This window comes from Amycolatopsis sp. cmx-4-61 (genome assembly GCF_046548775.1).
GTDB lineage: Bacteria > Actinomycetota > Actinomycetes > Mycobacteriales > Pseudonocardiaceae > Amycolatopsis.
In genome coordinates this window covers 110940-165497 of sequence record NZ_JAEBEI010000012.1, presented here as the reverse complement: position 1 = coordinate 165497, position 54558 = coordinate 110940, and the positions used below count along the sequence as shown (strand labels likewise).

Below are 54558 nucleotides of genomic sequence, written 5' to 3'. Positions count from 1 at the left end.
GCGGGAAGTAGGAGTACTGGTTCACCGCGGTCAGCGCGGTCCCGCTGAAGGTGAAGGTCTGGATCGGCCCACTGACGGCGTGCGCAGGCGCGACCCCGGCCCCGGTCAGTGCGAGGACCCCGACGACGATGGTGGCGTACCGAGACATCCGATGCGGCATGCCTACCGTTCTAACACCGCGGCCCGGACCTGTCTGCCACCATTCGTACGCCTCGACCGGCCGGGCCGGCCGGCGGTCAGCGGTCGAGCCAGGGGGCGAGCAGCTTCTCCAGATCGGCGTCCGACAACGCGCGCGGACCACCGTGGAACTCGTGCCAGCGCGCCGCGTCGCGGGCCGCGTTGTACTCGACCTCGTACGCCCGCATCAGGACGTACATGAACGTCACCGAACTGAACCGCTCGCCCAGCAACGACCGCGCGCCGCGGGCGACGTCCGTGGCGCCGCGGAAGTCCGCCAGCTTCAAGGATTCCGCAGCGGGGTCCAGCAGGCTGGGGGCATACATCACGACAAACACTCCATCACAGAAACGAAAACTCAGCCTTCGGCGGCCAGCTGGCCGCACGCCGCGGCGATCTCCTGGCCGCGCGTGTCACGCACCGTGCACGCTACTCCGCCCGCGTTCACCAGCCGCACGAACTCCCGCTCCACCGGCTTCGGCGACGCGTCCCACTTCGAACCCGGCGTCGGGTTCAGCGGGATCACGTTCACGTGCACCAGCTGGCCCAGGTGCTTGCGCAGCCGCTTGGCCAGCAGCTCCGCCCGCCACGGCTGGTCGTTGATGTCCCGGATCAGCGCGTACTCGATCGACACCCGCCGACCGGACGTGTCCGCGTAGTACCGGGCGGCGGAAAGAACCTCATCGACCGACCAGCGCTCGTTCACCGGCACCAAAGTGTCCCGCAGCTCGTCGTCCGGCGTGTGCAGCGAAACCGCCAGCCGCACCTGCATCTTCTCGTCCGCCAGCTTCCGGATCGCCGGCGCCAGGCCCACCGTCGACACCGTCACCGACCGCTGACCGATCCCCAGGCCGCCAGGCGCGGGGTCGGTGATCCGCCGCACCGCCGCCACCACCCGCTTGTAGTTCGCCAGCGGCTCGCCCATCCCCATGAAGACGATGTTCGACAACCGGCCGGGCCCACCGGGCATCGCGCCGTCGCGCATGACCGCCGCCGCCGAACGGACCTGGTCCACGATCTCCGCCGTCGACAGGTTGCGGTCCAGGCCGCCCTGGCCGGTCGCGCAGAACGGGCACGCCATGCCGCAGCCCGCCTGGCTCGAAATGCACAGCGTCGCGCGGTCCGGGTACCGCATCAGGACGCTCTCCAGCAGCGTGCCGTCGTGCGCCCGCCAGAGCGTCTTGCGCGTCGCGCCGTCGTCCGCGGCCAGTGCGCGCACCTCGGTCAGCAGCGTCGGCATCAGATCGGAGACCAGCCGCGCACGGGACGCCGCCGGGATGTCCGTCATCTCCTCCGGGTCCACCGTCAGGCGGGAGAAGTAGTGGTTCGACAGCTGCTTCGCGCGGAACGGCTTCTCCCCCAGCTCGGCGACCGCGGCCGCGCGCTCGGACACCGAAAGGTCGGCGAGGTGGCGCGGCGGGAGGCCGCGCTTGGGCGCGTCGAAGACGAGGGGAAGGGCAGTCATAACGGCTCTAGTCTCCCACGCGCTCACCGCGACCACCCGAGCCGCCCCCACGGCGTGTACTCCACGTCACGGGCGGCCCCGGTCGGCGGCCCCGGTTCACCCACCAGGATGATCGAAGAAGGAAAGCGTCCGACGAAAGAAGGTGAACGCGTGTCCCTCCGGCACCTTGTCCTGGTCGTCGTCCTGGTCGTCGCGGTCACCTCGGGTGTCGCCGCCTGCAGCACGCCGGCCGAGACCGCGCCGCCCGCGCCGAGCGGGCCGCACGCCACCGTCGGCTCCCTGCACCTGCCCCTGCCGGCGGGCGCGACCTACACCGAGCACAGCCCGGACGGCCTGCTGGACGGCTGCCTCGCCGAAGCCGCCGTCGTGTGCGAAGCGCGGATCCTGGACCTGCGCACGGCGGACCCCCAGGCACCGATCAACCCGCCGAGCACCAAGCGGCCCTTCGGCTGGTACCCCGGCACGGACCTGCCGACCTGCATCACCCCCGCTTCACCGCCCGGGAAGGCCACGACGGCCACCGGCAGCACCCTCGTGGACTCCGGGTTCGCGCGGATCGGGCCCAAGAACGCCGAGTACGGCCGCTGGAAGGTCACCTGCGAGAACTCGGCGCAGAACAACCAGGTCCGGATGTGGTGGCTGCCGACGAGCCGGATCCTCGTCGTCCAGTACGGGTCCTTCCCGGGCTGGGACACGAAGATGGACAACCTGCTCGCCGGCGCCACCTTCAGCTGACGGCGTCGAGCGCGGCCCGGATGATCGCGTCCGTGTCGATGCCGTGGTGGCGGTAGACGTCCTCCAGCGAGCCCGACTGGCCGAACCCGGTGACGCCGAGCGCGACCGACGGGACCCGGTTGATCCCGGCGAGGAACGCCAGCGTGTGCGGGTGCCCGTCGAGCACCGTGACCAGCGGCTTCGCGCGGGAAGCGGGGAACACCTGGTCCAGGATCCACGTCTCGCCGTGCCCGCGGCCGGACCGGGCCTGGACCGCTTCGAACAGCAGCCCCGGGCTGGTCACGCACACGACGTCGGCCTCGACGCCGACCTGGGCCAGCCGCTCGGCCGCCGCCAGGGTGTCGGGCACCAGCGCGCCCATCGCCGCCAGCGTCACGGCCGGTGCGGCGGCCCGCCGCAGCAGGTACGCGCCCGCCACGACCTGACGGCGGCGGCGTTCGCGGGCCGCCGGGTCGGCGGGCACGGCGGCGAGGGTCTGGTCGACCGGACGCGTCGAGAGCCGGAAGTACGACGACGTCCCGCCGGGTTTGCCGAGCCGGCCGAGCGCGGCCAGCAGCGTCCACTCGGTGTCGATCGCGAACGCCGGTTCGTAGCTGACGCAGCCGGGCTGCTCGATACCGATCGACGGCGTGGTGATCGACTGGTGCGCGCCGCCTTCCGGGGCGAGCGTGACACCGGACGGCGTGCCGATCAGGATCGACTGCCCGCCCGCGTAGATGCCGAACGACCACGGCTCCAGCGCGCGCTCGACGAACGGGTCGTACATGACGCCGATGGGCAGCAGCGGCTCACCCCAGCGGCTCCAGGTCGCCCCCAGTTCGCCCAGCAGGCCGACCAGGTTCGTCTCGGCGATACCCAGTTCGACGTGCTGGCCGGTCGGCTTCTCCCGCCAGTGCATGATCGTTTCGGGGTCATCTTCGAACCAGTCGCGGCGTTCGGTCGCCGACCAGACGCCGACCTTGTTGACCCAGCCGCCGAGGTTGGTCGTCGAACTGACGTCCGGGCTGACCGTGACGACCCGCTTCGCCGCTTCGGGCGCTTCGCGTGTCAGGTCGAGCAACACGCGACCCAGCGCCGCCTGCGTTGTAGCGGTCCCGGACGGCGTACGCCCGATGTCGACGGGCAGCTTCAGCGAAGGCGCGGAAGGAACGTCCGGACGGCGAAGGCGCGAAGCGACTTCCGTGCACAACGCGGCTTCGGGCGACCCGTCGGCGAAGCGCTCCCAGGGCGAAGCGAGGTCCGTGCCCAGCGACGAGGCCAGTTCCGCCATCTGCGCCACGGTCAGCAGCGACGAGTGGTTCTGCGGGTGCCCCTGGGTGGGCAGGCCGCGGCCTTTGACGGTGTAGCAGAAGATCACCGTCGGCCGGTCGTCCGCGATGGACGCGAAGACCTCGTCGAGCGAGCCGAGGTCGTGGCCGCCGAGGTTCCGGATCGCGGCCAGCAGCGTCTCGTCGTCCAGCGATTCGACCAGCGACGCCAGGGCCGCGTCGCCCGCGGGCAGCCGGTCGCGCACCTGGGCGGCGTCGCAGCGCAGCAGCCGCTGGTACTCGGGGTTCGGCATCGCGTCGATGCGGGCGCGCAGCTCGGCGCCGCCGGGCCGGGTGAACAGCTCTTCCAGCAGGCGCCCGTACTTCAGCGTCAGCACCTGCCAGCCGGCGGCGTCGAACATGCCCTGCAGCCGCCCGGCCGCGATGTTCGGGACGACCCGGTCGAGGGACTGGCGGTTGAGGTCGACGATCCAGACGATCTCGCCCAGCTCGGCGACGGCCGGGTCGAGGATGGCCTCCCAGATCGCGCCTTCGTCCAGTTCGGCGTCGCCGACCAGCGAGTACTGCCGTCCGGTGCCCGCCGCCGAGCCCCGGGTGGTCAGGTAGCGACGCGCCAGCGCGCCCCAGATCGGGGCGGTCGCCCCGATCCCGACCGAACCGGTCGAGTAGTCGACGGGGTCGGGGTCCTTGGCGCGGCTCGGGTAGCTCTGCAGGCCGCCGAACTCGCGCAGCGTCGGCAGGTAGGCCTCGTCGAGCTCGCCGAGCAGGTAGTTGATCGCGTGGAGCACCGGCGACGCGTGCGGCTTCACCGACACGCGGTCCTCGGGACGCAGGTGCCGGAACCACAACGACGTCATGATCGAGACGAGCGACGCGCACGACGCCTGGTGGCCCCCGACCTTGAGCCCCGACGGGTTGGGGCGGACCCGGTTGGCCTGGTGCACGATCGCGGTGGCGAGCCACAGGACCCGCTGCTCGATCGCGGTGAGCGCCGGGGCGGTCACGGGGGCATGGGTCATCCTGGACATCTTTCGCACCTTTCGTGCAGGAAGCGCCCACCAGGACAGCATTGGTGGACGCCTCGCACAACCGATGGCGTCGGAAGTGCGCAGAATGCCCAGCGGCTACGGAGAGCTCAGGCCTCCGGCTGCGCAGAATGCACGCGCTCCAGCAGGGGCGCCAGGCGGTACGGGACGAGCTCGCGCATGACGAGGGAAATGTTCGTCCGCTCGACGCCGGGGGAAGCCAGGATGCGCCCGGCGATCCGGTACAGGTCGTCGGCGTCGACCGCGACCACCTGCACCATCAGGTCGCTCGCCCCGGTCAGCCCGCACACCTCGGTCACCTCGGGGATCGCGGCGAGCGCCGTGCCGATCTCGGCCAGCCGCCGCTGGTCGACCTGCGCGTTGACGAACGCGCGCAGCGGGTGCCCGAGGCGCGCGGGGTCGATGCGGCGTTCGAACGACCTGAGGACGCCCCGCTGTTCGAGCCGCACGAGCCGGGCCTGCACCGTGTTGCGGGACAGGCCCAGCCGCTCGGCCAGGGCGACCGCGGTGGACCGGGGGTCCTCCCCCAGCGCCAGGAGCAGGCGCGCGTCGATCTCGTCGATGGTTTCCGGCACCCGCCGATCCTCCCAGGTGACCGGTGTCACCGAAGACGGGTTGTCATCCGACCGTTTCCGATATATCGTGAACGTGTCGCAACAGTTCGAGAAAGGAACACCTGACATGCGTAGGCAACGACACCCCTTCGCCCACGAGCGTGGGCGCGCACCTTTCGGTCCCTTCGGTGGTTTCGGCGAGTTCCCCCCCGGCTTCGGCCCCGGTGGACGCGGTCGCGGCCACGGCCCGCACCGGCGGGGTCACGGCGGACGGCGCAGCCGCCGCGGTGACGTCCGCGCCGCGATCCTGGCGCTGCTCGCCGAGCAGCCCCGGCACGGCTACGAGATCATCCGCGAGATCGGCGAGCGCTCCGGCGGCTTCTGGCGGCCGAGCCCCGGCTCGGTCTACCCGACGCTGCAGCTGCTGGCCGACGAAGGCCTGGTCATCAGCAAGGACGAGCACGGCAAGAAGCTGTTCGAGCTGACCGACGCCGGCCGCGCCGCCGCGGAGCAGCAGGACAGCACGCCGCCGTGGGAGCAGATCGCCCAGGACGTCGACCCGGTCGAGGTCGGGCTCGCGAAGGCGGGCAAGAACCTGGCCGCCGCCGTCGTGCAGATCATGCGCGCGGGCACCGAGAGCCAGCAGGCCCGCGCGGCCGAGGTCCTCAACGACGCCCGGCGCTCGCTCTACGGCATCCTCGGCGAGGACGAGGAAGAGTCTCCCGAGGCCGCGGAGTGACCTGGCAGGACGAGGCCGGTGGGCTTGCGCCGCGCGTGGACGCGGTAGCCCACCGGCAGCGTCAGGTCCTGGCGGCGATTCCCGTTACGCTGCAAGGACTCCGCGATCGCCTGTTCGGCCACCGGTTTGCTGAACTCGATCTTCAGCACGGCTTCGAGGTCCGCCGCGGTCGCGAACCGCCATTCGGTCGCGACGCGGCGGCAGCCGAACCCGGCCTTGGCGAAGAACCGTTCCACCGCGACCGGGTCGTAGTGCGGTAGGTCGGCGCGCATCCAGCGGCCGTAGGGCTCGCTCGTCACGTCGAGGTCGACGATCAGGAGCGCGCCGCCCGGCCGCAGCACCCGCTCGGCCTCCGCCAGCCCCGGCTCGCACCCGGGCCCGAAGAAGTACGCCGTACGCGCGTGGACGACGTCGACGCTCGCGCTGCGGACCGGCAGCCGCTGGGCCCGGCCCATCCGGACGTCCACGTTCGACAGTCCCTCGACACGCTTCAGCGCGCTTCGCACCAACGGCTCGTGTGGCTCGACCCCGAGCACCGATCGCGCGTCACGCGCGAAGCGCGGCAAGTGAAACCCGTCACCGCAGCCGACGTCCAGCACGTCCCGGCCGGTCCAGTCGCACTCCTCCCGCAGCACCCGCCAGATTTCGCCGCCGCTGTCCTGCGCGTGGTTCTCCAGTTCGTAATCGGCCTGGTAGTACCAGATGTTGGGGCTCGGCACGACCTCCGCGTGCCGCGACGACCACCGCACCCCCGCTGCTCCTTCCGGGTCCTCGTCGCCGGGCCGTGCCCGCACGGTGGCGAATTCTTGGCGGAAAACTCACGGATCACGCCTAGAATCCGGTGGGTATCCGGGAGGAGCACCCATGACAATCGGCCCGTCCAGTACCCCGTCCCCGGTCCCGGCCGGAATTCCGTGCTGGATCGAGCTGGCCTGCCGCGAGCAGGCCGTGGCGGAACAATTCTACGGTGCGCTCTTCGGCTGGGAGTACACCACTCAGCGGGATCCGGCGACGTCCGACGGCCGTTACGCCATCGCGGCGCTGAACGGCGTCCCCGTCGGCGGGCTCTACCGTGCGGCGCAAGGCGCGCCACTGGGCTGGATGCCGCACATCTCCGTGCCCCACACCGCGAGCGCGGCCGAGTGGGTGGAGCACCTCGGCGGGCGGATCACCCTCGGGCCGGTGGCGATCCCGGACCGCGGCACGATCATGCACGCCATCGACGCGTGCGGTGCGCCGGTGGTGTTCTGGGAGGTGCCGCCGAACTGGGAGTTCATCACCGGGATCCCGAACACCTTCAGCGGCGCGGACCTCAACACCCACGACGGCGTCGCGGCGGATCACTTCTACACCAAGCTGTTCACCTACGGCAGCCATCAGATCGGCGACGGCGAGATGCTCGACTACGTCGAATGGCTCATCGAGCACGAGCCGGTGCTGTACCGGTACGTGATGGGCTCGGAGTACAGCCTCGACACCCCGCCGCACTGGCTCGTGTACTTCGACATCGACCCCGCCCGCGGCGTCGACGCGGTCGCGGGCGAAGCGATCATGCACGGCGGCACGGTGGTGATCCAGCCCTACGACACCCCGTTCGGCCGGATGTCGATCCTGGCCGACCCCGAGGGCGCGGTTTTCGCGGTGATCGACCACTCGCGCATCGCCGAAGGCTCGGGCCGCGCGGAGGTCGACGACCCCTACGACGACTAGACCGGCACGAACGCCGAAAGCAGCAGCCAGGACACGACCGCCGAGGGCAGCAGCGAGTCGAGGCGGTCCATGATCCCGCCGTGCCCGGGCAGCAGCGTGCCCATGTCCTTGACGCCGAGGTCGCGCTTGATCAGCGACTCGACGAGGTCGCCGAGGGTCGCGGTCAGCACGATGGCGACACCGAAGATCACGCCCTGCCAGACGTGGCCGTCGAGGAGCAGGCTGAGCGTCAGTGCCCCGGCCACGACCCCGCCGATCACCGAACCCGCAAAGCCTTCCCAGGTCTTCTTCGGGCTGATGGCGGGCGCCATCGGGTGCTTGCCGCCGAGCACGCCGGCGATGTAGCCGCCGGTGTCCGAGGCGACGACGCCGATCAGGAACGTGAGAACGCGGCCGACGCCGTCGTGCGGCGGCACGAGCATGGCCGCGAAGGCACCGAAGAGCGGCAGGTAGGCGGCGGCGAAGGTGGACGCGCTGATGTCGCGCAGGTAGCCTTTCGCGCCGCCGGGCAGCCGCCACAGCAGGCAGGCGAGGACGGTGAGGACGAACGCGGTGAGCGCGCCCTCCCGGCCGAACGGCCAGGCGAGCCAGATCATCGCCTGCCCGCCGACGAGCACCGGGATCATCGCGACCCGGATGTCGGCGACCCGGCGCAGCACCCCCGCGAATTCGAAGGTGCCGACCGCGATCGCGATCGCGATGATCCCGATGAACAGGTACCGCACGGTGAGCAGGGAAACGATGATCGCGGCACCGAGCAGCAGCGCGACCCCGATGGCCGCGGGCAGGTTCCGCCCGGCCTTGGAGGCCTTCTTGACGTCCTCCGGCGGTGCCGGTGTATCCGGCGCGCCCGGTTCGGCGGCCGCAGTGGTCTCCGCCGCCCGTTCGGCCGCGGCGCCAGGGGCTTCCGCAGCCGCACCAGTTCCCGAAGTCGCCGAGGTATCCGCAGCCGCACCGGCCGCCCGCTCGGCCGCGGCGCCAGAGGCATCCGCAGCCGCACCCGAAACCACCGAGGTTTCCGCCGCCTCGCCGGTCCGCGAGGCGATCGGTGTGTCCGCCGCGGCGGTGCCGGCGGCCGACAACCGGGCCGCTTCGCCGGCCCCCTCCGGCGCGACCGGTGTCTCCGCCGCCGGGCCGGCTTCCGAGGTCGCCGAAGCCCGGCCGGGGACCGCCCCGGCGGTGCCCGGGAACTCCGGCGTGGCCGGGGTGCCGGCTCCCGGCGCACCGGCCGGTTGGTCTCCGGTGACGTCCACCCGGTCCTCGCGTTCCTCGCTCACCTGTGCCATCAGACCTCGAGCAGCTCGGCTTCCTTGTGCTTGACCAGCTCGTCGACCTTGTGCACGTAGGTGTCGGTGAGGTTCTGCAGTTCCTTCTCCGCGCGCGCGACGTCGTCCTCGCCGGCCTCGCCGTCCTTCGCGATGCGGTCCAGCTCGTCCTTGGCCTTGCGGCGGATGCTGCGGATCGACACCCGGGCGTCCTCGCCCTTGCCCTTGGCGACCTTCACCATCTCCTTGCGCCGCTCCTCGGTGAGCTGCGGGATGACGATGCGGATGACCTGGCCGTCGTTGCTCGGGTTCACGCCGAGGTCCGACTCCCGGATCGCCTTCTCGATCGCGCCGAGCTGCGACTGGTCGTACGGCTTGATGAGCGCCATGCGGGCTTCCGGCACGTTCACGCTGGCCAGCTGGTTCAGCGGGGTCGGCGAGCCGTAGTACTCGACGACGATCCGCGAGAACATCGCCGACGAAGCCCGGCCGGTGCGAACCGACTGCAGCTCGTCCTTGGCGACGGACACCGCTTTTTCCATCTTCTCCTCGGCATCGAGGAGGGTCTCGTCGATCACGGTCACTCCCGTAGTTGTGATGGGTGGCGCTTGCTGATCCCAGCAGGTCTAGGCCGGCACCCCGGCAGTGGGGGTGCTGACCAACGTGCCGATTCTTTCACCACTCACCGCGCGGGCGATGTTCCCCTCGGTGAGCAGGTTGAACACGATGATCGGCATGTTGTTGTCCATGCAGAGGCTGAACGCCGTCGCGTCGGCGACCTTGAGGTCCCGCTCCAGCACCTCGCGGTGGGTGATCTCGCGGAACATCTCGGCGGTGGGGTCGGCCTTAGGGTCCGCGGTGTAGACGCCGTCGACGGCCTTCGCCATCAGCACGGCTTCGCAGCCCAGTTCGAGCGCCCGCTGCGCGGCCGCGGTGTCGGTGGAGAAGTACGGCATGCCGACCCCGGCGCCGAAGATCACGACGCGGCCCTTCTCCAGGTGCCGCTCGGCGCGGCGCGGGATGTAGGGCTCGGCGACCTGGCCCATCGTGATGGCGGTCTGCACTCGGGTGGGCAGGCCCTCCTTCTCCAGGAAGTCCTGCAGGGCCAAGCAATTCATGACGGTGCCCAGCATCGCCATGTAGTCGGCGCGGTCGCGGTCCATGCCGCGCTGCGACAGCTCGGCGCCCCGGAAGTAGTTGCCGCCGCCGATCACGACCGCGACCTGGACACCGGTGCGGGCGACGTCGGCGATCTGCTGCGCGACCGAGTGGACGACGTCGGGATCGACGCCGATCGAACCACCGCCGAACATCTCGCCGCCCAGTTTCAGCAGCACCCGCCGGTAGCCACCTTCGACCCGGTCACCCATCTATGTCGCCTCCTGTGTTGTTGGCCGCCTCCGCGGGAGGGAGTACGTCGGCGGGTGCCCTCGACCGTGTTTTCTCTCCGGACCCGGCAGTGCCCCGTCCCCGATGGACGGAGACGGGGCACTGTGGGGGTGAAACCTACGCCCTGGCCTGACGTCAGGCCTGGCCGACCTCGAACCGCGCGAAGCGGGTCAGCGTCACGCCGGCCTCGTCGAGCAGGGCCTTGACGGTCTTCTTGTTGTCCTTGACCGACGGCTGCTCGAGCAGGACGTTGTCCTTGTAGTAGGCGTTGACCTTGCCCTCGATGATCTTCGGCATGGCCTGCTCCGGCTTGCCTTCCTCGCGGGCGGTCTGCTCGGCGATGCGGCGCTCGTTCTCGACGATCTCGGCCGGGACCTCGTCGCGGGTGAGGTACTTGGCGCGCAGCGCGGCGACCTGCATGGCCGCCCCGCGGGCGGCCTCGGCGTCGTCACCGGTGAACTCGACGAGCACGCCGACGGCCGGCGGCAGGTCGGAACCGCGGCGGTGCAGGTAGGTCGCGGTCTGGCCCTCGAAGGCCACGACGCGGCGCAGCTCGAGCTTCTCGCCGATGCGGGCCGAGAGCTCCTGGACGACCTCGTTGACCGTCTTGCCGTCGAGCTCGGCACCCTTGAGCGCCTCGACGTCGGAGGTCTTGACGGACTTCGCGACCTCGACGATCTTCGCGGCGAGCGCCTGGAAGTCGGCGTTCTTCGCGACGAAGTCGGTCTCGGAGTCCAGCTCGATGAGGACGCCGCCGTCGCCGGTGACCAGGCCTTCGGCGGTGGCGCGCTCGGCGCGCTTGCCGACGTCCTTGGCGCCCTTGATGCGGAGGAACTCGACGGCCTTGTCGAAGTCGCCGCCGTTCTCCTCGAGGGCCTTCTTGCAGTCCATCATGCCGGCGCCGGTCATCTCACGCAGGCGCTTCACGTCGGCGGCGGTGTAGTTCGCCATTCTGGTAAATCCGTCCTTCGCAGGAAATCTGGGGGTTGCCACGCCCGTGCGGCCGGGCCAGGAGGCCTCGGCCGCACGGACGGTGGAGCGTCAGGAGGAGGCGGTCGCCTGCTCGGTGGCGGCCTCGGCCGGGGCCGCCGCCTCGACGGCAGCGGCGGCTTCGGTCGCGTCGGCGGCGGCGGTCTCGGAGCCGGCGAGCAGCTCCTTCTCCCACTCGGCCAGCGGCTCGTCGGCGGCGACGCCCGCCTCCGGCTTGGAGTCGGCCGAAGCACCGTTGCGGCTGGAGCGGGCCATCAGGCCGGCGGCCGCGGCCTCGGCGACGACCTTGGTCAGCAGCGCGGCGGAGCGGATCGCGTCGTCGTTGCCCGGGATCGGGTAGTCGACCTCGTCCGGGTCGCAGTTGGTGTCCAGGATCGCGACGACCGGGATGTTCAGCTTCCGAGCCTCGCCGACGGCGATGTGCTCCTTCTTCGTGTCGACGATCCACACCGCGCTCGGCACCTTGGCCATGTCGCGGATACCGCCGAGGGTCTTCTCGAGCTTGTCCTTCTCGCGGGTCAGCGTCAGGATCTCGCGCTTGGTGAGACCCTCGAAGCCGCCGGTCTGCTCGCGCGACTCGAGCTCCTTCAGGCGGAGGAGACGCTTGTGCACGGTCTGGAAGTTGGTCAGCATGCCGCCGAGCCAGCGCTGGTTGACGTAGGGCATGCCCACGCGCGCGGCCTCGTTGGCGATGGCTTCCTGAGCCTGCTTCTTGGTGCCGACGAACATGATGGTGCCGCCGTGCGCGACGGTCTCCTTGATGAACTCGTACGCACGGTCGATGTAGGTCAGCGTCTGCTGCAGGTCGATGATGTAGATGCCGTTGCGCTCGGTGAAGATGTAGCGCTTCATCTTCGGGTTCCACCGGCGGGTCTGGTGCCCGAAGTGCACGCCGCTGTCGAGCAGCTGCTTCATGGTGACGACGGCCATTGCCGGAATCACACCTCTTCTGTGTAGTGCGCACCGTGCGTTCAGCCGGCGCGCTGCTCGGTTTGTCGCTCCCGGCCGGGTGGCCGATCGCCCTGGTGCCCGTGCCGGCGTCCGGACCCCGGGGAGTGAGGACCCCCGAGGACCGCCGGACCCGTGCGCCCACCCGGCTGCTTCCAGACCGGGGAACGCGCACGTGCACGCGAAGTCAGTCCGCTGAAACGGACCGCGGAGAAGATTCTACCCCCTCCCACCACCCCCTCCCCCACCGGCGGCCAGTGCGCGAAGGAGTTGTCCACATCGCCTCGAGTTGTCCACAGATTCACCATCGGTCCCCCACGGGCCGGCGGGCTGCCGCAGGCTGGAGTCATGGAGTCGATCAAGCAGGCCGGACGGCGGGCGCAGGGGTGGTTGTTGGGCGCGATTACGCTGGTCACGGCGGTTTTTGGTGGAGCGTGGACGGATGGAGAGGCAGGCGTCGGCGCGTGGTGGGCGGGGGTTGCCGGAGGGGAGGCGCCGGCGTCGGCGGCCCTGGGGATAGGTGCAGCCGGCTCCGGGCCCCCAGGGACCGCGGCGAAGGTGTGGAGGAGCGGCTGGGACCCACCCGATCCGGCGGCAGCTGAGCGCCGAGCGGGCGGGTCCGGCCCAGCCGAGGCGAGCAAGCCGGCGGCAGGCGAGCCCGCGACCGGCGAGCGCCGAGCAGGCCGCATTGGCCAGCCCGAGCCGACCGAAGCCGAGCGTCAAGCAGGCGGCTTCATTCCGCCCGAAGCGGAGGCGGCCCGGTGGCTGGCGGAGGCGACCGCGGGGGAACCGCGAGCAGATCGGCGCGCGACCACCGCCAACCCCTCGCCCGCAGGGCAGGCAGCTCTCCCCGCAGCCGCACCCGAGCCAGCCGCAGCCGAGCCTCGAGCAGGCGACTTCAGCCCGCTCGAGGCGGGGGCCGCGCAGCGGCAAGCGGCGGCGGAGCAACGACCGGGCGGTCTGGCACAGCCGCGGCCGTACTCACAGCTCGCCGGGCCGGCGGCGGCCGAGCGTGGGGCAGGCGAACTTGCCTCTTTCCCAGCGGAGCCGACTCGGTGGCCGGCGGAGGAGACCGCAGGCGGACCGCGAGCAGATCGGCCCGCGACCACCGCCAACCCCTCGCCCGCAGGGCAGGCAGCTTTCCCCACGACCGCACCCGAGGCGGCCGTGCCGTGGGCGATCGCGCTCATGGCCGCGCCGCCGTGGGCGCCCGCGGCCGTGGCTGAACCTGGGACGGGCAGCTCCCTCACCACGCGGCAACCGCGGCTCTCCTGGCCACTTTCACCCGTTCCGGTGATCACCAAGTACTTCGACGCTCCCGAAACGCCCTTCGGTCCCGGGCACCGCGGGGTCGACCTGGCTGCCGTGGCCGGGCAGGACGTGCTGGCCGCCGATGCGGGCGTCGTCGTCTTCGCCGGGTTGGTGGGCGGGCGGCCCGTGCTCTCCGTCGACCACGACGGTGGCCTGCGGACCACCTACGAGCCCGTCGCCCCGAAGGTGACTGTCGGCGAACAGGTCTACCGCGGGCAGGTGCTCGGCACCGTCCTCGCCGGGCATCCCGGCTGCACGGTGGCGGCGTGCCTGCACTGGGGCGTCCGGCGCGGCGAGGAGTACGTCGATCCCCTCAGCCTGACCGGCGAACTCGGCGAATACCGGCTCAAGCCGTGGGGAGGTGATCGGTGATCAGGCGCCGGTCTGCTCGACCAGCTTGGCGCGCAGCCGCATGACCGCGCGCGTGTGCAGCTGGCTGACCCGCGACTCCGTGACCCCGAGGACCTTGCCGATCTCGGCGAGGGTCAGGCTCTCGAAGTAGTAGAGGCTGACCACGATCTTGTCGCGCTCGGTCAGCTGCGAGATCGCCTGGGCGAGCTGGCGGCGGTTGTCCTGGTCGACCAGCACCGCGACCGGGTCGACGGCGTCGTCGTCGGGCAGCGTGTCGACCAGCGAGCCACTGTCCTTGCCCGCGGCCACCAGGTCCTCCAGCGCGACGACGCTGGTGAGCTGCAGCTGGCCGTAGAAGTCGCGCAGGTCGTCGAGACCGATGCCGAGTTCGTCGGCGAGTTCGGCGTCGGTCGGGGTGCGGTGCAGGCGGGCGCCGAGGCGCTCCATCGCGCGCTCCGCCTCCTTCGCCTTGCTCCGGACCGCGCGCGGCACCCAGTCCTGCGAACGGAGGTCGTCGAGGATCGCGCCGCGGATGCGCTGCATCGCGTACGTCTCGAAGCGCAGGCCCCGCTCGGGGTCGAACTTCTCGATCGCGTCGACGAGCCCGAAGATGCCCGACTGCACCAGGTCTCCCACGTCGATGTGGGTGGGCAGCCCGGTGCCGACCCGGCCGGCGACGTACTTGACCAGCGGGGCGTAGTGCAGCACGAGCCGATCGCGCGACGCCTGGTCCGGATTGTCCGCGAACTGCTGCCACAGAGCCGCGATTCCGGCGTCGACCTCGTAGCCCGCCCGGGTCTCCGCGGGCGCGGCAGCCTCACCGTGAGTGCTCACTCCGGCGGCTTCGGTCACGTGCGGGCCTGCGGTCATTGCACAGTCGTTCTCGGCATGCGGCTCAGTGTCGTCTCCGTGCTCGTGCGGATGCGCGTGCGCCGCCGGGCCCGCTGGTGACGACCCCGGCGAGACTCCCCGGACCGCCTCAGGCCCTGGGGTGCGCTCGGTCATGGATCGCTTTCAACCGGTCGACGGTCACATGAGTGTAGAGCTGCGTCGTGGCGAGCGTAGCGTGACCAAGCAGTTCCTGAACGCTCCTGAGATCGGCACCCCCTTCGAGCAGATGCGTCGCGGCGGAATGCCGCAGGCCGTGGGGCCCCATGTCGAGTGCTCCGGGCACCGCCGTGACGGCATCGTGCACGACACGCCGGACAGTCCGCGGGTCGACGCGTTTGCCGCGCACACCCAGGAAAAGCGCGGGTTCGGCGCTCTCACCACCGGATTCCGCGACGATCTTCGGCCGTCCCTCGTCGATCCAGTCCGCGAGCGCCTCCGCCGCCGGAATGCCGAACGGGACGACGCGCTCCTTGCCGCCCTTGCCCAGCACCGTCACGACACGACGGGAGAAGTCCGCCCCGCCGACGTCCAGGCCGCACAACTCCGACACCCGGATGCCGGTCGCGTAGAGCAGCTCGACCATCGCGCGGTCACGCAAAGCGACCGGATCGCGTTGCGCCGCCCCGGCAGCCGACGCCTGCATCACCTCCCCCGCCTGGCCCGCACGCAGCACCCCGGGCAGGGTGCGGTGCGCCCGCGGCGCGGCGAGGCGTCCGCCCGGGTCCGTGGCCAGGACGCCAGTGCGGTGCGCCCAGGCGGTGAACGTGCGGGCGGAGGCGGCCCGCCGGGCGAGCGTCGTCCGGCTCGCCCCGCCGGACTGCTGGGCGGCGAGCCACGCCCGGAGCCGGGCGAGGTCCAGCTCGGCGACTTCAGCGCCACCGTCCACGACGAACCCGAGCAACGACACCGCATCGCCGACATACGCGCGGACCGTGTGCGCGGACAGGCCGCGTTCGAGCCCGAGGTGCCGTTCGTAGGCGGTGACGACGGCCCGTACGGACTCGGGCAGCGCGGCCCGGAGCGCGCGCAGGTCGGGACGGCGGGCCCGGCCGGAGCGTGATGGCGGCATGGATGTCACGCTGCGCGAACATCCGCCTCCGGTCAAGGATCGCCACGCGGCCCCACCGGACCGGCCGAACGCCGTCGGCGTTTTCTCCCGGATTTCGTGGTGGTCACGCGCTTTCCTTCCGCCGTCGCCAGCCGGATTCGCCACGGACGGCGAATCCGTCGATCTCCAGTTCCGGGAGCAGCGCCCGCACCCGCCGCAACGGGAGGCCGGATTCGGTCGCGACCTCGGCGTCGGACCGGTCGACGCGCACAGCCAGTGCTTCGAAGGCGCGCAAGGCCTCCGGCCCCAGCCGGTCGGTGCGCCGTTTCGGCCGGCTCGGCCCCTTGTCCTCGGCGATGCCGAACCGGCCGACGGTCTCGAGGACCTCGTCCAGGCTCGAGACCAGCGTCGCCCGGGCGTCGCGAATCAGGTCGTGGCAGCCGGCCGACATCGCGGACGAGATCGGCCCGGGCAGGGCCATCACCACCTTGCCGAGGGCACCGGCGGTGCCGGCGGTGTTGCGGGCCCCGCTGCGGCGTCCCGCCTCGACGACCAGCGTGCCCTCGGTCAGGGCGGCGATGAGCCGGTTGCGGACGAGGAAGCGGTGCCGGGCCGGCGGCGTGCCGGGTGGGTACTCGCTGACAACGGCACCGCCGGAGCGGACGATCCGGCCCAGCAGGCCGACGTGCCCGGCGGGATAACCGGCGTCGACGGCACACCCCAGCACGGCGACGGTGACGCCGTCGGCGGCGAGCGCGCCGCGGTGTGCTGCCCCGTCGATGCCGTAGGCGGCGCCCGAGAACACCGGCACACCCCGGCGGGCGAGCCCGTGCGCGAACTCGGCGGCGTGGTGTTCGCCGTAGCTCGTCGCGGCACGAGCACCGACGATGGCCACGGCCCGATCGGCGGCGGTGCCGAGCGCCACGTCCCCGGCCACCCACAGGGCCAAGGGCGGAACGGCTTCGGCCACCCCGCGCCGGGCGGCGAGGTCCAAGGCGAGCAGCGGCCAGGCGGGCCACTCGTCGTCCTCGGGCACGACGAGCCGGGCGCCGACTGCCGCGGCCCGCTCGAAGTCCTGGGTGACGAGGTCGTAGCCTCGCCGCGCCTCGGTCGCCTTGAGGACCTCGGCCGGGCAGTCGCCCCGCCGAACCCGCTCGGCTGCCGCTATCGGCCCGTGTTCGGCGACGAAGGCGACGACCGCGGCCGCCGGGGGCTCGGCCACCCGCAGCAGGTAGGCGCGAGCCTGCCGCAGCTTGTCCGTGCTCGCGCTGCCACCCGCTTCTGAAGCCTGGGGCAATTCTTCCGCGCTCACGCCGCCACCTGCTTCCACGACGCCGACGTCTGCGCTCGTCTGCAGACCGCGCCAAAGGCAACCGACGTCGGCACCAACGGCTCAACTGCGCGCTCCCGGCAAGCCGACCGCCTGTCCTCGGCGACGAACCGGACCATCGCGGGTGCCGATGGCTCGGCCACGCGCGCCTGGCAGGCCAACCACGAGTCCTCGGCGACGAACCCGACCACCGCGGCTGCCGATGGCTCAGCCACGCGCCCCTGGCAGGCCAACCGCCCGCCCCCGGCAACGCACCCGACCACCCCGGGTGCCGATGGCTCAGCCACGCGCCCCTGGCAGGCCAACCGCCCGTCCCCAGCAGCGAACACGACCACCGCGGCTGCCGACGGCTCAGCCACGCGCGCCCGGCAGGCCAACCGCGAGCCCCCGGAAACAGGCCCGACCACAGCCGACGCGGAGGAGTTCGTTACCGGAAGCAGGCAGGCGCGCGTCGGCCACAGACCGGTCAGGCTGTAGCCGGTGTCGAAGGCGATCGGGCCCGACATCGACAGCTCCGCCATGCACTCCCGAAGGACCGACAGCTCTTGGCCGGCCACGGTGGCCGCGCGCTGCTTGCCGTCCGGGCCGGCCGGGGACGTCACTTCCGCGGGCGTCGGCGGTCCACTCCGACGGAACTCGGCTGTGCTCATGCCGCCCCCCGCTCTCGGAAGGCCAACGCTGCGCTCACCTGGTCGGCGCCGGGGCGGGGTTCGCCGTCCAGGTCGGCCAGGGTCCACGCGATGCGCAGACAGCGGTCCGCTCCTCGGCCGCTCAATGCGCCGCGGTCCAGCGCGCGGTCCAGTACGGTCGTGGCGTCCGCGGGGAGGGCGAACTCACGGCGCAGCGCCGGTCCGGGGACCTCCGAGTTCGACAGCCAGCCGTGCGCGCTCCAGCGGTGGGCTGCGCGTTCGCGGGCTGCGAAGACCCGCTGGCGCACCGGTTCCGACGGCTCCGCCGCGCCCGTGTCGTGCGCGCTGATCGCGCTCAACGGGCGCAACCGGACCCGCAGGTCGACGCGGTCGAGCAGCGGGCCGGACAGCTTGCCCAGGTAGCGGCGGCGGGCGTTGGCCGAGCACACGCAGTCCGCGTCCTTCGGCGGCGCGCATGCGCACGGGTTGGTCGCCAGGACCAGCTGGAACCGCGCGGGATAGGTGATCGATCCCTTCACCCGCGAAATGCGTACCTCGCCCTCTTCCAGAACCGTCCGGAGCGACTCCAGGCACTGTCCGCCGAACTCGCAGACTTCGTCGAGGAACAGGACACCCCGGTGCGCCCGGCTGATCGCGCCCGGGGAGGCGATCCCGCTGCCGCCGCCGATCAGGGCCGGCACGGAAATCGAATAGTGCGGGGCCACGAACGGCGGAACGGTCACCAGCGGTGAGGACTTCGACAGCGAGCCGTCGACCGAGTGGACCGCGGTGACCTCCAGAGACTCCTCCGGTGTGAGCTGCGGGAGGAGACCGGGCAACCGCTTGGCCAGCATCGTCTTGCCGACGCCGGGCGGACCGGTGAGCAGGAGGTGGTGCCCGCCCGCCGCGGCGACTTCCAGGGCCCAGCGCGCCTCCGGCTGGCCGACCACGTCCGCGAGGTCCGGCACCTCCGGCGGGGGCACCGGGCCGGGTGGCTCCGGGTGCGCCAGCTCGGCTTCGCGCTTCAGCCAGGCCACGAAGTCGCGCAGGTGGGGCGCGCCCGCGACTTCGATGCCGTCCACCAGCGCCGCTTCGACGAGGGAGTCCGTCGGCACCACGGCTCGGCCGTATCCCGCCGCCCGGGCGGCCAGGAGGCCGGGCAGGATGCCGCGGACCGCGCGGATCCGGCCGTCCAGGGCGAGTTCGCCCAGCAGCACGGTGCCGAGCAGCCGCGTGGCCGGGACCGCGCCCGACGCCGCGAGCACCGCCGCCGCGATGCCCAGGTCGAAGGCGGACCCCATCTTGGGCAGGTTCGCCGGGGACAGGCCGAGCGTGACCTTGCCGTCGGGCCAGGGCTGGCCGGAGTTGCGGACGGCGGACCGCACGCGGTCCTTCGCCTCGCGCAACCCGGCGTCGGGCAGGCCCACGAGGGTGATCCGGCTCAGCCCGCCGCCGAGGTCGGCCTCGATCTCGATCACCCGGCCGTTGATCCCGAGCAGGCCGGCCGACCAGGCTTTGGCGATCGGCATCAGAACGCCGCCTCGATGTGCCGCAGCTGCGGACGGGCACCCGGTTCGGCGAGGATCGTCACCACGTCGTAGCGGACGGGGCACCAGCCGAGGCGGAACTCGCGCAGCCAGCGCTGGGCGGCACGGCGGACGCGCCCCGCCTTCTCCTCGGTGACCGTCTCCGTCGGGAGACCGAATTCCGTGCCGGAGCGGGTCTTCACCTCGCAGACGATGACGCGGGTGCGATCGGTGAAGACGAGGTCCAGCTCGCCTTCGCGGCAGCGCCAGTTGCGGGCCAGCAGGACCAGGCCGCGCTCCCGGAGGTAGCGGAGCGCGAGGTCCTCGCCCCAGGCGCCCAGGTCTTGGCGGTGTTTCGCGAGCTCGTCGGTGCCCGTCATCGTGTTCGCCCCCTCGTCGGTTCGCTCCCGTCACCGGGACGGTCCCGGCGATCACGGTGCGTGTGCCTTCGACGATGGCAGGGCGCGACCCGGCCGGACCAGCCCCGGTTCGCCGGACTGTGGACAACCGGGGTGTTGGGGACAACTCGTCCACGGATCGCTGTGGAAGGCCCGGAATGTCGGTCGGGTGTGCTAGGGGCCGAGCACACGGAAAAAACCGCGCCGGCTCACCCGGGATGGTGAGCCGGCGCGGTCGTCCGCAAGTGGCGACTAGCCCGAGAACGGGCCGTCTTCGGGGAGCCGGAGGTCCGGCTTGTCCAGTTCCTCCACGTTGACGTCCTTGAACGTGATGACCCGGACGTGCTTGACGAAGCGAGCCGGGCGGTACATGTCCCAGACCCACGCGTCGGACATGCGGACCTCGAAGTACACCTCGCCGCCGCCGTCGCGGACCTGGACGTCCACCGCGTTGGCCAGGTAGAACCGCCGCTCGGTCTCCACCACGTACGAGAACTGGCCGACGATGTCGCGATACTCGCGGTACAGCGAGAGCTCCATCTCGGTCTCGTACTTCTCGAGATCCTCTGCGCTCATGAAATCCGCGCCCCTCCTCGGGATCGTGCTGCTGCTCCGCCGGCGGAGCGTTCATTGTGACCCACACCCGCGGCCGGGGCATGCAGCGGCAGGCTGAGTTGTGGCTCTAATGCCTCGTCGAGGACCGCGGCCAGGCCGGGCGCGCCGGGCGTTTCCATCGCCTTCTCCAACGCCGCATACGTCAGCAGGACCGGCCGCGCGGGGCGGAGGCCGTGCTTGACGGCCACGGTGGCCACGTTCGTGTACGACCAGCGATGGACATCGCTGGGGCCGTGTTCGCGCAGCGCCGCCAGGTGGTCGGACGTGCTGTACCCCTTGTGCACATCGAAGCCGTAATGCGGGAAATCGTCGTGGTAGCCCGCCATGATGCGGTCTCGCGTCACCTTGGCCAGCACGGACGCGGCCGCGATGCAAGCCACTGACCGGTCGCCCTTGATGACCGCCGCGTTCGGGGCGGTCAGACCCGGGACGCGGAACCCGTCGGTGAGGATGTAGCCCGGCTGCACGCGCAGGGCAGCGGCCGCGCGTCGCATGGCTTCCAGGTTCATCACCCGGATGCCGTAGAGGTCGACCTCTTCGGTCGGGACGACGATCACCGAGTAGTCGACGGCCCGGGCGAGGACCAGGTCGTAGACCCGGTCACGCGCCTTGGCCGTCATCATCTTCGAGTCCGTCAGCTCGGTGAGCTTCGCCGCGTCGCCCTGCTTGAGCACGCAGGCCGCGACCACCAGCGGCCCCGCGCACGCGCCGGCGCCGGCTTCGTCCGCACCAGCGACCGGGCCGAGGCCACGGCGGTCGAGGGCGCCCTGCAGACCCCAGAAGAGGTCGCCGCGCACCACGGCTCGCGGTGGCCGGATCGGCTCGGCCGCCGTCAAGGGAACGGGAACTGTCAAGGCTGGATCACCCGTCTGCCGGCCAGGACCGGGTGGCTAGGGCTTCCGCCCGGCCGCCCGGCGCAGTCCGGCCTTGAGCTTGCGCCCGACGAACAACGCCGGCCACGCCGCCGCGATCCCGGCACCGAGCGGGAGCCCGCTCTGCCACGCCGGCGCACCGAGCGCCACCGGCTGCGCCGACTCCTGCGGGTTGTGGTCGGTGATGCCACCCCAGCGGCTCGGCGGCAGGACGATGATCCGCGCCTTGCCGATGATGTTGTCCACCGGGACCGCGCCGTTCACGCCGCCACCACCCTGGAACCGGGAGTCGTCGGAGTTGTTGCGGTTGTCGCCCTGGACCCAGACCGTCCCGGCCGGCACCTTGACCGGGGTGAAGGTCTTCTGCTCCTGGTTCGACGGGTCTTCCCAGTGGATGTACGGCTCGTCGAGCGCCTTGCCGTCCACGATCATCCGGCCCTGCGGGTCGCAGCACTGGACGGTCTGGCCGCCGACCGCGATCACCCGCTTGACGAAGTCGCGCTCGTCCGGCGGGGCGAACCCGACCAGCGAGCCGAGACCACGCAGGCCCTGCACGATGATGTTGCTCGACTCCTGCGGCGCGACCTCGTTGTTGATCCACGCCTGCGGGCCCTTGAACACGATCACGTCGCCCGGGGAGGGCTCGGTGAAGTCGTAGGTGACCCGGTCGACCAGGATCCGGTCACCGGTGCAGCCAGGACACCCGTGCAGGGTGGCCTCCATGGAGCCCGAAGGGATCATGAAGACCTTCGCGAGGAATGTCTGGATCAGGATCGTGAGCACCAGGGCGATCACGAGCAGGATCGGCAGTTCCTTCCAGAACGACCGTTTCTTGGCGGGCTTGGCTCGCCGACGGGATCCCCCGCGCTCCTCGGAGCGGGACAGCCGGGGCTTGTCCTCCTCGGAGCGGTCGGGGTCGTCCTCGGGAGCGTTCTGGGACACGGGTTCGGCCACGTCGTCAGGCTACCGGTAACCGGGTGGTGACTCAGTTAGCCGAGGCCGTCTCGCGGTTCTCGCGGCGCTCCTTGATCTTGGCCTTCTTGCCGCGGAGGTCGCGCAGGTAATACAGCTTCGCGCGCCGCACGTCGCCGCGCTTGTGGACCTCGACCGAGGCGATGTTCGGCGAGTGCACCGGGAAGGTGCGCTCGACGCCGACGCCGAACGAAACCTTGCGCACGGTGAAGGTCTCCCGGATGCCACCGCCCTGACGGCGGATGACCACGCCCTGGAAGACCTGGTTGCGCTCGCGGTTGCCCTCGATGACGCGGACACTCACCTTGAGCGTGTCGCCCGGGCGGAAGTCCGGGATGTCGGAACGCAGCGACTGCTTGTCCAGCGCGTCCAGGGTGTTCATCGGTGGTCCGTCCTCGTCTTCGGTATGGCTTGCGTACAGATCCCGGGCGCGCAACGGTGCCGCTGCGGGCGACCCGGGGGGCTGATGGCGGGCTCGTGGACGAGGAGGTCCACTCACGCCAACCTGTCAAGTATTACAGACCGTGCCACGCGTCAAGTAACCGGGCTAGGCCTGCTCGGGGTCCAAGCCCTCCAGGACCCCGCGATCGTGCTTGTCGAGACTACCTTCCGGCAGCCGCGCCAGGAGATCGGGGCGGCGGCGGGCCGTGCGCTCCAGGGCCTGGTCACGCCGCCAGCGGTCGATCAGGGCGTGGTTCCCCGAGCGCAGCACGTCCGGCACGGCCAGGTCCCGCCACACTTCCGGGCGCGTGTAGCTGGGGCCTTCGAGCAGGCCGTCGGAGAACGAATCCTCGGCGGCCGACCGCGCGTTGCCGAGCACGCCGGGCAGCAGCCGGACGACGGCCTCGACGATGACCAGTACCGCCGCCTCGCCGCCGACCAGCACGTAGTCCCCGATCGACACCTCGTCGACCGGCATCCGGCGCGCGGCGTCGTCGACGACCCGCTGGTCGATCCCCTCGTACCGGCCGCAGGCGAAGACCAGGTGCTTCTCCGACGCGTAGGCGTGCGCCAGCTCCTGCGTGAACGGCTTTCCGGCGGGCGTGGGCACGACGAGCCGCGTTTCGGCGGTGCAGACGTCGTCCAGGGCCGGGCCCCAGATCTGCGGTTTCATGACCATGCCGGGACCGCCGCCGTACGGCGCGTCGTCGACCGCGCGGTGCACGTCGTGGGTCCAGTCGCGCAGGTCGTGCACGCCGACCTCGATGAGGCCGCGGTCGATCGCCCGGCCCAGCAGCGCGGCGCGCAGCGGGTCGAGGTACTCGGGGAAGATCGTGACGACGTCGATCCGCATTTCAGGCGTCCAGCAGCCCTTCCGGCGGGTCGAGCACGACCCGGCCGCCCGCGACGTCCACGGTGGGGACGATCGCGCGGACGAAGGGCACCAGCACCTCGCGGCCGTCGACGTCGAGCTCCAGGAGCTCGCCGGCGGGCGAGTGGACGATCTCGACGACCTTGCCGACGACCGTCCCGTCGGCCAGCTCGGCCCGCAGGCCGGCCAGCTCGTGGTCGTAGAACTCGTCCGGGTCCGAAGTCGGCGGCAGCGTGTCGGTGTCGGCGAGCAGGAGCGCGCCCCGCAGCGTCTCGGCGACGTCGCGGGTCAACACCTCCTCGAAACGCACCAGCAGCCGCCCGCTGTGTTCGCGGGCGGCTGCGATGGTGAGTTCCCTTTTGCTGCCGTCACGCAGCTTCGTCGTCACGGCCGCACCGATCTTGAACCGCTCTTCCGGCGAGTCCGTGCGCACGTCCACCGCGAGTTCCCCGCGGATGCCGTGCGCCTTCGCGATGCGGCCGACTACGACGTCCATCCTGACCGTGCTTCCGAAACGCTCAGCGGTCGGTGTCGACGACGTCCACGCGGACGCCGCGGCCACCGATGCCGCCCATGACGGTGCGCAGCGCGGTCGCCGTGCGACCGCCCCGGCCGATCACCTTGCCGAGGTCGTCGGGGTGCACGTGCACCTCGAGCGTGCGGCCACGGCGGGTGGTCAGCAGCTCGACCCGGACCTCGTCCGGGTTGTCGACGATCCCGCGCACCAGGTGCTCGAGGGAGTCAGCCAGAAAGCTCACTCGGCCTTCTCACTCTCGGCTTCGGCCTTCTCGGCGTCGGCCTTCTTCGGGGTCGACTTCTTCTTCGGCGTGGTGGCCTCGGTGGAGGGCTCCTCGCCGGCCGCGGCCAGGGCCGCGTTGAACAGGTCCTGCTTGGACGGCTTCGGCTCGGCCACCTTCAGGGTGCCCTCGGCGCCCGGCAGGCCCTTGAACTTCTGCCAGTCACCGGTGATCTCCAGCAGGCGCTGGACCGGCTCGGTCGGCTGCGCGCCGACCCCCAGCCAGTACTGGGCGCGCTCGGAGACGACCTCGATCAGGCTCGGCTCTTCCTTCGGGTGGTACTTGCCGATCGTCTCGATGGCCTTGCCGTCCCGGCGGGTGCGCGCGTCGGCGACGATGATGCGGTAGTACGGCGCACGGATCTTGCCGAGGCGCTGCAGCTTGATCTTGACGGCCACGGGTGTGGGTTCTCCTCGAATCTCTCTGGTGCTGGGCTGGGCGCACGCGGGCCGAGTGGGGACACGGACGCGGGCACCCGAAGGTCAGGAGCTTTCGCACGGTGAGAGGGTCCGGCGGAAGCAGGCAGTGACCCATTCTGCCAGACGGCGCTTCCGGACCTAGAAAGAGGCCACCCCGAGGGCCCCGAGCAGGATGGTCAGCGCCGGGAGGAAGTTGTTGACCTGGTGCGCGACGATGCTGCTCGGCAGGCGGCCGGTGACCAGCCGGGCCAGGCCGATCGGCACCGCGATGACCAGCAGCAACGTCGTCCGCAGCGGCTCGAGGTGGCTGGCCGCGAACACCGCTGTGGAGAGCAGGAACGCCGCGAACCGGCCCCAGCGCTCGCTGCGCCACTGCAGCTGTTCCGCCGCGCCCCAGAGGAGGCCGCGGTAGATGATCTCCTCGCAGATCGGGCCCAGCAACCAGAGGTAGACGAACATCACCAGGGCCGCCGGAATCGACATCCGGCGGTCCTCGACCAGCGCGCTGATCGCCGACGTGGCGTTGGCGTTGCCCACCAGGTGCGTCCACAGGTACGCGGCCAAAGTGGTGAAGACGAGCCCGACGCAGCCGTACCGGAACCCCGTCTTCACGTCGGCCCAGCGCCACTCCAGGCGCAGGTCGGACACGGGCCCGTTGCCGCGCACGAAGGTGATCAGCACCGCGACGCCGGCCGCGATCATCGTCGGCAGCATGGTGCCGAGCAGCACGACGCGCATCGGCAGCGGACCGGGGCCGGTGTCGCCGACCAGGGCGGACACGAAGGCCGCGGACGCCAGCAGGACGGCCTCGACGAGCAGGAACGCCCCGAAGCCCCACCGGTGCCGCGGCGCAGGCGGGAGGAAGGCGGTCGCGGCGGGCTCCTCGGGCTCGGGCAACGGCGTGGCGTCGGCAGCCGGGTCCCGGGGCTGGGAAGTGGTCACGCCTTGCCCTCCGCGTCGCTCGGCTCCTGCCTCGAGCCTAGCCGCCGGGATGTGATCGCACAGTATCCGTCCAGCTACTGTCCATCGATCTTCGCAAAGGTCAATGCGCGACGAACAGCAGCACCGCGGGCGGGAGGTTGTTGGCCGCGTGCGCGATCACGCCCGCGCTGACCCTGCCGGACAGGTGCCGGGCCAGTCCCATCGCGATGCCCTGGCCGAACAGGGCGATGGTGCGGGTCGGCTCGCCGTGCAACTGGGCGAACACCAGCGAAGTCAGCACGAGCACCACCCACGGCGGGATCCGGTGGAACGACAGCGCGTTCCACAGCGTGCCGCGGACCAGCAGTTCCTCGGTGATCGGCGCGCCGGCGATGACGATCACCGCCGCGAGCACCAGCCACACGGTGTCGCCGTCGAAGGTGTCGGCGAGGTCGGTCAGCGGGCTGTCGGAGACGTCATCGGCGCCGTAGACCGCGATCAGCACCAGGTTCAGCAGGTAGCCGACGACCAGGGCGAGCACACCGCACGCCAGGCCGATCCGGACGTCACGCCAGGTCGGCTTGAGGCCGAAGTCGGTCCGCAGTCCACTGCCCCAGCGCCACGAGCCGACGGCCGGGCCGAGGCCGAGCAGGAGGTTGGGCACGAACGCCAGGAGCAGGAGCGGCCCGATGTCGTGCAGCTCCAGGGGGTCGAACTCGCCGACGTTGCGGTTGACCGCCGCGGCGATGATCAGGTTGGTCAGGTAGTAGCCGGCGATCCCCGCGAAGAACGCCACGAAACACCAGTGCGCTCCCAGCACGCGCCGTGCGCCGTCGTCGTCCGTCACGCATCCCACGCTAAAGTGCCGACCCCGCAAGGAAATCAGCGGGGGTCTAGGCGTACACGACGCCGCCGAGCACGATGTGCGAAGGGTGCCGCAGGACGCCCAGGTCCTCGCGCGGATCGCTCGGGTAGACGAGCAGGTCGGCCGGGGCGCCGTCCTCGATGCCCGGGTGGCCGAGCCAGTCCCGGGCCGCCCAGGACGCGCTCGCGAGTGCCTGCTCACGGGTCATGCCCGCGCGGTGCAGCGCTTCGATCTCGTCGACGAGCCTGCCGTGCTCCACCATGCCGCCGGCGTCGCTGCCCGCGAAGACGCGTACGCCCGCTTCGATGGCCGAGGCGACCATCTCGCCGACGCCGGCGTGCAACGCCCGCATGTGCGCCGCGTAGGCCGGGTACTTGCCCGCCTTGTTGGCGATTCCCGGGAAGTTCTCGATGTTGATCAGCGTGGGGACCAGGGCGACGTCGTGGCGCGCGAGCTCGGCCAGCTGCCCGGCGCTCAGGCCCGTGCCGTGTTCGAGGCAGTCGATGCCGGACGCGATCAGGCCGGGCAAAGCGGCTTCGCCGAACACGTGCGCGGTGACGCGGGCGCCGTGGTCGTGCGCCACCTTGACCGCTTCGGCGAGGACGTCGTCCGGCCACAGCGGCGCGAGGTCGCCCACCCCGCGGTCGATCCAGTCGCCGACGAGCTTGACCCAGCCGTCGCCGTCCTGGGCCTGCTCGGCCACGGCTGCGGGCAGCTGCTCCGGGTCTTCGAGCTCGATGCCGAGCCCCGGGATGTAGCGCTTGGCCAGGGCGAGGTGCCGCCCGGCGCGGATGATCGTGGGCAGGTCGGCCCGCTGCTGGAGCGGCCGGACGTCGAGGGGCAGGCCGCAGTCGCGGATGAGCAGCGTCCCGGCGTTCCGGTCGGTGATCGCCTGCTCGGCCGCCTCTTCGAGCGAGACGGGGCCGCCGACGCCGATGCCGGGGTGGCAGTGCGCGTCGACCAGGCCGGGCACGAGGAAGACGTCCCGGCCGAGGGTCTCGGCGCCCGGCACCGGCTCGAACGAGATCCGGCCGCCGGTGATCCACAGCTCCCCCGGCTCGCCGCCGGGCAGGAGCACCCCGGCGGCGTGGAGCGCGGTGCTCAATTGTCCTTCGGGTTCTTCGGGAGCTTGAACTTCGACGGGTCGAAGCCCGGGACGTCGTTCATGCCGCCGAGCTGCGACAGGTCGGGCATCCCACCCGGCATGCCGCCACCCGGGGGCAGCATCGGCATGCCGCCGGGGAGGCCGCCGCGGACCCTGGGGGGCGTGGGGCCGCGGCCCTTCTTGCCCTTCTTGCCCTTGCGGGACTTGGAGCCGCCCCCGCCGCCGAAGCCGAACCGGCCGGCCATCTGGGCCATCATCTTGCGGGCCTCGAAGAACCGGTTGACCAGGTCGTTGACCTCGCGGACGGTGACGCCGGAACCGTTGGCGATGCGCAGCCGCCGGGACCCGTTGATCAGCTTCGGGTCTTCGCGTTCGGCCGGGGTCATGCCGCGGATGATCGCCTGCAGCTTGTCCAGGTGCTTGTCGTCGACCTGGGCGAGCTGGTCCTTCATCTGGCCGGCGCCGGGGAGCATGCCGAGCAGGTTGCCGATCGGGCCCATCTTCCGGACCGCGAGCATCTGCTCGAGGAAGTCCTCCAGGGTGAGCTGGCCGCTGGACAGCTTCTCCGCGGCCTTCTCGGCCTGCTTCTGGTCGAAGGCCTGCTCGGCCTGCTCGATCAGGGTGAGGACGTCACCCATGCCGAGGATCCGCGACGCCATCCGGTCCGGGTGGAAGGTGTCGAAGTCCTCGAGCTTCTCACCGTTGGACGCGAAGAGGATCGGCTGGCCGGTGACCTCGCGGACGCTCAGCGCGGCACCACCGCGGGCGTCGCCGTCGAGCTTGGTGAGCACGACGCCGGAGAAGCCAACGCCGTCCTGGAACGCCTGGGCCGTGGTGACGGCGTCCTGGCCGATCATCGCGTCGACGACGAACAGGACCTCGTCCGGCTCGACCGCGTCGCGGATGTCGGCGGCCTGCTTCATCAGCTCTTCGTCGACGCCCAGGCGGCCCGCGGTGTCGACCACGACGACGTCGTGCTGCGCACGCTTGGCCTCGGCGATCGCGCGGCGGGCGACGTCGACCGGGTCGCCGACGCCGTTGCCGGGCTCGGGCGCGAAGGTGACGACGCCGGCGCGCTCGCCGACGACCTGCAGCTGCGTGACGGCGTTCGGGCGCTGGAGGTCGCAGGCGACCAGCATCGGCGCGTGGCCCTGCTTCTTCAGCCACATCGCGAGCTTGCCGGCCAGGGTCGTCTTACCGGCACCTTGCAGACCGGCGAGCATGATCACGGTCGGCGGGGTCTTGGCCAGCTTCAGCCGGCGCGTCTCGCCGCCGAGGATCCCGACGAGCTCCTCGTTGACGATCTTGATGACCTGCTGCGCGGGGTTGAGCGCCTGCGAGACCTCGGCGCCCTTCGCCCGCTCCTTGATCCTCGCGATGAAGGTCTTGACGACGCCGAGGGCGACGTCGGCCTCCAGCAGCGCGATGCGGATCTCGCGCGCGGTCGCGTCGATGTCGGCGTCGGACAGCTTGCCCTTGCGCGTGAGCGTCTGCAGGGCGGCGGTGAGCCGATCGGAGAGGGTGTCGAACACGGGTGTGCACGCTCCAGCTGGGTCGATGGTGGCGCGCCGGACTCGGCCGGCGTGGTCGAGGGTAGTCGCTCCGGCTCCATGTCTCCGACGGCATGCGTCAATATTAAACATAGGTTTACCAGCAGCGCAGGCCACTTTCGTGTGACTCTGCGAAAATGAGTGGCACACGCGGCAGATTTTAGTAAACATAGGTGCATGACCGCTGTTGCCGTCCTCCGAGAGCCGGACACCGACGCCGACGAACCCGTGCCCCTGCGGCGGATCGCCGGGCTGTTCCGCCCGCACCGCGGGCCGCTGGCCGCGCTGTTCGCGCTGATCGTCGTGCAGGCCGGCCTCGGCGTCGTCTCGCCGTTCCTGCTGCGCGAGATCCTCGACGACGCCCTGCCGCGCCGCGACACGCTGCTGATCAGCCTGCTGGCGGCCGGCATGATCGTCTGCTCGGTCGGCAGCGGCTCCCTCGGCGTCGCCACCACCGGGCTGTCGAACACCATCGGGCAGCGGGTGATGAACGAGCTGCGCGTCTCCGTCTACGGCCACCTGCAGCGGATGTCGCTCGGCTTCTTCACGCGGACGAAGAGCGGCGAAGTGCTCTCGCGGGTGTTCAACGACATCGGCGGGGTGGACAACGTGATCACCACGACCGCCGGGTCGGTGGTGCAGAACGCGACCACGACGATCGCCATCGCGACCGCGCTCGTCCTGCTCGACTGGCAGCTCGCCGCGTTGTCCCTGCTCGTCGTGCCGCTGTTCCTGCTGTTCACCCTGCGGCTGGGCGAGAAGCGGCGGACGCTGGCCCGCGGCCGCACGCGGCGGATGGCCCGGCTGACGACCATGGTCGAGGAGTCCCTGTCGGTCACCGGGGTGCTGCTCGCGAAGACGATGGGCAACGAGCGGGCGATGCGGGAGCGCTTCGGCGCGGAGTCGCGGGAGATCGCGTCGCTGGAACGGGCCGCCGCGCTGGCCGGCCGCTGGCAACGGGCATCGCGGGCGATGAGCCTCACCGTGATCCCGGCGCTGGTCTACTGGATCGCCGGGCTGGCGCTGGCGGGCGGTGCGTCACCGATCTCCCTCGGCACCGTCGTGGCGTTCACGAGCATGCTCAACCGGCTGGTCGCGCCGGCGAGCGCGATGCAGACGATCGGGCAGAACGTGGCGACGTCGAAGGCGCTGTTCGGCCGCATCTTCGAGGTGCTGGACCTGCCGGTGGAGATCGCGGACAAACCCGGCGCCCAGGTGCTGCAGGTGCGCCGCGGCGACATCTCGATGCGCGGTGTCTCGTTCAGCTACGACGAAGGCGGCCCGCCGACGCTGCACCAGATCGACCTCGACGTGCCGGCCGGGACCACGACGGCCCTCGTCGGGTCGACCGGGTCGGGCAAGACGACGCTGGCCTACCTCGTCGCCCGGCTTTACGAGGTGCGCAGCGGGTCGGTGACGATCGACGGCACGGACGTCCGGGACGTCACGCTGGCGTCGCTCGCGGCGGGCGTCGGGCTGGTGTCGCAGGAGACGTACCTCTTCCACGACACCGTGCGGGAGAACCTGCGCTTCGCCAAGCCGGACGCGACGGACGACGAGATCGAGCGGGCGGCGAAGGCGGCGCACATCCACGACACGCTCGCCGCGCTGCCCGAGGGGTACGACACGGTCGTCGGCCAGCGGGGCTACCGGTTCTCCGGCGGGGAGAAGCAGCGGATCGCGATCGCCCGGATCCTGTTGCGGAACCCCCCGGTGCTCATCCTCGACGAGGCGACCAGCGCACTCGACACCCGGACCGAACGGTCCGTGCAGGCCGAGCTCGACCGGCTCGCCGCGGGGCGCACCACACTGACGATCGCGCACCGGTTGTCCACTGTGGAGCACGCCGACCAGATCGTCGTACTGCACGAAGGGAGGATTGCCGAACGCGGGACACACGAGGAGCTGCTGGCGCGCGATGGGCGTTATGCCCGGCTGGTCCGTGGGACCACCTAATGTGGGGTCATGCACACCGAACCGGCCCGGACCCTCGAAGAGACCGCCGCGCGGATCACCGCGGAGGCCGACCTCGCCGAGTTGTCCCGGCGGTTGCGCGAAGGCGTCGGGCGGCTCAACTGGCGGATGCGCGCCGAGGCGGACCGGACCAGTCCCGGGCCGGCCCTGCTCGCGGTGCTGAGCCGGCTCTACCGGGCGGGCACGCAGACGCCCACCGAGCTGGCCGAGGCGGAACGGCTGCAGCCGCAGTCGCTCACCCGGATCCTGGCGGCGCTCACCATCCGGGGGCTGATCGAGCGGGAGCCGGACCCCGACGACGGGCGCCGCTCGCGGATCAGCATCAACGCCGACGGCCTCGCGGTGCTGCGCGAGTACAGCGCCCAGCGCGAGCGCTGGCTGGCCACGGCGCTCGAGTCGACGCTGTCGCCGACCGAGCGGCAGCTGCTCAAGCTGGCCGCCGACCTGCTGATCCGGGTCGCGGACGCCTGAAAGCTGCCGTGGAGACCCCTCGATCCCTCCACGGCAGCCTTCGGACACCCCCTTGCCCGCGCCGCCTCCCCGCGGTGCGGGACGGGTCCCGGGAACGGGCCGCTCCTCCTCCGGCCCGCCCCGGAACCCTGGTGCCCGGACGGCTCACCTCCCCAGGGGCCGTCCGGTCATCCCCCCTCGCCAGCGATCCGGTACTCGCTGGCAGAAGGAAGTCTGCCGCGCCCAGGACGGCGGGTTGAGTGTGAGAACCCTCAATTACCCGTGGGTAGTAATACTCAGCCGGACGCCTTCGTGCGGCCACGGCTGCGCGTCGCGGCCCGCTTCGCCGTCGTGCGCGCCTTCGCCGCCCTCGAGGCGGCCGCCTTGGCCTTCTCGACGGCCGCGTTGCGCCCGTCCTCCGCTTCGGCGGCGCTCTCCTGCAACGCCGCCAGCAGGCGGGTGACGCCCTCGGCCTGTTCGGCGGCCGTCGGCTGGACGACCTCGGCGCCGTCGATCTTCGCCTGGACCAACGCCTGGAACGCCTCGCGGTAACGGTCCGGGTACCGGGCCGGGTCGAACTCGCCGGTCAGCTCCTCGACCAGGTTCACCGCACGCCGCAGCTCGCCGGGCCGGATGTCGACGTCGGCGTGCTGGAACGGGAAGTCCGGCGTGCGCACCTCGTCCGGCCACCGCATCGTCTCGAGCACGATCACCTGGTCGCGCACGCGCAGCGCACCGAGCGTCTCGCGGCGGCGCAGTGCGACGGTGACCAGCGCCAGCCGGCCCGACTGCTGGAGCGCCTCGCTGAACAGCACGTACGGCTTCGTGCCCGCCGGCTCGGGCTCGAGGTAGTAGCTCTTCGCGAACCACAGCGGATCGACGTCGGGCACCGGCGCGAACCCGCGGATGGCGATCGTGCGGCCCGGCATCGGGAGCGAGGCCAGCTCGTGGGCGGACAGCAGGACGACGTCGCCGCCGGGGACGGGATAGCCGTGGACCATCTCCTCGGGCGGCACTTCGGCGCCGTCGACCTCGCACACGCGCTTGACCCGGACGCGGCCGCCGTCGGTCTCGTGTACCTGGTGGAGCGGCAGTTCGCGCTCCTCGGTGGCGCTGTACGCCTTCACCGGGATGGCGTAACTGCCGAACCCGATCGTGCCCGTCCACACTGCGCGCATCCGTGCCACCTCCGCAGCTCCCAGGCTAGACAGCGGCCGCGGCGGATCGACAGCTACAAACGGGTGTCAGGCGAGACGGATTCGCTCACACATTCGAACGACGGCGTGACCTCGTCGAGCGCCTCCGCCGAGCACCGGGAGGCGATCGCGGCCGCGCGGAGCACCTCGGTGACGACCTCGACGTCCAGCGGCGGCGCCGCGGCGAGGGCCTCCGAACCGCCTTCGACCCGGGCGGCGAGCCCGGCGAGCGCGTGCGAAATGGCTTCTTGGCCGGCGACGAGCTGCGCGACGACGTCGGTGAGCTCGGCCGTCGTGGCGCCGGGACCGCCGCAGCGCAGGCCGGCGGCGAGTTCCTCGGCACAGGAGCGCAGGTGGATGGCGACGACGGTCGGCGGCAACGTCAGCCGATCTTGCATCGCTCACCCCTCTGGCCGGTCGAAGCAGCCATAGTGCCACCGCACGCGCCGTCACCGAATCCGACACACCGCCGCTCACATATTTGACCGTTCGTTCTGGATTCGGCTACCGTTTCGATCATGTCCCGGGTCAAGGAGTTCGACGTCGGCGAAGCCTGCGACAACGCGCTCACGCTCTTCCGGCGCCAGGGGTACGAGGCGACGTCGGTGAGCGACCTCGTCACGCACCTCGGCGTCGCCAAGGCCAGCTTGTACGCCACCTTCGGCACGAAGCACGACCTCTACGTCACGGCGTTGAAGCGCTACGCGGAACGAACCGACGCGCGGGTGATGGCCCAGCTGTCGGAGCCGGGTTCCGGGGTGGCCGCGGTGCGCCGGCTGTTCGACGGTTACGCAGCGGAAATTCTCGGCGACGAGACGAGGATGGGCTGCTTCGTCGTCAACGCGGCGATCGAACTGCTCCCCCACGATCCGGACGTCGCCCGGCTGGTGGAGCGCAGCTGGGACACCCTGGAGGTCGCCCTCACCATGGCGCTGGAACGCGCGAAGGCCCAAGGCGAACTTCCCGGCGGCAGCGACCCGGCGACGCTGGCGCGATTCCTGCTCACCGTGCTGCAGGGCCTGCGGGTCCTCGGCAAGGGAACCGACGCCGCGAGCCGGGTGGACGCGGCGGTCTCACAAGCCATGCGGTTGCTCATTCAAGACTGATCGGACCAGAAAGAAGGTACACGATGGGGGCACGTTTCGCGGGCAAGGCCGTCCTGGTGACGGGCGGCGGCTCGGGGATCGGACGGGCGACGGCGCGGGCGTTCGCGGCGGAAGGCGCGACGGTGGTCGTCGCCGGGCGCGATGGGCGGCGGCTGGCGTCCGCGGTGGCGGAAATCGGCGGCGACGCGAGTGCGGTGACGGTCGACGTGACCGACTCCGCGGACGTGGCACGGATGGTGGAGACGGTCGTCGAACGGCACGGGCGGCTGGACGTCGCGTTCAACAACGCGGGCATCCTCGGGTCGCCGGCCCCGGTCGCGGACCTCGACGAGGACGGCTTCGCGGCCGTGCTGGACACCAACGTCACCGGGACGTGGCTGTGCCTCAAGCACGAGGTCGCGCACATGCGCGCGCACGGCGGCGGCGCGATCGTCAACATGGCGTCGAACATCGGCGCGCACGGCAGGCTGCCGAACATGGCGGCCTACGCGGCGTCGAAGGCCGCCGTGAGCGCGCTGACCAGGACGGCGGCGCGCGACCACATCGCCGACGGGATCCGCATCAACGCGGTCAGCCCCGGCGCGACCGACACGGACATGTCCCGGCGCCCGGGCGAGACGGACGCCGACCGGGCCGCGCGGCTGAAGAACGCGATCCCGCTGGGCCGGGTGGGTGCCACCGCCGAGGTGGCCGCCGCAGTGCTGTGGCTGGCTTCGGACGAAGCCGCGTTCACCGTGGGGCACGACCTGGTGGTCGACGGCGGCGCGACCGCCTGAGCGGCCCCACCCGGGCCGGCGGGTGTTCACGACTCACGGTTGCGCATGGTGACGATTCCTTCCTCGGGCGGGAACGGACGGGTGGACGGCTGGGGTCAGGACTCGCGGTTGCGCACAGCGGCTCTCCTTCGGCGCGCGATGGGTCGGGGGCAGGGGTTCAGGACTCGCGATTGCGCACGGCAGCTCTCCTTCCGGCGCACGACGGGACGGGCGGGCAACGGCTCAGGACTCGCGATTACGCACGACAGCTCTCCTCTCGGACACAGGCGGACGAGGGGCACAGCGGCTCAGGACTCGCGGTTGCGCATGACGGCCTCCCTCCGGCGGTTCGCGCGGACATCGGGGACTCGGGGGCCTCAGGACTCGCGGTTGCGCATGGCGGCGGCCTCCCTTCACTGCTCCGAACGTGTGGCAATCATCGATCGCGGCCGCCCGGTGTGGTGGGGTGGATGCGGATCGTCGGATCACCCAGGGGAGTTGCACCGCCTTGAGTATGGACGGCGCCCGTCCGGCCGAACCCCGCGTGGGCCGGATCCGTGGGGCGCTGAACCCTGCTCTCTGGAAGCTCTGGCGGCAGCGCCGGTCGCTGATCTTCTACTGCTTCCTCGTCGAGTCCGTCGCGCTGGTGGCTACGGTCCGGACCGCCACCGCCGTGCCCGTGCGGACGTGGGACCTGATCGTCCTGGGGGTCCTCGCCGGGCTCGGGGTGCTGCAGGCCGAACTCGGCCGGCAGGTCGAGCGCGTCCGGCGGCTCGTGTCGGACACCCCGCACATCAACCTGACGTCGGTCTGGACGTTCGCCGGCGTCCTGCTCCTGCCGCCGGCCCTGGTCGCGGCCCTGGTCGTCGTGCTCTACCTGCACCTCGGGACGCGCAGCCTGGCGCGGATCAAGCGGGTCCCGCCGTTCCGGATCGCCCTGAACGCCACGCTCGTCGTCATCACCTGCTACTCGGCGGACGCCGTGCTCGGGTGGCTCGGGGTCGGCGGCATGTCCGACGCGCTGACGGCCGGCTGGCGCGGGGTCACGGCGATCGCGCTCGCGGCGGGGACGTACTTCCTGGTCGCGGCCATCACGATCGTCCCGGCGCTGACGATCACGACCCGCTCGGTGAAGGCGTTCTTCGGCGGTCTCGGCGACAACCTCCTGGAAGTCGCGACGCTGTGCCTGGGCATGCTCACCGCCCTGACGCTGACGACGCTGCCCGCGCTCACCGTCGCGATCGTGCCGCCACTGCTGGTGCTGCACCGGGCGGTGCTGATCAAGCAGCTGGAGATCGCGGCGACGACGGACGAGAAGACCGGCCTGTTCAACACGACCGGGTGGCATTTGCTCGCTTCCCGCGAACTGGCCCGGGCGCAGCGCAGCACGCGGAGCACGTTCGGCGTGCTGATGATCGACCTGGACCACTTCAAGCTGATCAACGACCAGCACGGCCACCTGGCGGGCGACATGGTGCTGCGCGCGGTGGCGGCGACGATCAAGAGCGCGGTCCGCGACTACGACTCGGTCGGCCGCTTCGGCGGCGAGGAGTTCGTGGTCCTGCTGCCGGACATCGGCCCGGCCGCGGTCCTGACGGTGGCCGAGCGCATCCGTTCGGCGATCGAAGCGCTGAAGGTCGAGTACGAGGACGGCGTGATCGCCGACCTCTCGGCCTCGATCGGCGTGGCGACGTACCCGGACGGCGGAACGGCCGTCGACCGCCTGCTGCAGGCCGCGGACAAGGCCCTCTACCGAGCCAAGGACGCGGGCCGCAACCAGGTGGTCGACGGCACGGCGATCGCCTAGGAAGCCGCCGGCTCGAGCCTCCAGAGGTCACTGAGCACCTTCAGCAGGGTTTCCTGGCGCTCCTCGAGCACAGCCGGGGTCCAGACGTCTGTTGCGAGCACCTGAGAGGTCAGCACGAACGGTGGCCAGCTCGTCTTCTCGAAGTACTTGCTCTTCTTCGCCCCGAACTCGAGGTTGCTCGCCGCCGAGTTCTTCCTCTTCGAGAGGAGGACGAGGTTCGCCAGGCGATGGACCCAGTGAGCTCGCTCGTCCGAAGTGAAGTCGATGATCCACCTGCTGACCGCTGGAGGCGATTGAGGCAGGACGTGCTCGACGCTGATCAAGGGGTAGCCGTCGTAGCCCGTTCCGCCGTCCGACAAGGCCGAATCGAGGCGCAGCAGCACGTACAGGCGAATCCTTATCACCGTGTAGATCTCGGCATTCAGCTTCGCGAGGGTTTCCGCCTGTTCCTCCCGGGAAAGCTGCAGCGGGGATTCCGCGGAATAGAGATCGCGGCCCTTCTCGATCCAGTCCAGGACGCGACCGTACCGCTCGACCCGACGTGTGATGTCCACCCGGCGAACGAGCATGCCGGCGGCCAGCCTTTCGAGGTCGACGAGGAAACGGAGCAGTGCCGCAGAATCGGCGGTCGGCCGGCTGAAGTAGCTGATCGCCGGTGGAATCCAGTCCGTGTTGTCCAGCTGTTTGAGCCAGCCCAGGAGCCGGTTGATCTCCTCGGCGCCCGGCCCTCCGGTGTAGCTGGCGCGCGTGACGACCTCGAAGGCATCCGAGAAGGGAACCAGCACGTCGTCGATGAACTTCTTGCCGTCGGGTACCCGCCGCAACACCGACGCGCGGAACTCCTTGAGGATCGACTCTCGAGCTTTCGTCTTCGCGTACACCATCCGGATGTGTGAGAAGAGATCGCCGAAGTCGTTGCGGCCGAGGTCGTCTTCCTCCTGCGCCCACTTGTTGGTGTAGGCATCCTGGTCGATGTCGGGGATCTTGCCGATGATCTCCGACTTCAGGATGTCGGTGTGGGTGAGATCCAGGCCGCGCTCGTTGAGAACCGAGAAGATCCGATACGCGGACTCGAAGTCGACGGTCGCCACGACAACGAGGTAGGTGTAGCTGTAGATGAACGAGACCAGGCGCTCGCGGTCGGGGCCCGGCAAGGCGCTCAACCGGGACTTGAAGAGGAGTGCGTTCTCGACCAGCCGTAGCCGGCTGTCCGGGGTCACGTTCTGGAGCGCCGGCAATTCGTCGTTACCCGATCGCTCCTGGATGTACTTCTCGAAGAACCCTTGGTCCTGGTCCCGCAGCCGAAGCCGCGGTTGGTCGGCGGTGCCCTTGACCGGATCGCCTTCCTGGAAGATGCGTTTCTCGAGTGATGCGGCGAAGCCCGGCGAGACGTACGCGCGGAGGACGCTGAGGAGCACCGTCAGAGTCGTGAGGCGTTGCTGTCCGTCAACCACCTCGGAACGCGGCTGATTCTCCGCTTTGACAAGGACAATGCTCCCCAGGAAGTACGGATCCGACTCGGAGAGCGAGTCTTTCGCCTTCGCGGCAGCGAGGAGGTCGTCGAACATCTCCCCGGCCTGCTCCGTCGTCCAGGCGTAGGGACGCTGGTAGCGAGGGATGACGAACTGGTAGGCGTCGTCGAAGATCTCGCCGACGGTGTGCTCCGCTGCTTGGATTTTGGTCCCGGCCATGCGGAAGATCTCGGTGGAACGGGACCCACCGTTACAAGAGTTACCACATCGTTCGCCTAGGAAGCCGCCGTCAGGACGGCTTGTTCCACCTCGCGGCGCCAGCCCGGCTCGATGCGGCCGCTGCGGGGGGTCACCGCGAACGAGTCCACCACCGCTCCGCCCAGCGTCGACGCCTTCGCCCAGCGGACCTCCGCGTCGCACCTGCGCAGGGCGCCCGCCACGCGGAACAGCAGGCCGATGCGGTCGGCCGCTCTCAGTTCCAGGACCACCGTGTCCGGGCCGCTCGTCTCGTCGTCGAACCACAACACCTTCGGGGGGACCGGGGCCGCCGGGGAGCCGTAGTCGCGCTCCTTCGCCGCCAGGCGCTGGGTCAGGGGCAACGTGCCCGCCACCGCTCGGGCGAACTGTTCGCGCAGCAGCGTTGCGTCCGGCAGGGAACCGAACTTCGGGGACGCCGTGAACACCCCCGCGCGGCCGCCGTCGTGGCCGCGCAGGACCGCCGAGTGGACCTCCAGGGAGTTCAGCGCCAGCACGCCCGCCGCCGGGGCCAGGAGCTCCGCGTGGGCCGGGACCGCCAGCAGGACCGTCACCACCTTGCCGTGCGCGCTGATCCGGATCTCGCCCGTGCCCGAGGCCACCGCCGAGGCGACGAGCTCGCGTTGTTCGTCGTCCATCGGCGTCGGGGCCGTGAACCCCTTGCCGCGCAACACTTCCTCGCAGCCCGAGACCAGCTCCGCGAGCAGGCGCGCCTTCCAGTCCGTCCAGACCCCCGGGCCGGTGGCCAGCGAGTCGGCCTGGGTCAGCGCGTGCAGCAGCTCGACCAGGACGAGGTCGCTGTCCAGGGTCTTCACCACCCGGGCCACCGTGGCCGGCTCGCCGATGTCCCGCCGCGTCGCCGTGTGCGGCAGCAGGAGGTGGTGGCGGACCATCGCCGACACCGTGCCGACGTCGGCCGGGCTCAAGCCCAGCCGGGTCGCGACCTGGGCCGAAATCTTCGCACCCAGCTCCGAGTGGTCGGCGTCGCGGCCCTTGCCGATGTCGTGCAGCAGCGCGCCGATCAGCAGCAGGTCCGGGCGCGGGACCGTAGTGGTCAGCTTGGCGGCCTCCACGCACGTGCGCACCAGGTGGCGGTCGACCGTCCACTGGTGCACCGGGGAGCGCGGCGGCAGGTCGCGGACCGCGCCCCACTCCGGGAACAGCCGGGACCACAGGCCGGTCCGGTCGAGCGACTCGACCGCGTCGACCAGGCCCTCGCCCGCGCCCAGCAGCTCGACCAGCGCGTTCAGCGCTTCGGCCGGCCACGGCGCGCGCAGCTCCGGGGCCGACTCGGCCAGCGCCTTGAGCGTGCCGAGCGCGATCGGCTTGCCCGTGCGCGCCGACGCCGCGGCCACCCGCAGCAGCAGCGCCGGGTCCTTCGCCGGGACGGCGTCGCGGGCCAGCGCGACCTCGTTCCCGTGCAGCACCACGTTTTCCGCCAGCGGCGTCCGCGCGGGACGCCGGCCGAACCGGGTCCGCGGTGGTTCCACTGTGGACCGCAGGGCGACGTCCAGCGCGTAGGCGATCGTGCGGCCCGCGCCGGAAAGCTTGCGGGCCAGCGTGAACCGGTCGCCGAAGCCGAGTTCGGCGGCGACCAGCTCGGCCTCCGGCGCGGACAGGACGTCCCGTTCCCGCCGGATCTCCCGTCGCAGCTCCGTGCGGACGTCGAGCAGGAGTCCCTTCGCCTCCAGGAGTTCCTCGCCCGGCCGCGCGGTGAGCTGCGCCGCGGCCAGGGCTTCCAGGACGGCGAAGTCCCGCAGGCCGCCCCGGCCGTGCTTGAGGTCCGGTTCGGCGGACTGCGCGATCTCGCCGCTGCGCGCCCAGCGCTGCCGGACCGACGCCGTCATGTCCGGGATCTGCTTGCGCGCCGTGCGGCGCCACTGGTCCCGCGCCGCGGTCACCAGCCGGCCGCTCAGCTCGGCGTCCCCGGCGAGGTGCCGGGCGTCGAGCAGGCCCATGGCCACGCGCAGGTCCTCCGAAGCGACCTTCAGCGCCTCACCGGGCGTGCGGACCGAGTGGTCGAGCCCGACTTTCGCGTCCCACAAGGGATACCAGAGCGCGTCCGCGATCTCGCCGACGCCGCTGTTGCCGTTGTGCACCAGCAGCAGGTCGAGATCGGAGAACGGCACCAGCTCCCGCCGGCCGAGCCCGCCCACGGCGACCAGCGCGACACCCGGTTCCGCGGTGTCGACGCCGGCCGCCGAGGCTCCCCTGCCCAGCCAGAACTCGTAGAGGTCGACCAGGGCCGCCCGCAGTGCGGACGACCCCAGCCTCCCGTGCCTGCCCTCGAGCAAACGCTCGGTGGCCTTGACCAGTTCGCCCCCGTCGGCCATCCCGTACGCCCTAGAGCGCGTCCGTGCCGCGCTCGCCGGTCCGGACCCGGATCACCGTCTCGACCGGGGTCACCCACACCTTGCCGTCGCCGATCTTGCCGGTGTGCGCGGCCGTGGTGATGGCGTCGAGCACCTTCTCCACGTTGGTGTCGTCGGTGACGACCTCGATCTTCAGCTTGGCCACGAAGTCCACCGAGTACTCCGCGCCGCGGTAGACCTCGGTGTGGCCCTTCTGCCGTCCGTAGCCCTGGACCTCGCTGACCGTCATGCCCAGCACGCCCAGCTGCTCCAGCGCGGAGCGGACGTCGTCGAGCGTGAACGGCTTGACAATCGCCGTGATGAGCTTCATGCCTTGCTCTCCTCGAGTTTCGCGGCCGGGGTGGCGGACTTGACCGGGATGGTGTTCGGGTGGCCGAGGCCCCCGCCGGTTCCGGTGAAGTCGTACGCGCTCTCCGCGTGCTGGGCTTCGTCGATGCCGCTGACCTCGTCCTCGGTGCTGACGCGGAAGCCGCCGGCCTTCTTGATCACGAAGCCGATGATGAAGGACAGCACGAAGGAGTACGCGAGCACCGCACCGGCGGCCGCGGCCTGCCGGCCCAGCTGGGTGAACCCGCCGCCGTAGAACAGGCCGTCCGCCCCGAGCGAGTTGACGCTGGTGGTGCCGAAGAAGCCGATCAGCAGCGTGCCGACGATGCCGCCGACCAGGTGGACGCCGACGACGTCGAGCGAGTCGTCGAAGCCGAACTTGAACTTGAGCGAGATGGCCAGCGCGCAGACCGCACCGGCGATGAGGCCGATCGCGATGGCCCCGATCGGGCTCACGAAGCCACACGCCGGGGTGATGGCGACCAGACCGGCGACCGCGCCCGAAGCCGCGCCGAGGGTGGTCGGCTTGCCGAACTTGAGCTGCTCCACCAGCAGCCAGCCGAGGACAGCGGCGGCGGTGGCGACGGTGGTGTTGGTGAACGCGACGGCGGCGAGGTCGTTGGCGGCCAGCGCCGACCCGGCGTTGAAGCCGTACCAGCCGAACCACAGCAGCGACGCGCCGAGGAGCACGAACGGGACGTTGTGCGGGCGGCCGGTGTCCTTCGGCCAGCCCTTGCGCTTGCCGAGCACGATCGCCAGAGCCAGGCCCGCGGCACCGGCGTTGATGTGGACCGCGGTGCCACCGGCGAAGTCGAGCGCCTTGAGGTTGTTGGCGATCCAGCCGCCGACGGCGTTCTCGCCGATGAACCCGTTGAAGGAGAACACCCAGTGCGCGACCGGGAAGTACACGACCGTCACCCAGATGACGACGAACAGCGTCCAGCCCCAGAACTTCGCGCGGTCGGCGATGGCGCCGGAGATCAGCGCGGGCGTGATGATCGCGAACATCAGCTGGAACATCACGAAGGCCAGGACGGGCAGGCCGTCCGAACCGGGCCAGGCGACCGCCGGCGAGGTGTCGGTCGCGGCGACCGCGAACCCGGCGAGCTTGCCGAAGGTGTTTTCCAGCCCGGCGAAGTGGAAGTTACCGAGGAATCCTCCGAACGCGTCGTCGCCGAAGGACATCGAGAAGCCGTACAGGGCCCACAGCACCCCGACGACGGCCAGCGCGATGAAGTTCATCATCAGCATGTTCAGGACGCTCTTCGCGCGGACCATGCCGCCATAGAAGAACGCCAGTCCTGGGGTCATGAGCATGACCAGCGCGGCGCTGGCCAATACCCACGCGGTGTCTCCTGCGTTCAGCACATCGTCCTCCCGTGCCCTGGGTTCGTGCGTTGGCAGTTTTGGCGCGCGGTGTTTCACGGGGCGGCTCGCGAGGTTTCACCCGCGTGAACTGTCCGCGCCGGGTTGTTACGGCCAGGTTTCCCAGGACCCCGCCTCGGGTGTCCGGTTGCGAAACGTCGTGGTCGAATACCCCCATGACACCGGCCGACCACGGGAATGACCCACTGCCACCCCCGGTCGTCGCGGCACTGCGGTGTTCGGTGTGCGGCGACCCGATCGGCGCAGCGGGCCGCACGCTGCGTTGCGGGAACCGCCACTCTTTCGATCTAGCTCGCCAGGGTTACGTGAACCTGTTGCACGCGCGAATCCCGGCCGGGACGGCGGACACCGCACCCATGGTCGCGGCCCGCGCGGACTTCCTCGCCTCGGGCGCGTACGAACCCCTCGCCGACGAGCTGGCCCGCGTGTGCGCGGACGCCGGCGGTCTGGTGATCGACGCGGGCGCGGGCACGGGCTACTACCTCGCGCGGGTGCTGGCGGCGTCGGAGGCGTTCGGCCTCGCGCTGGACGTCTCCGCGGTCGCCCTGCGGCGGGCGGCGCGGGCCCACCCGAGGCTGGGCGCGGCGGTGTGGAACCTGTGGGAGCCGTGGCCGGTCGGCGACGGGGTGGCGTCGGTCGTGCTGAACGTCTTCGCGCCGCGCAACGGCCCGGAGTTCCACCGCGTGCTGCGGCCGGGCGGCCGGCTGGTGGTGGCGGCCCCGGCCCCGGACCACCTGCGCGAGCTGGGCGACCTCGTCCTGGCCGTCGACGAGCGCAAGGACGAGCGGCTGGACGCCACCCTCGGCGAGTACTTCACGCGTGCGGAGCGCACGGAGGTCCGGCGCGAGGTGGAGCTGACGCCGCGGCAGGTGCGCCAAGCGGTCGAGATGGGTCCCGCCGGGTTCCACCTCGACCGGAACGGCCGCCGGGAGCGGCTCGACGCGCTGAGTGAGCCGCAGGTCGTCACGGTGTCGTTCACGGTCGCGACGTACCGGCGGCGCTGAGTCTGGGAAGGTGGAGGCGTGAAGCCCGACTGGACCGCGCCCGCGACCCGCCTCGCGGACACCGGCTGGGTGCGGGCCCGCATCGGCGGCGCGGCGAAGCTGTACGGGTGTGCCCGGCCCGAGGTGCTGGGGACGATCTGGTGGTACTCGCTGTCGTCGGTGCTGGTGGCCCCGGCCGTGGCGGGCCTGGTGGCCGGACGGCCGGTCGATCCCTCGCTGGACGCCGTGGAACTCGACCTCGTCGCCGACGGGCGCTTCCTCGGCGCGCGGTCCACCCGTCCCCTCGACGGCGGCCTCCCCGAACTCGGCGCCGCGTTCGCCAAGGCCCTCGGCACCGCGATCAGCACCATCGCCGCCGTCAGCGGGGCGCGGGAGCGGGCGCTCGGCGCGATCGCCACCGACTCGATCGGGAACCGGCTGCTGTGGACCCCGGATCCCGAACGCGCGCTGCCCCTGGCCGAACCCCTGGTCGCCGCGATCGGCCTGGGCCTGCCCAAGCCGCGTTTCGTGCGCGTGGGCCGCACCCCCGCCGTCCGCCGTGCTTCGTGCTGCCTGATCTACGAAGCCGGCAACCCGAAGTGCGTGAGCTGCCCGCGTCAGACGCCCGAAGAGCGCGAAGCCCGCCTTCGTGCCGCCCTGGGTTAGAAAACCGCCAGCTGGAGCCCGGCAAGCCGCGCCGGGTCGGCGATGACCTCGATACCGGTGATCCGGTCGCCGCCGACGCGGAACGCCAGCACCACCGCCGGCCGGCCGTCGCGCTCCATGAGCAGGCCGGGCGAGCCGTCGACCAGGACGAGCTCGCTGGCGCGGGCCCGCTCGGACGCCAGGATCGCGCCGCGGCGGACGCTCTCGACACCGCGCAGCTCGATCGGCGCCGGGCTCGGGCCGACGAACCGGTCGGCGCGCAGCACGACGTCCGGGTCGAGCAGGGCGAGCAGCGCTTCGAAGTCACCGCCGCGGGAGGCCGCCAGGAAGGCCTCGACGACCTTGCGCCGCCGGGGCAGGTCCGCGGCCGCCGTTTCGCCGCCCTTCACCCGGCGGCGGGCGCGGCTGGCGAGCTGCCGGGTGGCGGCCGCGGTCCTGCCGAGCACCGGCGCGATCTCGTCGAACGGCACGGCGAACATGTCGTGCAGCACGAACGCCACCCGCTCGGCCGGCCCCAGCGCGTCGAGCACCACCAGCAGCGCCCGCCCGACCGAGTCGGCCAGCTCGGCCTCCTGGCCCGGGTCGCGGCGGTCGTCGTCCGGCTCCGGCTGCCCGTCCAGGGGCTCCTCACGGTGGTTGCGGCGCGTACGCAGCAGGGACAGGCACACCCGGGCGACCACGGTCGTCAGCCAGGCGGGGAGGTGGTCGATCTCGCCCGTGTCGGTGCGGTGGAACCGCAGCCACGCCTCCTGGACGGCGTCGTCGGCTTCGGCCGCCGAACCCAGCATCCGGTAGGCGACCGCCCGCAACCGCGGCCGCTCCTGCTCGAACCGCTCGGTCAGCGCGTCCACCTGTCTCGCTCCTTCCGCCCCGGGGTCGTAGCAGTAGACCCCGCGACGGCGGGTGATGTGACCGGAGCGCGGGTGATCTCCGTCATCCCGCCGCGGTCCGGCGCAGGGCCGCGGCCAGCAGGGCCGCCGGTTCGGACAGCGGCCCCGGCAGCCGCGCCAGCACCACCCGCCGCCGTTCGGACGGCCCGCCGCGGACCTCCAGCACCCGCACGCCCGGCGGCACCGCCTCGGCCAGCGAAGCGGGCAGCGTCGTCAGCCCGCAGCCGGCGGCGACCAGGTTCAGCTTCGCCAGCCAGTCGCGCGCGGTGTGGGCGATCTCGGGCCGCTCGTCCAGCCCCGGCCACACGCCCATCAGCGTGTCCTCCCCCGCCGACGGCCCGGCGATCCACCGCTGCCCGCGCAGGTCGGCGACGTCGACCGGGCCGGCACCGGCCAGCGGGTGGCCCGCCGGCACGGCGAGGCGGAGGCTGCGCTCGGCCAGCGTCTCCAGGCGCAACGCCGGTGTCTCGGCGTCCGGTGGCCGGAACGGCGGGACCGAGCCGAGCACGGCCAGGTCCACGGTGCCCGCGCGCAGGGCCCGGACGAGGACCGGCGTCGTGCCCTCCCGGGTGACGACGGTGACCGCCGGGTGGGTGCGGCGCAGCTGCGCGACCGCGCGCGGCACCAGCACCGCGCCCGCGCTGGGGAACCAGCCCAGCCGCACGGTGCCGGCGTCGGCGGGCAGCCCGGCCAGCTCGCGCCCGGCCGCGTCGATCTCGTCGAGCACCGCGACGGCGTGGCGCAGCACGATGGTCCCGGCGGCGGTCAGCCGCACGCCGTCGGGCCGCCGCTCCAGCACGGGAGTGCGCGCCACGCGTTCGAGGGACGCGATCTGCCGCGACACCGCGGACTGCGTGTAGCCCAGCGCCGCCGCGGCCGCGGTCAGGGTGCCGCGTCCGGCGACCTCGCGGAACACGCGCAGGGCGACCAGGGAGACGTCACCGAAGTCCATGACGTCCACGCATACCAGGGATGCTCGATTCTCGCTTTTCGCATGGCCCGGGCGAACCTACCGTGGCCGGTATGACACGTATCGCCGTGGTGACCGGGGCCAACCAGGGCCTCGGCTTCGCCCTCGTCCGCGGGCTCGCCGCCCGCCTCGCCCCGGAAGACCTCGTTCTGCTCACCGGCCGCGACGCCGGCCGGGTGGCGGACGCCGCCGCCCGCGTCGCCGCCGATCCGGCGACGCGCAGCCGGGTCGAGGGCCGCGTGCTCGACGTCTCCGACGCGGACGCGGTGGGCCGCTTCGCCGAGCCGGTCGACATCGTGCTCTCGAACGCCGTCGGCCCGCTCGACCCGGGCCGTCCGCAGGCCGAGCAGGCCGACGTCTTCCTCGACGTCGCCAACGGCGGCACCCACGCCGTGCTGCGGTCGTTCGGGCCGGTCCTGCGGCCGGGCGGCCGGCTGCTGGTCGTGGCCAGTTCGCTCGGCACCCTCGGCCACCTGCCCGAGCCGCTGCGGGCGCGTTTCGACGGCGTTTCGCTGGACGACGTCGAGAAGGCGGTCGAGGACTGGCGCACGGCGATCCACGACGGCACGGCCGCCGCGCAGGGCTGGCCGGACTGGATCAACGTGCCGTCCAAGGTGGCCCAGGTCGCGGCGGTCCGCGCGGTGGCGGCCGAACGCCGGGCCGCGGACCTGGCCACCGGCACGCTGGTGGCGGCGGTGTGCCCGGGCCTGGTCGACACGCGGGCGTCCCGGCCGTGGTTCAGCGACTTCAGCCAGGCGCAGACCCCGGACGAGGCCGCGCGCAAGGTGCTCGACCTGGTATTCGCGGACGTGGATCCGGTGACCTACGGCGAGCTGGTCCGGTTCGGGCGCGTCCTGCCGTGGCGGAGCTGACCGGGTTCAGAGCACGCAGAACTCGTTGCCCTCGGGATCCGCCATGACGAAGTGGTCGGGGCGGCCGTCCAGCTGGTCCTCCCGCAGGACGGTCGCGCCCGCGGCGGTCAGCCGGGCGACCGCCTCGACGACCCGCTCCCAGCGCGTCTCCCACGGCACCTCGCGGCCCCCACCCGCCTGGACGTCCAGGTGGAGGCGGTTCTTCACGACCTTCGCCTCGGGCACCTTGAGGAAGCTCAGGCTCGGCAGGACGCCCTCCGGGTCGGTCAGGTACGCGCCGTCGTCCCACTCGGCTTCGGGCACGCCGTGCCGGGTGAACCACGCCTCCCAGCTCGCGAACCCCGGCGGCGGCGGGCGCTCGATGTAGCCGAGGGCCACCGCCCAGAACCGGGCCAGCACGCGGGGTTCCGCGCAGTCGATCGTCACGCTCCAGCGCACCGTCACGGGTGGGAGCGTAACCGCGCCCACGCCCTGGGAGCGCGTGTCATCCGGGGGATGCTGCGGTTACCGTGGACCACGATGAGTGAACGCAGCTGGGGCTTCCGCACCCGCGCCCTGCACGCGGGCGGCACGCCCGATCCGGCGACCGGGGCACGGGCCGTGCCGATCTACCAGACCACGAGCTTCGTCTTCGAGGACGCCGCCGACGCGGCGAACCTCTTCGCGCTCCAGAAGTACGGCAACATCTACAGCCGGATCGGGAACCCGACGGTGGCCGCGTTCGAGGAGCGGATCGCCAGCCTCGAAGGCGCCATCGGGGGTGTCGCCACCGCGAGCGGGCAGGCCGCCGAGTTCCTCACCTTCAGCGCGCTCGCCGAGGCCGGCGACCACATCGTCTCCGCGAGCGGCCTCTACGGCGGGACCGTCACCCAGCTCACCGGCACGCTTCGGCGCTTCGGCATCGAGACCACCTTCGTCGGCGGGGGCATCGACGACTACGCCGCGGCGATCACCGACCGGACCCGGCTGCTCTACACCGAGGTCATCGGCAACCCCGGCGGCGGCATCGCCGACCTCGCCGCGCTGGCGGACCTCGCGCACGCCCACGACATCCCGCTGGTCGTCGACGCGACGCTGGCGACGCCGTACCTGTGCCGCCCGATCGAGCACGGCGCCGACATCGTGCTGCACTCGGCGACGAAGTTCCTCGGCGGGCACGGGACGACGCTCGGCGGCATCGTCGTCGAATCCGGGAACTTCGACTGGGGCAACGGGAAGTTCCCGCGGATGACCGAGACCGTCGACAGCTACGGCGGCCTTCGCTATTGGGAGAACTTCGGCGAGTACGCGTTCTGCACCCGGCTGCGCGCCGAGCAGCTGCGGGACATCGGCGCGGTCCTGTCGCCGCACTCGGCGTTCCTGCTGCTGCAGGGGGTCGAGACGCTCCCCCAGCGGATGGACGCGCACGTCGCGAACGCCCGCGCGGTCGCCGAGCACCTCGAGGCGGACCCGCGCGTGGCCTGGGTGTCCTACGCCGGGCTGCCGTCGCACCCGCACCACGAGCTGGCCCGGCGGTACCTGCCCGCGGGACCGGGCGCGGTGTTCTCCTTCGGCATCGACGGCGGCCGCGCGGCCGGTGAGAAGTTCGTCGAGTCGGTGGAGCTGCTGTCGCACCTGGCGAACGTCGGGGACGCCCGGACGCTCGTCATCCACCCGGCCTCGACCACGCACGCGCAGCTGTCGGAGGAGCAGCTCGCGGCGGCGGGCGTCGGGCCCGACCTGATCCGGCTGTCGGTCGGCCTCGAGGACGTCGACGACATCCTCTGGGACCTCGACCAGGCGCTGGGCAAGGCGGTGGCCGGGTGACGCACGACGTGAGCGCCGTCGAGCGGCGCGCGATCCTCACCCGGACGAAGTCGGTGACGATCGTCGGCGCGTCGGCCAACCCGGCGCGGCCCAGCTACTTCGTCGCGACCTACCTGCTTTCGTCGACGCGTTATGAGGTCAACTTCGTCAACCCGCGGCTGGACACGCTGCTCGGCAAACCGGTGTACGCGTCGCTGAAGGACGTCCCGGGCGAGCCCGACCTGGTGAGCGTCTTCCGCAAGCACGACGACCTGCCGCAGGTGGCCGAGGAGGTCATCGACGCCGGCGCGCGGACGCTGTGGCTGCAACTCGGGCTGTGGCACGAGCCGGTGGCCGAGCGGGCGCGGGCAGCCGGGCTGGACATCGTGATGAACCGGTGCGTCAAGATCGAGCACGCGCGCTTCGCCGGCGGGCTGCACCTGGCCGGGTTCAACACCGGCGTGATCAGCTCGCGGCGGCCGTCGGCGCCCTGACGCGGGAAGAGAACGGCCGTTCCTGCGGTTGCCCGGGTATGACCTTGGGGATCACGTTCTCCGGCGGCCCGACCGCCCTGCTGGAACTGGGTGGCGTCCGGCTGCTCACCGACCCGACCTTCGACCCGCCCGGCGACCACCCGATCGGCGATCGCGTGCTGGTCAAGACCGAAGAATCGGTGCTCACCGAGGAAGCCATCGGGATGGTGGACGCCGTCCTGCTGTCGCACGACCAGCACCCGGACAACCTGGACGACCGCGGTCGCGCGTACCTCGCGACGGTGCCGCTGACGCTGGTCACGCCCAGGGGAGCCGCGCGGCTCGGCGGGACTTCGCGGGGCCTCGCGCCGTGGGAATCGACGCGGGTCGGGGCGCTGACCGTCACGGCGGTTCCGGCGCTGCACGGACCGGACGGGGCCTCGCGGCTCACCGGGGACGTGACGGGGTTCGTCCTGACCGGCGACGGGCTGCCGACGGTGTACGTGAGCGGGGACAACGCGTCGGTGGACCTGGTGCGGGAGATCGCGGCGCGGTTCCGCGTCGACGTCGCGGTGCTGTTCGCCGGCGCGGCCCGGACGGCGTTGTTCGACGGCGCTCCCCTGACACTGACCAGCGTGGACGCCGTCGAAGCGGCGAAGGCGCTGGGTGCGGCGAAAGTGGTTCCACTGCATCTGCGGGGCTGGGGGCACTTCAGCGAGGGACCGGAGAGGCTGCGGTCGGCGTTCGAGGCGGCGGGGCTGGCGGACCGGCTCGTGCTGCTGGAGCCCGGACAGCGCGCGGAGGTCTGACGCCGGTCGGGCGGGGGTCCGGCTGGGCGCGGGTTCCGGTCGGCCAGGGGCAAGCGCCCCAAGGCCGCCTTGGGGCGCTCGGGGCGGCCGCGAGCGGCTGGGGCCGGGGAGGCCGCGGTGGGCTGCTTCGGCGTCGTGAGAGGCTGGCGGCATGGCCAAGCCGACCCCGCTGCAGTTCCGGAACATCCTCGTCGCCGTCCTCGCGGCGGCGGGCTTCGTGTGGAGCGTCGTCGTCGGGCTGCCGTGGTGGGTGAGCGCGCTCGTGGGCTGCGCCTGCGTCCTGTCGCTGGCCTCGGCTTACCTCAACCGCCCCGGCGCGAACTAGCGCGTCTGTGCCTCCGGCCAACGTTCTGCCATGACGACGATCTGGGGCATCCACAACGACCAGCCCCAACTGGACCTGGTCGGGAACGGGTTCGTCTCGATCGGCTGGGACGACCTGGGCGACCTTTCCGATCTGAAAGACGACCGCGACGATGCGAAGGCCCGCGTCGCCCGGGCACGCCCCGATCTCAAGCCGGGAGCCATCCCGGTGACCGCGGGGACGTTGCTTTCGTTCCGGCACCGGATGCGGCCCGGGGACATCGTCATCTACCCCTACAAGCCGGACAGCACCGTCAACATCGGCCGGATCACGGGTGACTACTACTTCCAGGCCGGCGTCCCGCTGCACGCGAACCGGCGACCGGTGAACTGGCTGCGAACCGGTGTTCCCCGGACGACCTTCTCGCAGAGCGCGCGCTACGAGATCGGCTCGGCCGTCACGGTGTTCCAGGTCAAGCAGCACCGACAGGAATTCCTCGACTTCCTCGAAGGTCTGCCGACGGCGGCGACCACCGCCGTGGCCGAGGCCGAACCGGAAGCGGCTGCCGACGAAGCGGCCGAACAGCCGGATGCCCAGCGGATCGAGACCTACACCCACGACTTCGTCATCGACACCTTGATGAAAGAGCTGGAAGGCGTCGATTTCGAGCACTTCGTCGCGCATCTCCTCGGTGCCATGGGATACCGGACCGAAGTGACGAGCCCGTCACGCGACGGTGGGTACGACATCATCGCCTCGCACGATCCCCTGCTGCTGAAGCCGCCGATCATCAAGGTCCAGTGCAAGCGCACGACCTCGTCGATCGGCCGTCCGGAAGTCCAGCAGCTGACCGGAGCTCTCGCGGCCGGCGGGTCCGAGCTGGGCTTGTTCGTGACGTTGGGCAGCTACTCCGCCGACGCACAACACGAAGAACGGCACCGCCAGAACCTCCGGCTCATCAACGGCCGCCAGCTGGTCAAGCTGATCTTCGAGCACTACGCCAAGTTCAGCCTCGAATACAAGCGGCTCCTCCCGCTGCGGGCGATCTACGTCGTCGACAGCAACGCGAACTAGCGCGTCTTCGCGAACCTCGCCTTCAGGTTCGCCCGGCCCGCTTCGGTGAGCCGGCCGAACAGCCGCAGGCGGGCGAGGCCGCCGTCCGGGTAGATGTCCAGGCGGGCCTCCGTCACCTCGGGGCCGTCCGGGACGGCGAACCGGTGGCGGGTGTCCGGTTGCAGCCGCGTCTTCGGCAGCAACGGCACCCACTCGCCGTACGTGTCCCGGCCGCTCACCGACGCCCAGCCCGGCGCATTGCCCTTCAGGTTGCTCGTGTCCAGCTCCACGAACCGGACGATCCCGGCGCCCGCGAGCCGCAGCGTCACCCAGTCATTGCCGTCGTCGCGGCGGCGGGCCGTCTCCCAGCCCTCCGCCTGGTGGGCCGCCAGGCCCGGCGAAAGGATGTTGTTCGGCGACGAATAGAACCGGTTGCTGCAGCCCGTGACGACCGCGCCGTTCTCCAGGGCCGCCAGGTCGAGCGCGTCCGGATCCAGCAGGGCCGGGTCCGGGATCGGCGCGCCGTGGACGCGCAGGCGGGCCACTCCCCCGTCCGGGTGCTGCGTCAGCCGCACGTGCGTGTAGCGCCGCGAACCGTTGACCGCGTAGAAGTTGTCCGTGTCGCCCGCGGCCGGGGCGTGGTCGACCAGGACGTCCCAGTCGGCCGCAGCCACCTCCGCCGCCGAGGGGTAGCCCGGCAGCGACGTCGCTTCGACCGAGACGAACGGCGGGTAGTTGCCCTTGAAGAACGCCGTGTCGACGACGACGCCGGTGATCGTGCCGGCCAGGCCGAGCCGGACGACGGCCTGGTCGTCGCCCGGTTCGCGGTGGCGGCGGGTCTCCCAGCCGTCGTACACCTGGCCCTTCGGCCCGAACGTCTCCGCGCGGTGCGCGGGCACCCACGGGTTGACCAGGTTCTCCTTCTCGGCGAACAGCTCGTCGGTCGCCCACATCACCGTGCCGCCGAAGCGGCGGGACGCGAGGTCGGGCAGTTCTGTCCACTCCGGACGGTCGGACACTGGGCCTCCATTTCAGCAGTTCCCCCGGGTCAGCAACGCGCCGCGCGGCTCGTCGCCGGTGATTTCGGTGCCCCGCAGCCACGTCGAGTGCACGACGCCGGCGAGCGGCCGGCGGTCGTAGGCGCTGACCGGGTTGCGGTGCTTCAGCTTCGCGACGTCGACCACGAACGCCTCGTCCGGCGCGAACACGCAGAAGTCGGCGTCGTACCCCACCGCCAGGTGCCCCTTGCGGCGCATGCCCGCCTGCGCGGCCGGCCGCTCGGCCATCCAGCGCACGACGTCGGTGAGCGCGAACCCGCGCTGCCGCGCCTGCGTCCAGATCGCCGGCAGGCCCAGCTGCAGGCTGGAAATCCCGCCCCAGGCTTCGCCGAAATCGCCGCTGTCGAAGCGTTTCAGCTCCGGTGTGCACGGCGAGTGGTCGCTGACGATCGTGTCGATCACGCCGTCGGCGAGGCCCTGCCAGAGCCGCTCGCGGTTGGCCGCCTCCCGGATCGGCGGGCAGCACTTGAACTGCGTGGCCCCGTCGCGGATCTCCTCGGCGACGAAACTCAGGTAGTGCGGGCAGGTTTCCGCCGACAGCCGGACGCCGTCCTGACGCGCGGAAGCGATCAGCGGCAGTGCGTCCGAAGAGGACAGGTGCAGGATGTGCGCCCGGGCCGAGTGACGGCGGGCCGCCTCGATCACGTGCGAGATCGCCAGGTTCTCCGCCTGACGCGGCCGCGAGCGCAGGAAGTCGACATAGCGACCGCCGTGCGGCTGCGGGGCTTCGTCGATCTCGTGGGCGTCTTCGGCGTGGACGATCATGAGCGCGTCGAAGGAACTCAGCTCCCGCAACGCTTCGTCGAGCCCGGCCGGGTCCAGCGGCGGGAACTCGTCGACCCCGGAGTGCAGCAGGAAGCACTTGAAGCCGAACACCCCGGCGTCGTGCAGACCGCGCAGTTCGCCGGCGTTGCCCGGGATCGCGCCGCCCCAGAAACCGACGTCGACGTGCACCCGGCCGGCCGCCGCCGTGCGCTTGACCGCCAGGGCCGAGATGTCGACGGTCGGCGGCAGGCTGTTGAGCGGCATGTCCACGATCGTGGTCACCCCGCCCGCCGCGGCCGCCCGGGTCGCCGTCTCGAAACCCTCCCACTCGGCGCGGCCGGGGTCGTTGACGTGGACGTGCGTGTCGACCAGCCCCGGCAGCAGCACGACGTCGTCGCCGAGGTCGAGGACGCGGTCGGCGGCCGGCGCGGCACCGCCGGGTTCGACGGCGACGATCCGGCCGCCGTCGACGCCGATGGTCGCCGGCCCCTCGCCCGCGGCCGTCACGGCCCGGGCGGCACGCACCACAAGATCCATCCGAAAGCCCTTCTACGGGAGGATGAGCACCGCCGATTTCACAGACCGGAAAGACGGTTTCGCACAACGACAGTAACCACGGCGCGCGCCGCTCGTCAACGACGGACGCCGCGCGTTACGGTCATCCTCGTGCGGCTTGAAGCGGAGTTCACCAGCGAACCGTTCCACGGCGAAGGGTCGCCGCCCGAGCACGCCGTCGCCGCCCGCGACGCCGCCGCCGAAGCCGGTCTGGACACCGACTTCGGACCACTCGGCACCCTCGCCCGCGGCGAGGCGAAGGAACTCCTCGAAGCCCTCCCGGCGATCGCGAAGGCGGCCTTGGACGGCGGCGCCACGCGCGTCACCCTGCAGCTGCGCCGGGCCGACGATCCGGGCAGCGCACCCGTCGTCGAGCTGAACGACGCACTGGCGCGGCTGATCGCCGACGTCGAGCGGGAACTGGGCGCCAAGCTGGGCGAACTCGACCGCGCGGGCAAGCAGCGCGCGGTGCGGCTGCTGCGCGAACGCGGCGCGTTCGGCCTGCGGAAATCGGTCTCCTCGGTGGCCGACGCGCTGGGCGTCACGCGGTTCACCGTCTACAACTACCTCAACCGGGAAGCGGACTGACCAGCACTTTCAACAAAATGTTGACGGAACTCCGGCGCCGACGTACGGTCAGCGGGACGCCACCCACGAGGAGTTCCCCGTGCCGCTCACCCTCTCCGACTTCAACACCGCCGACGCCGGCGTGGTCCGGCCGATCCTCACGGCCTGCCTGGACGTCCCGCGCTGGGTCGACGCGATCCTGGACCACCGCCCGTACACCAGCCGCGAAGCACTCGAAGCCGCCGCCGACCTGCCCCTGAGCAGCGACGAAATCCGGCGGGCGATGGCCGCGCACCCCCGGATCGGCGAGCAGCCGGCGGGCGGCTGGGCACGATCCGAACAGTCCGGTGTGGACAATCCGGACGCGTTCGCCGCCGCGAACGCCGAGTACGAAGCCAAGTTCGGCCACGTCTACCTCGTCTGCGCCACCGGCCGCAGCGGCGACGAGCTGCTCGGGATGCTGCGCGAGCGGCTCGGCAACGACCCGGCGACCGAACTCGCCGTCGCCGG

59 protein-coding genes (2 of these 59 running past the window's edge) are annotated in these 54558 nt (G+C 71.5%); 19 read left to right on the top strand and 40 right to left on the bottom strand.

Features of this window, described 5'->3' with window-relative positions; translation table 11 throughout:
* The 3 genes from ACLJOU_RS29615 to rlmN form a co-directional block, all read right to left on the bottom strand.
* On the bottom strand, window positions 1-160 hold the 5' portion of the coding sequence (locus tag ACLJOU_RS29615; protein WP_410571816.1) for a hypothetical protein. The gene continues 161 nt to the left of window position 1, outside the view; only the first 160 of its 321 coding nucleotides appear in the window; its start codon is at window positions 158-160; its stop codon lies off the left edge, out of view.
* 76 nt (window positions 161-236) lie between these two features.
* Window positions 237-503, bottom strand: a complete 267-nt coding sequence (locus ACLJOU_RS29610) for a hypothetical protein (RefSeq protein WP_410571815.1) — start codon at window positions 501-503, stop codon at window positions 237-239.
* 32 nt (window positions 504-535) lie between these two features.
* Window positions 536-1642: a 23S rRNA (adenine(2503)-C(2))-methyltransferase RlmN gene (gene rlmN, locus ACLJOU_RS29605; protein WP_410571813.1), complete on the bottom strand. Its 1107-nt coding sequence runs from the start codon at window positions 1640-1642 to the stop codon at window positions 536-538.
* A gap of 150 nt (window positions 1643-1792) precedes the next feature.
* Here rlmN and ACLJOU_RS29600 point away from each other — a divergent pair, with 150 nt between their 5' ends.
* Window positions 1793-2377, top strand: coding sequence for a hypothetical protein (locus tag ACLJOU_RS29600; RefSeq protein WP_410571811.1), 585 nt, complete (start codon window positions 1793-1795; stop codon window positions 2375-2377).
* Here ACLJOU_RS29600 and ACLJOU_RS29595 read toward each other — a convergent pair.
* Window positions 2370-4664, bottom strand: a complete 2295-nt coding sequence (locus ACLJOU_RS29595) for a transketolase-like TK C-terminal-containing protein (protein ID WP_410571809.1) — start codon at window positions 4662-4664, stop codon at window positions 2370-2372. The two genes, ACLJOU_RS29600 and ACLJOU_RS29595, sit on opposite strands and share 8 nt — an antisense overlap.
* A 116-nt stretch (window positions 4665-4780) precedes the next feature.
* Window positions 4781-5266: an Lrp/AsnC family transcriptional regulator gene (locus ACLJOU_RS29590; RefSeq protein WP_410571808.1), complete on the bottom strand. Its 486-nt coding sequence runs from the start codon at window positions 5264-5266 to the stop codon at window positions 4781-4783.
* A gap of 106 nt (window positions 5267-5372) precedes the next feature.
* Here ACLJOU_RS29590 and ACLJOU_RS29585 point away from each other — a divergent pair, with 106 nt between their 5' ends.
* Window positions 5373-5984, top strand: coding sequence for a PadR family transcriptional regulator (locus tag ACLJOU_RS29585; protein WP_410571807.1), 612 nt, complete (start codon window positions 5373-5375; stop codon window positions 5982-5984).
* On the opposite strand, the gene ACLJOU_RS29580 is transcribed toward ACLJOU_RS29585, so the two are convergent.
* The gene (locus ACLJOU_RS29580; RefSeq protein WP_410572038.1) at window positions 5933-6733 is read right to left on the bottom strand and encodes a class I SAM-dependent methyltransferase; all 801 of its coding nucleotides are present in this window, start codon (window positions 6731-6733) and stop codon (window positions 5933-5935) included. The two genes, ACLJOU_RS29585 and ACLJOU_RS29580, sit on opposite strands and share 52 nt — an antisense overlap.
* Before the next feature lie 115 nt (window positions 6734-6848).
* Between ACLJOU_RS29580 and ACLJOU_RS29575 the strand changes: the two genes are divergently transcribed.
* Complete coding sequence (locus tag ACLJOU_RS29575) at window positions 6849-7694, top strand: VOC family protein (protein ID WP_410571805.1); 846 nt, start codon at window positions 6849-6851, stop codon at window positions 7692-7694.
* Here the strand turns inward: ACLJOU_RS29575 and ACLJOU_RS29570 are convergent.
* The 5 genes from ACLJOU_RS29570 to rpsB all read right to left on the bottom strand — a co-directional run bounded on the left by ACLJOU_RS29570 (window position 7691) and on the right by rpsB (window position 12268).
* Window positions 7691-8980 (bottom strand): CDP-archaeol synthase, encoded by a 1290-nt coding sequence (locus tag ACLJOU_RS29570; protein ID WP_410571804.1) that lies wholly within the window; start codon window positions 8978-8980, stop codon window positions 7691-7693. The two genes, ACLJOU_RS29575 and ACLJOU_RS29570, sit on opposite strands and share 4 nt — an antisense overlap.
* Entirely contained in the window at window positions 8980-9537 is a 558-nt protein-coding gene (gene frr / locus ACLJOU_RS29565) for a ribosome recycling factor (protein WP_191310243.1), read from the bottom strand. Before frr ends, ACLJOU_RS29570 begins: the two co-directional genes overlap by 1 nt.
* A 48-nt stretch (window positions 9538-9585) precedes the next feature.
* Complete coding sequence (gene pyrH, locus ACLJOU_RS29560) at window positions 9586-10329, bottom strand: UMP kinase (protein ID WP_013223864.1); 744 nt, start codon at window positions 10327-10329, stop codon at window positions 9586-9588.
* Between the two features lie 154 nt (window positions 10330-10483).
* Window positions 10484-11299 carry a translation elongation factor Ts gene (gene tsf / locus ACLJOU_RS29555; RefSeq protein WP_410571802.1) on the bottom strand — a complete coding sequence of 272 codons (816 nt, stop codon included), beginning with the start codon at window positions 11297-11299 and terminating at the stop codon, window positions 10484-10486.
* Window positions 11300-11389: 90 nt separating this feature from the next.
* The gene (rpsB, locus tag ACLJOU_RS29550; protein ID WP_410571800.1) at window positions 11390-12268 is read right to left on the bottom strand and encodes a 30S ribosomal protein S2; all 879 of its coding nucleotides are present in this window, start codon (window positions 12266-12268) and stop codon (window positions 11390-11392) included.
* Between the two features lie 1206 nt (window positions 12269-13474).
* Between rpsB and ACLJOU_RS29545 the strand changes: the two genes are divergently transcribed.
* On the top strand, window positions 13475-13969 hold the full coding sequence (locus ACLJOU_RS29545; protein WP_410572036.1) for a M23 family metallopeptidase: 495 nt from the start codon (window positions 13475-13477) through the stop codon (window positions 13967-13969).
* Here the strand turns inward: ACLJOU_RS29545 and ACLJOU_RS29540 are convergent, their stop codons facing one another.
* From ACLJOU_RS29540 to ffh, 18 genes are all read right to left on the bottom strand, one after another.
* On the bottom strand, window positions 13970-14818 hold the full coding sequence (locus ACLJOU_RS29540) for a FliA/WhiG family RNA polymerase sigma factor (protein ID WP_410571799.1): 849 nt from the start codon (window positions 14816-14818) through the stop codon (window positions 13970-13972). It lies immediately after the preceding gene.
* A gap of 109 nt (window positions 14819-14927) precedes the next feature.
* Window positions 14928-15908: a tyrosine recombinase XerC gene (locus tag ACLJOU_RS29535; protein ID WP_410571798.1), complete on the bottom strand. Its 981-nt coding sequence runs from the start codon at window positions 15906-15908 to the stop codon at window positions 14928-14930.
* A gap of 103 nt (window positions 15909-16011) precedes the next feature.
* On the bottom strand, window positions 16012-17184 hold the full coding sequence (gene dprA / locus ACLJOU_RS29530) for a DNA-processing protein DprA (protein ID WP_410572034.1): 1173 nt from the start codon (window positions 17182-17184) through the stop codon (window positions 16012-16014).
* A gap of 11 nt (window positions 17185-17195) precedes the next feature.
* Window positions 17196-17867 (bottom strand): hypothetical protein, encoded by a 672-nt coding sequence (locus ACLJOU_RS29525; protein WP_410571797.1) that lies wholly within the window; start codon window positions 17865-17867, stop codon window positions 17196-17198.
* Window positions 17864-19375 (bottom strand): YifB family Mg chelatase-like AAA ATPase, encoded by a 1512-nt coding sequence (locus tag ACLJOU_RS29520; RefSeq protein ID WP_410571795.1) that lies wholly within the window; start codon window positions 19373-19375, stop codon window positions 17864-17866. The genes ACLJOU_RS29525 and ACLJOU_RS29520 overlap by 4 nt, the downstream gene beginning before the upstream one ends.
* Window positions 19375-19752, bottom strand: a complete 378-nt coding sequence (locus ACLJOU_RS29515; RefSeq protein ID WP_410571793.1) for a YraN family protein — start codon at window positions 19750-19752, stop codon at window positions 19375-19377. Before ACLJOU_RS29515 ends, ACLJOU_RS29520 begins: the two co-directional genes overlap by 1 nt.
* 270 nt (window positions 19753-20022) lie before the next feature.
* The gene (locus tag ACLJOU_RS29510) at window positions 20023-20346 is read right to left on the bottom strand and encodes a DUF2469 domain-containing protein (RefSeq protein WP_003096226.1); all 324 of its coding nucleotides are present in this window, start codon (window positions 20344-20346) and stop codon (window positions 20023-20025) included.
* Window positions 20343-21185, bottom strand: a complete 843-nt coding sequence (locus tag ACLJOU_RS29505; RefSeq protein ID WP_410572033.1) for a ribonuclease HII — start codon at window positions 21183-21185, stop codon at window positions 20343-20345. Before ACLJOU_RS29505 ends, ACLJOU_RS29510 begins: the two co-directional genes overlap by 4 nt.
* Window positions 21186-21275: 90 nt before the next feature.
* Entirely contained in the window at window positions 21276-22211 is a 936-nt protein-coding gene (gene lepB, locus ACLJOU_RS29500) for a signal peptidase I (RefSeq protein WP_410571791.1), read from the bottom strand.
* 31 nt (window positions 22212-22242) lie between these two features.
* Window positions 22243-22611, bottom strand: a complete 369-nt coding sequence (rplS, locus tag ACLJOU_RS29495) for a 50S ribosomal protein L19 (RefSeq protein ID WP_364274089.1) — start codon at window positions 22609-22611, stop codon at window positions 22243-22245.
* A 165-nt stretch (window positions 22612-22776) separates the two neighbouring features.
* Entirely contained in the window at window positions 22777-23523 is a 747-nt protein-coding gene (gene trmD, locus ACLJOU_RS29490; protein WP_410571789.1) for a tRNA (guanosine(37)-N1)-methyltransferase TrmD, read from the bottom strand.
* 1 nt (window position 23524) lies between these two features.
* Complete coding sequence (gene rimM, locus ACLJOU_RS29485; protein ID WP_410571787.1) at window positions 23525-24037, bottom strand: ribosome maturation factor RimM; 513 nt, start codon at window positions 24035-24037, stop codon at window positions 23525-23527.
* Between the two features lie 22 nt (window positions 24038-24059).
* Window positions 24060-24299 carry an RNA-binding protein gene (locus tag ACLJOU_RS29480; RefSeq protein WP_003103110.1) on the bottom strand — a complete coding sequence of 80 codons (240 nt, stop codon included), beginning with the start codon at window positions 24297-24299 and terminating at the stop codon, window positions 24060-24062.
* Window positions 24296-24736, bottom strand: a complete 441-nt coding sequence (gene rpsP / locus ACLJOU_RS29475) for a 30S ribosomal protein S16 (protein WP_410571785.1) — start codon at window positions 24734-24736, stop codon at window positions 24296-24298. The genes ACLJOU_RS29480 and rpsP overlap by 4 nt, the downstream gene beginning before the upstream one ends.
* Window positions 24737-24895: 159 nt before the next feature.
* Window positions 24896-25699: a CPBP family intramembrane glutamic endopeptidase gene (locus ACLJOU_RS29470; RefSeq protein WP_410571783.1), complete on the bottom strand. Its 804-nt coding sequence runs from the start codon at window positions 25697-25699 to the stop codon at window positions 24896-24898.
* A gap of 100 nt (window positions 25700-25799) precedes the next feature.
* Entirely contained in the window at window positions 25800-26525 is a 726-nt protein-coding gene (locus ACLJOU_RS29465) for a CPBP family intramembrane glutamic endopeptidase (protein ID WP_410571781.1), read from the bottom strand.
* Window positions 26526-26571: 46 nt separating this feature from the next.
* Window positions 26572-27648, bottom strand: coding sequence for an amidohydrolase family protein (locus ACLJOU_RS29460; protein WP_410571779.1), 1077 nt, complete (start codon window positions 27646-27648; stop codon window positions 26572-26574).
* The gene (gene ffh, locus ACLJOU_RS29455; RefSeq protein WP_410571777.1) at window positions 27645-29180 is read right to left on the bottom strand and encodes a signal recognition particle protein; all 1536 of its coding nucleotides are present in this window, start codon (window positions 29178-29180) and stop codon (window positions 27645-27647) included. The genes ACLJOU_RS29460 and ffh overlap by 4 nt, the downstream gene beginning before the upstream one ends.
* Before the next feature lie 195 nt (window positions 29181-29375).
* On the opposite strand from ffh, the gene ACLJOU_RS29450 reads away from it, so the two are divergent.
* Window positions 29376-31154, top strand: coding sequence for an ABC transporter ATP-binding protein (locus ACLJOU_RS29450; RefSeq protein ID WP_410571775.1), 1779 nt, complete (start codon window positions 29376-29378; stop codon window positions 31152-31154).
* Window positions 31155-31163: 9 nt separating this feature from the next.
* Window positions 31164-31643, top strand: a complete 480-nt coding sequence (locus ACLJOU_RS29445) for a MarR family winged helix-turn-helix transcriptional regulator (RefSeq protein WP_410571773.1) — start codon at window positions 31164-31166, stop codon at window positions 31641-31643.
* A 275-nt stretch (window positions 31644-31918) separates the two neighbouring features.
* Here the strand turns inward: ACLJOU_RS29445 and ACLJOU_RS29440 are convergent, their stop codons facing one another.
* On the bottom strand, window positions 31919-32800 hold the full coding sequence (locus ACLJOU_RS29440) for a Ku protein (RefSeq protein WP_410571771.1): 882 nt from the start codon (window positions 32798-32800) through the stop codon (window positions 31919-31921).
* Between the two features lie 53 nt (window positions 32801-32853).
* A complete protein-coding gene (locus tag ACLJOU_RS29435) occupies window positions 32854-33216 on the bottom strand; it encodes a hypothetical protein (RefSeq protein WP_410571770.1) in 363 nt (120 codons plus the stop codon).
* Window positions 33217-33336: 120 nt separating this feature from the next.
* Between ACLJOU_RS29435 and ACLJOU_RS29430 the strand changes: the two genes are divergently transcribed.
* From ACLJOU_RS29430 to ACLJOU_RS29420, 3 genes are all read left to right on the top strand, one after another.
* Window positions 33337-33924 (top strand): TetR/AcrR family transcriptional regulator, encoded by a 588-nt coding sequence (locus ACLJOU_RS29430; protein ID WP_410571769.1) that lies wholly within the window; start codon window positions 33337-33339, stop codon window positions 33922-33924.
* Between the two features lie 23 nt (window positions 33925-33947).
* Entirely contained in the window at window positions 33948-34700 is a 753-nt protein-coding gene (locus tag ACLJOU_RS29425; RefSeq protein ID WP_410571768.1) for a glucose 1-dehydrogenase, read from the top strand.
* A gap of 493 nt (window positions 34701-35193) precedes the next feature.
* Window positions 35194-36486, top strand: coding sequence for a diguanylate cyclase (locus ACLJOU_RS29420; RefSeq protein WP_410571766.1), 1293 nt, complete (start codon window positions 35194-35196; stop codon window positions 36484-36486).
* Here ACLJOU_RS29420 and ACLJOU_RS29415 read toward each other — a convergent pair.
* The 4 genes from ACLJOU_RS29415 to ACLJOU_RS29400 are packed head-to-tail and all read right to left on the bottom strand — an operon-like array spanning window position 36483 to window position 42280.
* A complete protein-coding gene (locus ACLJOU_RS29415) occupies window positions 36483-38177 on the bottom strand; it encodes a DUF262 domain-containing protein (protein ID WP_410571764.1) in 1695 nt (564 codons plus the stop codon). The genes ACLJOU_RS29420 and ACLJOU_RS29415 overlap by 4 nt on opposite strands.
* A 56-nt stretch (window positions 38178-38233) precedes the next feature.
* The gene (locus ACLJOU_RS29410) at window positions 38234-40546 is read right to left on the bottom strand and encodes a [protein-PII] uridylyltransferase (RefSeq protein ID WP_410571763.1); all 2313 of its coding nucleotides are present in this window, start codon (window positions 40544-40546) and stop codon (window positions 38234-38236) included.
* A 10-nt stretch (window positions 40547-40556) separates the two neighbouring features.
* Entirely contained in the window at window positions 40557-40895 is a 339-nt protein-coding gene (locus ACLJOU_RS29405; protein ID WP_003103060.1) for a P-II family nitrogen regulator, read from the bottom strand.
* Entirely contained in the window at window positions 40892-42280 is a 1389-nt protein-coding gene (locus ACLJOU_RS29400) for an ammonium transporter (RefSeq protein WP_410571762.1), read from the bottom strand. The genes ACLJOU_RS29405 and ACLJOU_RS29400 overlap by 4 nt, the downstream gene beginning before the upstream one ends.
* Window positions 42281-42453: 173 nt before the next feature.
* Here ACLJOU_RS29400 and ACLJOU_RS29395 point away from each other — a divergent pair, with 173 nt between their 5' ends.
* Both ACLJOU_RS29395 and ACLJOU_RS29390 read left to right on the top strand, forming a co-directional pair.
* Window positions 42454-43302 carry a putative RNA methyltransferase gene (locus ACLJOU_RS29395; protein WP_410571760.1) on the top strand — a complete coding sequence of 283 codons (849 nt, stop codon included), beginning with the start codon at window positions 42454-42456 and terminating at the stop codon, window positions 43300-43302.
* Between the two features lie 18 nt (window positions 43303-43320).
* Window positions 43321-43947 carry a (2Fe-2S)-binding protein gene (locus ACLJOU_RS29390; protein ID WP_410571758.1) on the top strand — a complete coding sequence of 209 codons (627 nt, stop codon included), beginning with the start codon at window positions 43321-43323 and terminating at the stop codon, window positions 43945-43947.
* Here ACLJOU_RS29390 and ACLJOU_RS29385 read toward each other — a convergent pair.
* On the bottom strand, window positions 43944-44798 hold the full coding sequence (locus tag ACLJOU_RS29385; protein WP_410571757.1) for a sigma-70 family RNA polymerase sigma factor: 855 nt from the start codon (window positions 44796-44798) through the stop codon (window positions 43944-43946). The genes ACLJOU_RS29390 and ACLJOU_RS29385 overlap by 4 nt on opposite strands.
* Window positions 44799-44880: 82 nt before the next feature.
* Entirely contained in the window at window positions 44881-45789 is a 909-nt protein-coding gene (locus ACLJOU_RS29380) for a LysR substrate-binding domain-containing protein (RefSeq protein WP_410572032.1), read from the bottom strand.
* 71 nt (window positions 45790-45860) lie between these two features.
* Between ACLJOU_RS29380 and ACLJOU_RS29375 the strand changes: the two genes are divergently transcribed.
* On the top strand, window positions 45861-46679 hold the full coding sequence (locus ACLJOU_RS29375) for a carbonyl reductase (RefSeq protein ID WP_410571755.1): 819 nt from the start codon (window positions 45861-45863) through the stop codon (window positions 46677-46679).
* Between the two features lie 6 nt (window positions 46680-46685).
* Here the strand turns inward: ACLJOU_RS29375 and ACLJOU_RS29370 are convergent, their stop codons facing one another.
* Window positions 46686-47123, bottom strand: a complete 438-nt coding sequence (locus tag ACLJOU_RS29370; RefSeq protein ID WP_410571753.1) for a VOC family protein — start codon at window positions 47121-47123, stop codon at window positions 46686-46688.
* Window positions 47124-47198: 75 nt separating this feature from the next.
* Between ACLJOU_RS29370 and ACLJOU_RS29365 the strand changes: the two genes are divergently transcribed.
* The 5 genes from ACLJOU_RS29365 to ACLJOU_RS29345 all read left to right on the top strand — a co-directional run bounded on the left by ACLJOU_RS29365 (window position 47199) and on the right by ACLJOU_RS29345 (window position 51124).
* Window positions 47199-48485: an O-acetylhomoserine aminocarboxypropyltransferase/cysteine synthase family protein gene (locus ACLJOU_RS29365; RefSeq protein WP_410571751.1), complete on the top strand. Its 1287-nt coding sequence runs from the start codon at window positions 47199-47201 to the stop codon at window positions 48483-48485.
* Window positions 48482-48958: a CoA-binding protein gene (locus ACLJOU_RS29360; RefSeq protein WP_410571750.1), complete on the top strand. Its 477-nt coding sequence runs from the start codon at window positions 48482-48484 to the stop codon at window positions 48956-48958. The genes ACLJOU_RS29365 and ACLJOU_RS29360 overlap by 4 nt, the downstream gene beginning before the upstream one ends.
* Window positions 48959-48996: 38 nt before the next feature.
* On the top strand, window positions 48997-49746 hold the full coding sequence (locus ACLJOU_RS29355) for an MBL fold metallo-hydrolase (protein ID WP_410571748.1): 750 nt from the start codon (window positions 48997-48999) through the stop codon (window positions 49744-49746).
* 151 nt (window positions 49747-49897) lie between these two features.
* Window positions 49898-50071 carry a hypothetical protein gene (locus ACLJOU_RS29350; RefSeq protein ID WP_176172189.1) on the top strand — a complete coding sequence of 58 codons (174 nt, stop codon included), beginning with the start codon at window positions 49898-49900 and terminating at the stop codon, window positions 50069-50071.
* A 30-nt stretch (window positions 50072-50101) separates the two neighbouring features.
* On the top strand, window positions 50102-51124 hold the full coding sequence (locus ACLJOU_RS29345) for a restriction endonuclease (protein ID WP_410571746.1): 1023 nt from the start codon (window positions 50102-50104) through the stop codon (window positions 51122-51124).
* Here ACLJOU_RS29345 and alc read toward each other — a convergent pair.
* Both alc and allB read right to left on the bottom strand, forming a co-directional pair.
* Window positions 51121-52122 (bottom strand): allantoicase, encoded by a 1002-nt coding sequence (gene alc, locus ACLJOU_RS29340; RefSeq protein WP_410571744.1) that lies wholly within the window; start codon window positions 52120-52122, stop codon window positions 51121-51123. The two genes, ACLJOU_RS29345 and alc, sit on opposite strands and share 4 nt — an antisense overlap.
* A 12-nt stretch (window positions 52123-52134) precedes the next feature.
* Entirely contained in the window at window positions 52135-53463 is a 1329-nt protein-coding gene (allB, locus tag ACLJOU_RS29335) for an allantoinase AllB (protein ID WP_410571742.1), read from the bottom strand.
* A 129-nt stretch (window positions 53464-53592) separates the two neighbouring features.
* Between allB and ACLJOU_RS29330 the strand changes: the two genes are divergently transcribed.
* A complete protein-coding gene (locus tag ACLJOU_RS29330; RefSeq protein ID WP_086837781.1) occupies window positions 53593-54069 on the top strand; it encodes a helix-turn-helix domain-containing protein in 477 nt (158 codons plus the stop codon).
* Between the two features lie 79 nt (window positions 54070-54148).
* Window positions 54149-54558, top strand: partial view of a 2-oxo-4-hydroxy-4-carboxy-5-ureidoimidazoline decarboxylase gene (gene uraD, locus ACLJOU_RS29325; protein ID WP_410571740.1) — the 5' portion only. The gene runs 55 nt beyond the window's last position; 410 of the gene's 465 nt are visible here — the first part of the coding sequence; the start codon lies at window positions 54149-54151; the stop codon falls past the right edge of the window.

What these genes read in the sequence shown, in the direction of transcription:
- ACLJOU_RS29515 (WP_410571793.1), bottom strand. Translation starts at nt 19,752, where the DNA reads ATGACGGGCACCGACGAGCTCGCGAAACACCGCCAAGACCTGGGCGCC.
- ACLJOU_RS29585 (WP_410571807.1), top strand. Translation starts at nt 5,373, where the DNA reads ATGCGTAGGCAACGACACCCCTTCGCCCACGAGCGTGGGCGCGCACCT.
- ACLJOU_RS29440 (WP_410571771.1), bottom strand. Translation starts at nt 32,800, where the DNA reads ATGCGCGCAGTGTGGACGGGCACGATCGGGTTCGGCAGTTACGCCATC.
- rpsB (WP_410571800.1), bottom strand. Translation starts at nt 12,268, where the DNA reads ATGGCCGTCGTCACCATGAAGCAGCTGCTCGACAGCGGCGTGCACTTC.
- ACLJOU_RS29405 (WP_003103060.1), bottom strand. Translation starts at nt 40,895, where the DNA reads ATGAAGCTCATCACGGCGATTGTCAAGCCGTTCACGCTCGACGACGTC.
- ACLJOU_RS29415 (WP_410571764.1), bottom strand. Translation starts at nt 38,177, where the DNA reads ATGGCCGGGACCAAAATCCAAGCAGCGGAGCACACCGTCGGCGAGATC.
- ACLJOU_RS29420 (WP_410571766.1), top strand. Translation starts at nt 35,194, where the DNA reads ATGGACGGCGCCCGTCCGGCCGAACCCCGCGTGGGCCGGATCCGTGGG.
- ACLJOU_RS29430 (WP_410571769.1), top strand. Translation starts at nt 33,337, where the DNA reads ATGTCCCGGGTCAAGGAGTTCGACGTCGGCGAAGCCTGCGACAACGCG.
- ACLJOU_RS29355 (WP_410571748.1), top strand. Translation starts at nt 48,997, where the DNA reads ATGACCTTGGGGATCACGTTCTCCGGCGGCCCGACCGCCCTGCTGGAA.
- tsf (WP_410571802.1), bottom strand. Translation starts at nt 11,299, where the DNA reads ATGGCGAACTACACCGCCGCCGACGTGAAGCGCCTGCGTGAGATGACC.
- ACLJOU_RS29435 (WP_410571770.1), bottom strand. Translation starts at nt 33,216, where the DNA reads ATGCAAGATCGGCTGACGTTGCCGCCGACCGTCGTCGCCATCCACCTG.
- ACLJOU_RS29535 (WP_410571798.1), bottom strand. Translation starts at nt 15,908, where the DNA reads ATGCCGCCATCACGCTCCGGCCGGGCCCGCCGTCCCGACCTGCGCGCG.
- ACLJOU_RS29375 (WP_410571755.1), top strand. Translation starts at nt 45,861, where the DNA reads ATGACACGTATCGCCGTGGTGACCGGGGCCAACCAGGGCCTCGGCTTC.
- ACLJOU_RS29510 (WP_003096226.1), bottom strand. Translation starts at nt 20,346, where the DNA reads ATGAGCGCAGAGGATCTCGAGAAGTACGAGACCGAGATGGAGCTCTCG.
- ACLJOU_RS29445 (WP_410571773.1), top strand. Translation starts at nt 31,164, where the DNA reads ATGCACACCGAACCGGCCCGGACCCTCGAAGAGACCGCCGCGCGGATC.
- ACLJOU_RS29350 (WP_176172189.1), top strand. Translation starts at nt 49,898, where the DNA reads ATGGCCAAGCCGACCCCGCTGCAGTTCCGGAACATCCTCGTCGCCGTC.
- ACLJOU_RS29380 (WP_410572032.1), bottom strand. Translation starts at nt 45,789, where the DNA reads ATGGACTTCGGTGACGTCTCCCTGGTCGCCCTGCGCGTGTTCCGCGAG.
- ACLJOU_RS29520 (WP_410571795.1), bottom strand. Translation starts at nt 19,375, where the DNA reads ATGCCGATCGCCAAAGCCTGGTCGGCCGGCCTGCTCGGGATCAACGGC.
- ACLJOU_RS29540 (WP_410571799.1), bottom strand. Translation starts at nt 14,818, where the DNA reads ATGACCGCAGGCCCGCACGTGACCGAAGCCGCCGGAGTGAGCACTCAC.
- ACLJOU_RS29345 (WP_410571746.1), top strand. Translation starts at nt 50,102, where the DNA reads ATGACGACGATCTGGGGCATCCACAACGACCAGCCCCAACTGGACCTG.
- ACLJOU_RS29425 (WP_410571768.1), top strand. Translation starts at nt 33,948, where the DNA reads ATGGGGGCACGTTTCGCGGGCAAGGCCGTCCTGGTGACGGGCGGCGGC.
- pyrH (WP_013223864.1), bottom strand. Translation starts at nt 10,329, where the DNA reads ATGGGTGACCGGGTCGAAGGTGGCTACCGGCGGGTGCTGCTGAAACTG.
- ACLJOU_RS29610 (WP_410571815.1), bottom strand. Translation starts at nt 503, where the DNA reads ATGTATGCCCCCAGCCTGCTGGACCCCGCTGCGGAATCCTTGAAGCTG.
- rplS (WP_364274089.1), bottom strand. Translation starts at nt 22,611, where the DNA reads ATGAACACCCTGGACGCGCTGGACAAGCAGTCGCTGCGTTCCGACATC.
- ACLJOU_RS29570 (WP_410571804.1), bottom strand. Translation starts at nt 8,980, where the DNA reads ATGGCACAGGTGAGCGAGGAACGCGAGGACCGGGTGGACGTCACCGGA.
- ACLJOU_RS29410 (WP_410571763.1), bottom strand. Translation starts at nt 40,546, where the DNA reads ATGGCCGACGGGGGCGAACTGGTCAAGGCCACCGAGCGTTTGCTCGAG.
- ACLJOU_RS29395 (WP_410571760.1), top strand. Translation starts at nt 42,454, where the DNA reads ATGACACCGGCCGACCACGGGAATGACCCACTGCCACCCCCGGTCGTC.
- trmD (WP_410571789.1), bottom strand. Translation starts at nt 23,523, where the DNA reads ATGCGGATCGACGTCGTCACGATCTTCCCCGAGTACCTCGACCCGCTG.
- ACLJOU_RS29545 (WP_410572036.1), top strand. Translation starts at nt 13,475, where the DNA reads ATGGCCGCGCCGCCGTGGGCGCCCGCGGCCGTGGCTGAACCTGGGACG.
- ACLJOU_RS29365 (WP_410571751.1), top strand. Translation starts at nt 47,199, where the DNA reads ATGAGTGAACGCAGCTGGGGCTTCCGCACCCGCGCCCTGCACGCGGGC.
- rlmN (WP_410571813.1), bottom strand. Translation starts at nt 1,642, where the DNA reads ATGACTGCCCTTCCCCTCGTCTTCGACGCGCCCAAGCGCGGCCTCCCG.
- allB (WP_410571742.1), bottom strand. Translation starts at nt 53,463, where the DNA reads ATGGATCTTGTGGTGCGTGCCGCCCGGGCCGTGACGGCCGCGGGCGAG.
- rimM (WP_410571787.1), bottom strand. Translation starts at nt 24,037, where the DNA reads ATGGACGTCGTAGTCGGCCGCATCGCGAAGGCGCACGGCATCCGCGGG.
- ACLJOU_RS29525 (WP_410571797.1), bottom strand. Translation starts at nt 17,867, where the DNA reads ATGAGCACAGCCGAGTTCCGTCGGAGTGGACCGCCGACGCCCGCGGAA.
- ACLJOU_RS29575 (WP_410571805.1), top strand. Translation starts at nt 6,849, where the DNA reads ATGACAATCGGCCCGTCCAGTACCCCGTCCCCGGTCCCGGCCGGAATT.
- ACLJOU_RS29450 (WP_410571775.1), top strand. Translation starts at nt 29,376, where the DNA reads ATGACCGCTGTTGCCGTCCTCCGAGAGCCGGACACCGACGCCGACGAA.
- ACLJOU_RS29595 (WP_410571809.1), bottom strand. Translation starts at nt 4,664, where the DNA reads ATGACCCATGCCCCCGTGACCGCCCCGGCGCTCACCGCGATCGAGCAG.